The 57671-nt window shown below is 47.9% G+C and carries 50 protein-coding genes (1 of these 50 only partly in view); 25 read left to right on the plus strand and 25 right to left on the minus strand.

Annotated elements, in window-relative coordinates:
• Positions 1 to 43: 43 nt before the first annotated feature.
• Positions 44 to 478 carry a peroxiredoxin gene (locus H6G50_RS10870; protein WP_190716051.1) on the plus strand — a complete coding sequence of 145 codons (435 nt, stop codon included), beginning with the start codon at positions 44 to 46 and terminating at the stop codon, positions 476 to 478.
• 43 nt (positions 479 to 521) lie between these two features.
• On the opposite strand, the gene H6G50_RS10875 is transcribed toward H6G50_RS10870, so the two are convergent.
• Genes H6G50_RS10875 through H6G50_RS10885 form a run of 3 tightly spaced genes read right to left on the minus strand, consistent with a single transcriptional unit; the run spans position 522 to position 2169 of the window.
• Positions 522 to 1133 (minus strand): cobalt-precorrin-8X methylmutase, encoded by a 612-nt coding sequence (locus tag H6G50_RS10875; protein WP_190716053.1) that lies wholly within the window; start codon positions 1131 to 1133, stop codon positions 522 to 524.
• Positions 1130 to 1903: a DUF1868 domain-containing protein gene (locus H6G50_RS10880; protein ID WP_190716055.1), complete on the minus strand. Its 774-nt coding sequence runs from the start codon at positions 1901 to 1903 to the stop codon at positions 1130 to 1132. Before H6G50_RS10880 ends, H6G50_RS10875 begins: the two co-directional genes overlap by 4 nt.
• A 50-nt stretch (positions 1904 to 1953) precedes the next feature.
• Entirely contained in the window at positions 1954 to 2169 is a 216-nt protein-coding gene (locus H6G50_RS10885; protein WP_190716057.1) for an NAD(P)H-quinone oxidoreductase subunit O, read from the minus strand.
• A gap of 151 nt (positions 2170 to 2320) precedes the next feature.
• Here H6G50_RS10885 and H6G50_RS10890 point away from each other — a divergent pair, with 151 nt between their 5' ends.
• Positions 2321 to 3661 carry an MFS transporter gene (locus H6G50_RS10890; protein WP_190716059.1) on the plus strand — a complete coding sequence of 447 codons (1341 nt, stop codon included), beginning with the start codon at positions 2321 to 2323 and terminating at the stop codon, positions 3659 to 3661.
• Positions 3662 to 3713: 52 nt separating this feature from the next.
• Here H6G50_RS10890 and H6G50_RS10895 read toward each other — a convergent pair whose 3' ends face one another.
• Both H6G50_RS10895 and H6G50_RS10900 read right to left on the minus strand, forming a co-directional pair.
• Positions 3714 to 4037 (minus strand): DUF433 domain-containing protein, encoded by a 324-nt coding sequence (locus H6G50_RS10895; protein WP_190716061.1) that lies wholly within the window; start codon positions 4035 to 4037, stop codon positions 3714 to 3716.
• 90 nt (positions 4038 to 4127) lie between these two features.
• Positions 4128 to 5507 (minus strand): ATP-binding protein, encoded by a 1380-nt coding sequence (locus H6G50_RS10900; RefSeq protein WP_190716063.1) that lies wholly within the window; start codon positions 5505 to 5507, stop codon positions 4128 to 4130.
• A gap of 194 nt (positions 5508 to 5701) precedes the next feature.
• On the opposite strand from H6G50_RS10900, the gene H6G50_RS10905 reads away from it, so the two are divergent.
• The 3 genes from H6G50_RS10905 to H6G50_RS24540 all read left to right on the plus strand — a co-directional run bounded on the left by H6G50_RS10905 (position 5702) and on the right by H6G50_RS24540 (position 9331).
• Positions 5702 to 6235 (plus strand): hypothetical protein, encoded by a 534-nt coding sequence (locus H6G50_RS10905; RefSeq protein ID WP_190716065.1) that lies wholly within the window; start codon positions 5702 to 5704, stop codon positions 6233 to 6235.
• 128 nt (positions 6236 to 6363) lie between these two features.
• Positions 6364 to 6921: a hypothetical protein gene (locus H6G50_RS10910; protein WP_190716067.1), complete on the plus strand. Its 558-nt coding sequence runs from the start codon at positions 6364 to 6366 to the stop codon at positions 6919 to 6921.
• 202 nt (positions 6922 to 7123) lie between these two features.
• Positions 7124 to 9331: a GUN4 domain-containing protein gene (locus H6G50_RS24540; RefSeq protein ID WP_190716069.1), complete on the plus strand. Its 2208-nt coding sequence runs from the start codon at positions 7124 to 7126 to the stop codon at positions 9329 to 9331.
• A 280-nt stretch (positions 9332 to 9611) separates the two neighbouring features.
• Here H6G50_RS24540 and H6G50_RS10920 read toward each other — a convergent pair whose 3' ends face one another.
• The 4 genes from H6G50_RS10920 to H6G50_RS10935 all read right to left on the minus strand — a co-directional run bounded on the left by H6G50_RS10920 (position 9612) and on the right by H6G50_RS10935 (position 16605).
• Positions 9612 to 10841: a glycosyltransferase family 4 protein gene (locus tag H6G50_RS10920; protein ID WP_190716071.1), complete on the minus strand. Its 1230-nt coding sequence runs from the start codon at positions 10839 to 10841 to the stop codon at positions 9612 to 9614.
• Entirely contained in the window at positions 10795 to 12213 is a 1419-nt protein-coding gene (locus H6G50_RS10925; protein ID WP_190716073.1) for a hypothetical protein, read from the minus strand. Before H6G50_RS10925 ends, H6G50_RS10920 begins: the two co-directional genes overlap by 47 nt.
• Entirely contained in the window at positions 12210 to 13259 is a 1050-nt protein-coding gene (locus H6G50_RS10930; protein WP_190716075.1) for a glycosyltransferase family 4 protein, read from the minus strand. The genes H6G50_RS10925 and H6G50_RS10930 overlap by 4 nt, the downstream gene beginning before the upstream one ends.
• Before the next feature lie 115 nt (positions 13260 to 13374).
• A complete protein-coding gene (locus tag H6G50_RS10935; RefSeq protein WP_199302798.1) occupies positions 13375 to 16605 on the minus strand; it encodes an ATP-binding protein in 3231 nt (1076 codons plus the stop codon).
• 279 nt (positions 16606 to 16884) lie between these two features.
• On the opposite strand from H6G50_RS10935, the gene H6G50_RS10940 reads away from it, so the two are divergent.
• From H6G50_RS10940 to H6G50_RS10970, 7 genes are all read left to right on the plus strand, one after another.
• Positions 16885 to 17787, plus strand: a complete 903-nt coding sequence (locus H6G50_RS10940) for a circadian clock protein KaiA (RefSeq protein ID WP_190716077.1) — start codon at positions 16885 to 16887, stop codon at positions 17785 to 17787.
• A 149-nt stretch (positions 17788 to 17936) separates the two neighbouring features.
• Positions 17937 to 18242 (plus strand): circadian clock protein KaiB, encoded by a 306-nt coding sequence (kaiB, locus tag H6G50_RS10945; protein WP_190716079.1) that lies wholly within the window; start codon positions 17937 to 17939, stop codon positions 18240 to 18242.
• A gap of 68 nt (positions 18243 to 18310) precedes the next feature.
• Positions 18311 to 19870 (plus strand): circadian clock protein KaiC, encoded by a 1560-nt coding sequence (kaiC, locus tag H6G50_RS10950; RefSeq protein WP_190716081.1) that lies wholly within the window; start codon positions 18311 to 18313, stop codon positions 19868 to 19870.
• A 28-nt stretch (positions 19871 to 19898) separates the two neighbouring features.
• Positions 19899 to 20519, plus strand: a complete 621-nt coding sequence (gene yqeK / locus H6G50_RS10955) for a bis(5'-nucleosyl)-tetraphosphatase (symmetrical) YqeK (RefSeq protein ID WP_190716171.1) — start codon at positions 19899 to 19901, stop codon at positions 20517 to 20519.
• A gap of 155 nt (positions 20520 to 20674) precedes the next feature.
• Positions 20675 to 21106 (plus strand): ribosome silencing factor, encoded by a 432-nt coding sequence (gene rsfS, locus H6G50_RS10960; protein WP_190716083.1) that lies wholly within the window; start codon positions 20675 to 20677, stop codon positions 21104 to 21106.
• The gene (locus tag H6G50_RS10965) at positions 21107 to 21610 is read left to right on the plus strand and encodes a CGLD27 family protein (protein WP_190716085.1); all 504 of its coding nucleotides are present in this window, start codon (positions 21107 to 21109) and stop codon (positions 21608 to 21610) included. It begins immediately after the preceding gene.
• Positions 21611 to 21653: 43 nt separating this feature from the next.
• Positions 21654 to 22607 (plus strand): asparaginase, encoded by a 954-nt coding sequence (locus H6G50_RS10970; RefSeq protein ID WP_190716087.1) that lies wholly within the window; start codon positions 21654 to 21656, stop codon positions 22605 to 22607.
• Positions 22608 to 22619: 12 nt separating this feature from the next.
• Here the strand turns inward: H6G50_RS10970 and H6G50_RS10975 are convergent, their stop codons facing one another.
• Together H6G50_RS10975 and H6G50_RS10980 are read right to left on the minus strand one after the other, a co-directional pair.
• Positions 22620 to 23072: an EVE domain-containing protein gene (locus H6G50_RS10975; protein ID WP_190716089.1), complete on the minus strand. Its 453-nt coding sequence runs from the start codon at positions 23070 to 23072 to the stop codon at positions 22620 to 22622.
• 48 nt (positions 23073 to 23120) lie between these two features.
• A complete protein-coding gene (locus tag H6G50_RS10980; protein WP_190716092.1) occupies positions 23121 to 23432 on the minus strand; it encodes a hypothetical protein in 312 nt (103 codons plus the stop codon).
• Positions 23433 to 23634: 202 nt separating this feature from the next.
• Between H6G50_RS10980 and H6G50_RS10985 the strand changes: the two genes are divergently transcribed.
• Both H6G50_RS10985 and H6G50_RS10990 read left to right on the plus strand, forming a co-directional pair.
• A complete protein-coding gene (locus tag H6G50_RS10985) occupies positions 23635 to 24507 on the plus strand; it encodes a Tab2/Atab2 family RNA-binding protein (RefSeq protein WP_190716094.1) in 873 nt (290 codons plus the stop codon).
• A gap of 78 nt (positions 24508 to 24585) precedes the next feature.
• Positions 24586 to 25905 (plus strand): metallopeptidase TldD-related protein, encoded by a 1320-nt coding sequence (locus H6G50_RS10990; RefSeq protein WP_190716174.1) that lies wholly within the window; start codon positions 24586 to 24588, stop codon positions 25903 to 25905.
• 262 nt (positions 25906 to 26167) lie between these two features.
• Here the strand turns inward: H6G50_RS10990 and H6G50_RS10995 are convergent, their stop codons facing one another.
• Positions 26168 to 26779, minus strand: coding sequence for a CP12 domain-containing protein (locus H6G50_RS10995; protein ID WP_190716096.1), 612 nt, complete (start codon positions 26777 to 26779; stop codon positions 26168 to 26170).
• Positions 26780 to 26915: 136 nt separating this feature from the next.
• On the opposite strand from H6G50_RS10995, the gene H6G50_RS11000 reads away from it, so the two are divergent.
• The 5 genes from H6G50_RS11000 to H6G50_RS11020 all read left to right on the plus strand — a co-directional run bounded on the left by H6G50_RS11000 (position 26916) and on the right by H6G50_RS11020 (position 34253).
• Positions 26916 to 27848: an NAD-dependent epimerase/dehydratase family protein gene (locus H6G50_RS11000; protein ID WP_190716098.1), complete on the plus strand. Its 933-nt coding sequence runs from the start codon at positions 26916 to 26918 to the stop codon at positions 27846 to 27848.
• A gap of 570 nt (positions 27849 to 28418) precedes the next feature.
• Positions 28419 to 29564, plus strand: a complete 1146-nt coding sequence (locus H6G50_RS11005; RefSeq protein ID WP_190716100.1) for a Gfo/Idh/MocA family oxidoreductase — start codon at positions 28419 to 28421, stop codon at positions 29562 to 29564.
• Positions 29565 to 29884: 320 nt separating this feature from the next.
• Positions 29885 to 30598: an SRPBCC family protein gene (locus tag H6G50_RS11010; RefSeq protein WP_190716102.1), complete on the plus strand. Its 714-nt coding sequence runs from the start codon at positions 29885 to 29887 to the stop codon at positions 30596 to 30598.
• 120 nt (positions 30599 to 30718) lie between these two features.
• On the plus strand, positions 30719 to 31936 hold the full coding sequence (locus tag H6G50_RS11015) for a zinc-dependent alcohol dehydrogenase (RefSeq protein ID WP_190716104.1): 1218 nt from the start codon (positions 30719 to 30721) through the stop codon (positions 31934 to 31936).
• A gap of 982 nt (positions 31937 to 32918) precedes the next feature.
• Positions 32919 to 34253 (plus strand): hypothetical protein, encoded by a 1335-nt coding sequence (locus H6G50_RS11020; RefSeq protein WP_190716105.1) that lies wholly within the window; start codon positions 32919 to 32921, stop codon positions 34251 to 34253.
• Here the strand turns inward: H6G50_RS11020 and H6G50_RS11025 are convergent.
• The 9 genes from H6G50_RS11025 to H6G50_RS11065 all read right to left on the minus strand — a co-directional run bounded on the left by H6G50_RS11025 (position 34175) and on the right by H6G50_RS11065 (position 47448).
• Positions 34175 to 36028, minus strand: a complete 1854-nt coding sequence (locus H6G50_RS11025) for a tetratricopeptide repeat protein (RefSeq protein ID WP_190716106.1) — start codon at positions 36026 to 36028, stop codon at positions 34175 to 34177. The genes H6G50_RS11020 and H6G50_RS11025 overlap by 79 nt on opposite strands.
• A gap of 803 nt (positions 36029 to 36831) precedes the next feature.
• Complete coding sequence (locus H6G50_RS11030) at positions 36832 to 37137, minus strand: type II toxin-antitoxin system RelE/ParE family toxin (protein WP_190716108.1); 306 nt, start codon at positions 37135 to 37137, stop codon at positions 36832 to 36834.
• Positions 37134 to 37403 (minus strand): type II toxin-antitoxin system ParD family antitoxin, encoded by a 270-nt coding sequence (locus tag H6G50_RS11035; protein WP_190716110.1) that lies wholly within the window; start codon positions 37401 to 37403, stop codon positions 37134 to 37136. Before H6G50_RS11035 ends, H6G50_RS11030 begins: the two co-directional genes overlap by 4 nt.
• Positions 37404 to 37910: 507 nt before the next feature.
• Entirely contained in the window at positions 37911 to 38849 is a 939-nt protein-coding gene (locus H6G50_RS11040; RefSeq protein ID WP_190716112.1) for a trypsin-like peptidase domain-containing protein, read from the minus strand.
• Positions 38850 to 39152: 303 nt separating this feature from the next.
• A complete protein-coding gene (locus H6G50_RS11045; protein WP_190716114.1) occupies positions 39153 to 40484 on the minus strand; it encodes a cytochrome P450 in 1332 nt (443 codons plus the stop codon).
• Between the two features lie 20 nt (positions 40485 to 40504).
• A complete protein-coding gene (locus tag H6G50_RS11050; protein ID WP_190716116.1) occupies positions 40505 to 41158 on the minus strand; it encodes a DUF1295 domain-containing protein in 654 nt (217 codons plus the stop codon).
• Between the two features lie 317 nt (positions 41159 to 41475).
• A complete protein-coding gene (locus tag H6G50_RS11055) occupies positions 41476 to 43809 on the minus strand; it encodes a response regulator (RefSeq protein ID WP_190716118.1) in 2334 nt (777 codons plus the stop codon).
• Positions 43810 to 43823: 14 nt separating this feature from the next.
• A complete protein-coding gene (locus H6G50_RS11060) occupies positions 43824 to 45593 on the minus strand; it encodes a type IV pilin-like G/H family protein (protein WP_190716120.1) in 1770 nt (589 codons plus the stop codon).
• 280 nt (positions 45594 to 45873) lie between these two features.
• Entirely contained in the window at positions 45874 to 47448 is a 1575-nt protein-coding gene (locus H6G50_RS11065; protein ID WP_190716122.1) for a serine/threonine-protein kinase, read from the minus strand.
• A 550-nt stretch (positions 47449 to 47998) separates the two neighbouring features.
• Here H6G50_RS11065 and H6G50_RS11070 point away from each other — a divergent pair.
• Both H6G50_RS11070 and H6G50_RS11075 read left to right on the plus strand, forming a co-directional pair.
• Positions 47999 to 48928, plus strand: a complete 930-nt coding sequence (locus tag H6G50_RS11070; protein WP_190716124.1) for a tetratricopeptide repeat protein — start codon at positions 47999 to 48001, stop codon at positions 48926 to 48928.
• A 118-nt stretch (positions 48929 to 49046) separates the two neighbouring features.
• Entirely contained in the window at positions 49047 to 49694 is a 648-nt protein-coding gene (locus tag H6G50_RS11075; RefSeq protein ID WP_190716126.1) for an LON peptidase substrate-binding domain-containing protein, read from the plus strand.
• 56 nt (positions 49695 to 49750) lie between these two features.
• On the opposite strand, the gene H6G50_RS11080 is transcribed toward H6G50_RS11075, so the two are convergent.
• A complete protein-coding gene (locus tag H6G50_RS11080; RefSeq protein WP_190716129.1) occupies positions 49751 to 51148 on the minus strand; it encodes a DUF4335 domain-containing protein in 1398 nt (465 codons plus the stop codon).
• Positions 51145 to 51774, minus strand: a complete 630-nt coding sequence (locus H6G50_RS11085) for a DUF3038 domain-containing protein (protein ID WP_190716131.1) — start codon at positions 51772 to 51774, stop codon at positions 51145 to 51147. Before H6G50_RS11085 ends, H6G50_RS11080 begins: the two co-directional genes overlap by 4 nt.
• 212 nt (positions 51775 to 51986) lie before the next feature.
• Here H6G50_RS11085 and H6G50_RS11090 point away from each other — a divergent pair, with 212 nt between their 5' ends.
• The 3 genes from H6G50_RS11090 (at position 51987) to hisG (ending at position 55132) form a co-directional block, all read left to right on the plus strand.
• The gene (locus tag H6G50_RS11090) at positions 51987 to 52505 is read left to right on the plus strand and encodes an adenine phosphoribosyltransferase (RefSeq protein WP_190716132.1); all 519 of its coding nucleotides are present in this window, start codon (positions 51987 to 51989) and stop codon (positions 52503 to 52505) included.
• A 415-nt stretch (positions 52506 to 52920) separates the two neighbouring features.
• Positions 52921 to 54417 (plus strand): hypothetical protein, encoded by a 1497-nt coding sequence (locus tag H6G50_RS11095; protein ID WP_190716134.1) that lies wholly within the window; start codon positions 52921 to 52923, stop codon positions 54415 to 54417.
• Between the two features lie 82 nt (positions 54418 to 54499).
• Positions 54500 to 55132, plus strand: a complete 633-nt coding sequence (gene hisG, locus H6G50_RS11100; protein WP_190716136.1) for an ATP phosphoribosyltransferase — start codon at positions 54500 to 54502, stop codon at positions 55130 to 55132.
• 614 nt (positions 55133 to 55746) lie between these two features.
• Here hisG and H6G50_RS11105 read toward each other — a convergent pair.
• The gene (locus H6G50_RS11105; protein ID WP_190716138.1) at positions 55747 to 56034 is read right to left on the minus strand and encodes a DUF4090 family protein; all 288 of its coding nucleotides are present in this window, start codon (positions 56032 to 56034) and stop codon (positions 55747 to 55749) included.
• Between the two features lie 115 nt (positions 56035 to 56149).
• On the opposite strand from H6G50_RS11105, the gene H6G50_RS11110 reads away from it, so the two are divergent.
• Positions 56150 to 57022 carry a type IV pilin-like G/H family protein gene (locus H6G50_RS11110; RefSeq protein WP_190716140.1) on the plus strand — a complete coding sequence of 291 codons (873 nt, stop codon included), beginning with the start codon at positions 56150 to 56152 and terminating at the stop codon, positions 57020 to 57022.
• Between the two features lie 26 nt (positions 57023 to 57048).
• Here H6G50_RS11110 and H6G50_RS11115 read toward each other — a convergent pair whose 3' ends face one another.
• A protein-coding gene (locus H6G50_RS11115; protein WP_190716142.1) for a class I SAM-dependent methyltransferase crosses the window boundary here: on the minus strand, positions 57049 to 57671 show its 3' portion. Its footprint extends 40 nt past the window's final position; only the last 623 of its 663 coding nucleotides appear in the window; the start codon falls outside the window, past its right edge; its stop codon occupies positions 57049 to 57051.

Below are 57671 nucleotides of genomic sequence, written 5' to 3' on the forward strand. Positions count from 1 at the left end.
GAATCTCAATAAAAACCCTGAAATTAAAACGCGCAAGATTATTATGGCTTTAAAAGCAGGAACCAAAGCACCTGAATTTACCACCACCGACGACATGGGCAACACCGTTTCTTTATCCGATTTCGCCGGAAAAGTGGTCGTCCTGTACTTTTATCCTAAAGATGACACTCCCGGCTGTACCAAGCAAGCCCAAAGCTTCCGCGATAACTACGAGCAGTATCAGGGAAAAGATATGGTGGTGCTGGGCGTGAGTATGGACGATGAAGCGTCCCACCAAAAGTTCAAAGAAAAGTACGGTTTGCCGTTCCAGTTGCTGGTCGATAGCGATGGGGCAATTACCAAAGCGTATGATGTCGAAGGCGGCGGCTATGCCAAGCGCGTTACTTATATCATCGATGGGGAGGGGACGATTACCCACGTCGATGAGAAAGTTAATACCGCATCCCACGCCCAGGATGTTTTAGCAACGTTAGGTTAATTCGCTCCTCATGACTTCGTAGGGACGCTCTTATACAGCGTCCCTACATCTGTTCCGAGGCGAGAACGAGCAACGCATTAACAATCGCCGCTGCCACCGGAGAACCGCCTTTACGCCCTTCAACGCGAATTTGAGGAACGGGCGTATTTTTTAGCGCTTGCTTGGCTTCAAGGACGGAAATGAAGCCGACGGGCGCGCCGATGATGAGGGCGGGTTGGAAGGTGGAATGGGGGAGTTCGGCGCACAGTGCGAGGAGGGCGGTGGGGGCATTGCCGATCGCGTAAATGGCTTCGGGATATTGCTCGAAACAGCGCAGCAAGCCGGTTTCAGTGCGAGTTTTGCCCCCCTCAGCGACGGGAGCGCGATCGACGGCAATCATAACGGGATTTTGCGTGGTTTTCGCCACCATCCCCACAATGCCGCGTTCTACCATACTGACATCGACGACGATAGGAACGCCTTGTTGGAGGGCGTTAATTCCGGAGGAAATCGCGCCGGGACTGAATTGCAGCAGGTGGAGAAAGTCGAAATCGGCGGTACTGTGAATGACGCGCCGCGCGATCGCGTATTCTGCCTCATTCAAGGAATGATCGCCGACTTCGCGATCGATCGCGGCAAAACTTTGAGTGAGAATCGGATGATTCAACTCGCTCAAAGGGCTAATTCCGGCCAATCCGGTTCTCGATAGAAGCGATTCATATGATCGAACTTGCACAACTGCACGCGCGTCGCAAGGGGCGAAGGCAGTTCGATTTCGAGCCATTCTTCGTTCAAAGCGCTCAAAACCTCAGCAACGCGATCGCGGTCTAAATTCGGTGAAATTTTGCCAAAATAACCGAGAGTAATATGACCCGTAAAATCGTACTGCTGTTCGATTCCCAGACGCATCAACTCCGAATTTTGATAGAGCGTGCGGCGCAGATGCAAGATGCGATCGTAACCATCCTCGCTTTGCGGGACTAAAGCCGCCATAATCGCGCGAGGACGCAGCATCAAGCCCAGCACTTGTAAGGGAATCGGTCGATCTTGGCTGACAGTGGGGGCGCAACGAGTAAAAGATTGCGCGATCGCCGCGCGCAACTGCTCCTCATAATTAGGTTGTTGCTCGACCGCTTCGCGATAAGCTTCATCCCAAATCAAATCGGCCACCGTCAAATGAAAGCTATCCGGATTGACGGGAACTATTAAACCGTCATCCAACTGCTCGATCAGTTTTTGCTGCGCTTGTGCTAGTTGAGTGGTAAGGGCGGCAACTTCTTCGCCCCCTTCCCATAACGGCACGACAACGCTGTAACCCGGGAAAGAAACGGCTTTCCCGTCCTTAAACTTCGGTGAAGTTTGCAACCCTGCTAATTGGGAGCGAAGGGTAGTGTGGCGAGTCAGTCGCGCCACGCGATTGAGATAAATCGGATAAGAATCGTCCAAGGTAACTTAGGGTGTTGAGGACTGCAACGAAAATTGAAATGAGAGCCAGATTAAGCGGCTTCGAGTTGGTCGAGACGCAACCAAATATTGGGAGTTGGCACGTAAAATTTGACTAAGGCGTACTCATCGTTTAGTTCGAGGATTTCGCCTTTGCTTTCAAACAGATAAGACGAAAACCGGTTATCGCTGGCTTTCGCTTCGAGACTATTATCTAATTTCTCGCGCGAGACGCGCACAAAGCTTCCTTTCTTCAGTTTGTCAGCCATAACGGAGTTAAAAAGGTGTCCTAGGTTTGATTTTGACACGATTTTGCATTTGGGAGAAGCACGAGAGCTTATTTGCCTTAAAAGAAACGGCAGTGCTTCAGGGGAGTTGGAAAACCGCCTATCATAACATTAAGTGTGCCGATTCAGATCGATGACCGCCATGCCTCGATTGCTGGAATGTTTAAAAAATCCCCAATTTGCCAGACTTTACCTGGCACAAACTATTAATTTGGTTGGAGATGCTTTTACTTGGTTGGGGTTAGCACTGTTAGCTTTTGAGGTTGGGGGTGGGAAGGCGGCAGCGATTTTGTCTGGGGCGCTGACGCTGCGAGTGATGGCGTTTGCGATTTTGTCGCCGGTTGCTGGCGCGATCGCGGATCGGTGCGATCGCAAGCAGATGATGATACTGACCCATATTTTACGCGCGATCGCGGTGTGTTTGTTTCCCTTTGTTACCCAAATCTGGCACATTTACGCCCTCGTGCTGGCGCTCAATGTTGTGGGTGCATTTTTTACCCCGACTTATACCGCAACTATTCCCTTCGTAACGGGGAAAGATGACTACCCCAACGCGATCGCGCTTTCGAGTACGACTTATCAGTTACTCGGTGTTTTAGGGCCGGGTTTAGCCGGAAGCGTTGCGGCTTTTGTCGGTACGCGATCGGTATTTTTCATCGATGGATTGACTTTTCTCAGTGCCGCTTTTTTACTCCTCACTTTACCCGGAAAACTCGCTGTAATTCAGCCTCAAGACGAACGCAGAACCATCGGCAAAATGTTCAAAGACCTGGGTCTCGGAACGAATTGTCTATTCAGCGATCCACCGATTCGTTACGCCCTTTTCGTACAACTCGTAGCCGCCATTTCTGGCGCGCAAATTCTGGTCAATACTGTTAGTTACGTTCGGGGAACTTTGAACCTCGGAAAAGTCGAATATGGATGGGTAATGGCAGCCTTTGGGATTGGGGCAACGATCGCGTCTGTGGGCTTAGGAAACTTAGATCGCTCCTATCGAAAAACTAAGTTCGTAGGCATCGGTATCATCTTACTCACTTTAGCGCTCCTGCCTGCTAATGTTGCTAATTTAGGAGGATTGCTAGTATTGTGGGCGATCGCGGGAATCGGACAAACCCTCGTCAATCTTCCCACTCAAACCTTAATAGCCGATCGCGTTGCGGTTGAAATTCAAGGAAGAGTTTACGGCGCTCACTTTGCTTGGAGTCACTTATGGTGGGCTTTTTCCTATCCCTTAGCTGGATGGATGGGCAGTCATTTTCCCGCCCAAAGTTTTTTCTATAGTAGTTTGATAAGTGCTGTACTACTAATCCTCGTTCGTTTTGCCTTCAATCCAACGCGGGGAAGAATGGCGAATAACGGACTGTGGCACGAACACGAACACATTCACGACGAACACCACGCTCACCACCGCTCAACAAATGGCACGATACCTACTCATCGCCATCTGCACTTTCACCCCGAATTGACTTCTTAAAAAAATTAACTTAGATAGCAAAAGAACTGTTCGTCTGCATATAAACGAGCCATTATTCTTCATTCTCCCAAATAGCTGTCGCTATTTCCTCTGTATAGGCTGCCGCATAAACCCAAGCATTGGCTAAGTCGGTTGCAGACAAAGTTGGATAGTCTTTCAAAAGTTGAGCTTCGCTAATCCCTAAATCGCGAGCATTAACTAAAACCCAAACAGGGATTCGAGTTCCACTAATACAAGCATCTCCACCGCATACCCCTGGGATTTTCTCGATTCCACGCCAAGAATTTCCTAAACTTCGAGCGAGGATTTGAATTGCCTGTACTTTCTCGTTTGGCGTTAAGGCAAGTAATTCGGGTTCTAACTTTTGAAGCGTCATCGCATTACTCCCCACCTAAAAAGACTGTATAGAATATTATAACCCATGCCTAAAAATGAAGCGATCGACGAGCAATAGTTCGCACTTCATTTAATCCAAGCTACGGGATATCTGGGTTACAAATTGTGCCAGTATGGGGGGAAGAACGAACTGAATTTGATTCTCCCGATCTTGAATTGTTAACCAGCAACGTTGCTCTAAAGACTGGATAGCACTCAACAACGTACTCAAGTCGGCAAGATTAGCTTCGAGGAGTTGCGCGATCGCGACAGGTTTATTGTGTTGGCTCAGCCAAAATAGAATATTTTTTTCCAATTCTGACAAACGCTGAAATTGCCGTTCTAAATTCCCTTTCAGCACTGCTCCTAAAAATAGAGTTTCATGACGGCAAAATTCAGTAATGCTGCCTCGAAACAAGGTTTTAATTGGGGTTGCTACGTCTTTCAACCAAAGTGGATTACCTTGATAAGTTTCGATCGGGATTGCCCAATGTTCCTCATCAGCTAATTCTTTATCCCTGAGAATTTCTCGAGCGATAGTTCCCAAACCTTGGAGGCGCAAGGAGTAAACTGGAGCGCGATCTCCTTCCCATTGGAAAAACTCTCGGGGTTTTTCCCAACCGATCGCGACAAAACAACTGTTGTGAGAAACTTCCGCAACCAGCTTGAAGAGTTCCTGATAATTTTTGCAATCGGGTTGGTAACATCCCGCAAGTTGTCCGCTGCCGAACAAGGCGTGTATGTCATCTAGAATAACAAAGACGCGATCGCGCCGCAAAACTTCAAGAAGTTGCGACAGTTTTCCCTCCATCGTTTGAGAAACTTTATCGGAATTGGAGAGGAATTGCAGCAAATCGGTTAGCCTTGTTTCAAGGGAAGGAGCAAAACGCAGACTGCGATAGATCGCGCGATCGAAGTGAGTCTTAATCTGTTCGACTAATCGCACCGCAAGAGACGTTTTCCCAATTCCATTCATCCCTACAATCGTCGTGAGGCGACAGCGTTTTTCAACAATCCAGCGTTCCAGAATGGCGAGTTCTTCCGTTCTTCCGTAAAAACGGACAACCTCTGGTGCATTTCCTAAATCTATCTGGGTGCGAAGCGAAGTTGGCTGCGTTTGATTAGTGCCGTCCCCAGTTTTTGAGGGATTGGTGCAAACATTGACATCACCAATATGTTGTACGATATCCTTCCCAAAATGCGAAATATTAGAGTATCGCAAGCGTTCCATTGTGGCGCGGAAATTGGATTTTTTTACATCTTCTCCTAATTCTTTTGACAGTATTTTCCACAATTGGCAAGCAGCATCTTTGACGTGACCTTCAGTAAGATCGCGCTCTTCAGCGATCTTAATGTATCTCTTCCCTTGAAATGTTTCTCGCAATATCGCTAGTTGAAGATCGTCAAGATGTTTATTCGTTTGCCGAAAAATAAGGCGATCTGCAAGCTTAATGATTTCTTCCACTTCCATCGATCGGATGTTGCCGTTTAGCTGAGCTTAATCCGATCTTATCCGACTTTTTAAGTTTCACAACACTTAATCCGATTTTATCCGACTTTTCAGACTTCAAGAATCCCGATTTAATAAGACTTTTTCCATCTGGCAAAAGCTTAAAAATTAGTAAAGAATAGAATTGTACAGCTTTTCCTACTAAAATCGAGACGATGACAGCAAGAGAACTCTCCCTCGCACAATCTAATCTCAAAATGGCATTGTGGCAAGCCGATGCGGACTCAATGAGCAGTAGCGAGTTATATGTCTGGTTAGTGGATAGTGGATTGTCCCACGAAGTCGCAATCCGATTGCACGAGTTGATTTCCTTTACCAAGAGAGTCGGAAGTAAAGTTATCGCCATCGGCAAAATTATTCTGATAAAAATTATTGAGTTTGTCAAGGAACATCGAAATTTAGTTATCGGTGCTGGAATCGGTGCTGCGGTGGCTGCTGCCGTGTCTAGTTTGATAACTTCAGTTCCTTTTTTAGGACAAGTCTTAGCCCCCGTTGCCGCAGCTTTGGGGATCGCAATAACTGCCGTTGGCGCGATCGCGGGACACAGATTGGACAAACGCGATCGGGGAATACAAAGCTCAGGAGGCGTTATCGGATTGGCAGAAGACATCGTGGAAATTGCCAAAGCGTTTTTTCAGTTAGTCATCGACGTTTTTAATACAGTATTTCGTCATGTCATAACTGCTTAAGCATCAGAACAGAAGCCGGGTTTCTGTTGGCAAGTGTTAAATTTCGCGAACGCTGTCACAAAAACCTAGTTTCTCGCCATACTGTACCGAGTCTCAAAGCATGAAAACTCAAAATTTGGAGAACAGAAATGTCCGATCCTAAAAAGCCTAGTAAGGAGCAATTGCTCAAAGCAATTGAGAAGTTGGAGAAAAATCCAGGCGATCGAGTGGGTATCTTAGCAGATGTTGGGATTGCCGCATTTGGAGCGGCTGGAGCCGGAGCATTAGCTGCCGTCTTTGGAGCAGGAGCTACCTCAATTCCAATTGTTACAGCCTTGACTGGGGCTAGTTTAGTTGTCGCTGCACCCGTCACTTTAGTTGCTGGAGCGGCGGTAGCAGGCGGTGCTGCCATCTTTGGAATCACTCGATTGATTAAAGGGAGCGGTTACAGCGAAGGCAAACGAGCAGAAATTCTTAGCAATTTAAAAGATCGGCTCAAAGAAGTTGAAGCTAAAGAAAGGCAATCGAGTCTTAGCGGTGATGATAAGACAGGATTTTATGTTTTCTTGAAAGAACCATTGCAGCTAGAATTGATTAGCCCGGAAGATGCTCGACAACTTATGTCAGCAGTAGAAAGCGGTCAGATTCCGATCAAGGAAGCATATCAGTTGCTTAAAAACATTATCGTAGAGGCTGGTAAAAAATAAATCAATCCACACACTTTTTTTACTGAAGCTAAAGACGAGCGGCAAGCACTGAAAATTTGCGTTGGACGCTTTGAATCTTTTGTAGTGATTCGTAGGGTGGGTTAGGCGCGGCTGCAATCTCTCGGAAAACTCATAACTCTCGTTCCGCGCCGTAACCCACCATTTCCAGCTTTAATAGCATCGTCTAAGGAGATATTCAGTTGTGAGTCAATCCAGTTCGCTGATTTATCAAGCCAAGCAAGGGAACCCCAATGCCATTGCAAGTTTAGTTAATAAATCCCTTGACTCGCACGGTATAAAAGTAATCAAGTCTGTTATTAAACAAAAATGCTTGCATTTTCTCCTCGAAGCCGAAGACTTCTCAGATCGAGAGAAATTAATTAAATTCATAAAATCTGTCTTGCTTAAGCTGAATCCTAATAATATTAATTCTGTAAAAATTTATGGATGCCATAATGGTAATACTGCTCCAGTTTGGAATGCCGAGTTTGTTTTGCTGAGAAGCAATCAAGCACCAAATCAGTCGTCCATTTTGGAATCGCTAGAATCTCAAGTAAGATCGTTATTAAAAACAGAGTCTACTATTACAATTCGGAAAAAACAAGATGCGTTGATTTTTTTCATTAAGTCTTCCAACGACTTAGAAAAGTCTGAAACTTGTAATATTGTTCGCGAATCAGTAGAAAAAACTAGAATTGACGATAACCTAACGACAATCAAAATTTATTTTCAAAAAACAGACGAAGACGTTCCCGATTGGCATCATGAAGAGCGGTTAGAACGCACAAGTCTTAAAGAACAAAATTCTCAAGCGTCTCAAAGTCCTCGATCGCAAGAACAATCTCTTCAGCGCCCATCGCCAGTTATACAAGTAGAACAACTCTCTTATGAATTATTTGAGAAACTACATCTTGCTTTTTTAGCTCCGGTTGCAAGTCGAAATCAGTTTATCCTAAGTGCTTCAGAAGACCCAACAATTTCATCAGATGATGTGGTTCGAGGTTTAAATATTGAATCACTGTCTTCAGAGCTAAAAGAATCTCTGATGCACTCCAGTCAAGTTTTTAAGAACTTGGCGTTAAAATACTCTCTCGATTGCTCATCTCTTGGGGAAGATATCAAAAATCTATTCGATTCCATCAGCGCCGAACTCAAACAAGAAATTAAAGAAAAACTAAACATTGTCCACCAATTAGGTCAAAACTATTTAGAAATTCAAGAAGGAGAATTAAATGTTCTCGAACAGGTGGGGAAGGGGGCTACTCAAGGTGCAATGCAGAGTTTTAGTTGGTTTGGTGGATTGGTTGGAGCATATCAAGGATATCAATCTGTCAACCAAAGAAAACAAGACTTGAAGGTAACAGAGGAACAGTATCTTCAAGCTAGGGAAATGCTGTTTGAAAATATTTTTTCATTCTGGAGGCAATTATACTTAGCAATCGCTGACTTTTGCGATCGCAAACTTGCAGTTAAATTAATTGCCTACCAAGACATTCGGGAAAAAATAGAGCTACACGAACAAAAGGTTGAAAGAGCAATTGAACTATTAAATTCCGATCGCGCTAGCGAAGCAGTTTGCGAATTCGAGTCTGCAAGAGACCTTTTCTGGGAAAAAATAACCCCCTCATTTGCAGACCGGATTATGCTCAAAAATTTATCTGGTAATGAATCGCTTCAGTGGAGAGTTTTTGTTTGGGCAAATGCTTACTTAGAAAACGGCAATCCGCAGCAAGCGAAATATTTCTATGAAATGATACGAGATAACTATACAGCTATTGCTGATGCAGAGTTTGGATTGGCTTGTGTTTACTCTGTTGAAGATCGGGTTGAACAAGCTTTTGATTGCTTGAAATCTGCAATTCAGAAGGGCTTTTGCGATCTCGAATTGCTTGATTCAAAACAAGCATTAGAAAATTTGAGAATGAAAGAAAGCTACACCTTATTTTTTGCTAATGCTTGTAAAACTTGTTCTCCAACAGGCATTGATTACAGTACCTTGGCAGATTATCTTACTGAGAAGCAATGGAAAAAAAGCGATTTTGAAACGTACACCTTAATCTGTAAATCTTTAAAGAAAGGAAGTGAGTCAACTTTTAATAATAACGAAATTGAGCAAATTTCTATTGCCGATCTAAAAAATATTGATTATTTGTGGCGAAAACATAGCGATCGGCTCTATGGGTTTTCAATTCAAAAAGAAATTCAACAAGACTTGGATCCAAACACCTTAATTACGGATAAACTAAGTTGGCCGCAATCTGATAGTCCTGATGAGTTTTTTAAAGACTTTAGTTCAAATGCTCAAAAATCTAGCACTAAGGGGACTCTTCCTTACACAATTCATTGCAAAGGTAGTGGTTGGCTGAATTCGTTTATGTTTTATAAAATTATTGCAAGATTTGAAGAATGAGCTTTTAAGCCAAAACTACTTAAATTTAGTCTTACGGAAACTGGGCGAATACCATTCGCCCCTACCAATTTTATTTTGAAATGCGGTAGAACGTTTCAATGGGCAATTCCGGTAACAAAATACTGCGATCGCACATCCTCAATATTCGCTGATTTTACAAGGGTAGGGGGCTTAATAGCACTGATTGAAAGCTGGTGGGCGCTGCCCACCCTACGAAAGATAAAGGTTTTGGCTACCTCAACTCAAAGTTATCCATTGTCCATTATCCATTGTCAATTATCTAAGCCCGAATCTCTTGCGCCAACCGCTGTCGATATAACTCCCAAGTATAAACCTCGGCTTTGCGTCGCGCCGCGCGCCCCATTTCCGCGAGTTCTTGCGGATGGGTATAACACCATTCCAACTTTTCTTGCAAGGCGGTAACATCGCGAATTGGAACGATAAATCCTTCGACTCCATCTTCGATTAAATCCGCGCCCCCCGAATGGGTGGTGGTAATAATCGGAATTCCGCACGCCATCGCTTCGAGGAGGACAAGCGCCAATCCTTCGACGAGGGAGGGAAAGACAAAAACGCTGGCACGGCTGTAGTATTCGTTGAGGGAGGCGTGGGGAACGGAGGGGACGTACTGCACCCAATCTTGCCATTGCGCCCACCATTGGGTCGGAAATTCATTCAAACCGACGCAGAGTAATTCGGATGCGGGGAAGTTCAGTTTTTGCCAAGCTTGCAAGAGGTAGTGTACGCCTTTGCGAGGCCCGACTCTGCCGACGAAGAGGGCGCGGAAAATGGAATCGGGTTTGGGTTGCGGGGAAAAGTAATCGTGGGGACAACCGTAGGGGATGACGCGAATTTTTTCGGCGGGGATGCCTGCATTGAGAACGGATTGTTTGACAATGGAGGAGGGAACGAAGATGCGATCGCTGAGTTGAATTTCTCGTTCTTTGCGTTCCAGTTTCCAAGCGGGTTCGCGGGTGGATTGCAAGGCGGCGGCGAGTTCGGGAAAGGTTTCGCGTTCTTCGCTTTGCAGTTGGCAACTTTGGCGGTAAAACGCGATCGGCAAGTCGTAAAAACAGGCGATTCCTCGTGCTTTTGCGGCGGCAAAGGTGTTTGCAGCACCGTCTTCGTAGGCATAGACTCCCGTCAGTCCATCTAAATGATGGCGGGAAACGCGATCGTCTAAACCCACATAAACCCAATCTACGAGCGATTGTGGGTTCAATTGCAATTTTTGCACGATCCGCGATCGCATCAAGGCAACGCGCGCGATTTCTCGCAAAGGGTAAGTTCGCAAATTCACCCCCTCGGGCGCAACCCAAGTCCGCCGCGACAACTCCCGCGTTAGAGGTTGGGGAAGGACTTGCAAAGCTTTTGCAAAGTTGCTTTGAGGATCGTAGGTAAGGGTAGTAATAATCTCTTGGAGAAAGCCGAGTTCCCAAAGCGCGATCGCGGCATTGCGAACGTTAGGATTGCCCGTCGGATGACTCAGCGAGATGCGCGGATGATTCATAAAACTGTAAGTATTGCTGTTGTTCGCGCCACGTTTCTACATAATCCAGCCACGGCAGTAAAAAGATAAAACTGTTCGTAAACCAATAATAAATCGAAAAGATATGGTGAAAGACCATCTGCCCCGTAAATAAGACGATATGGAGCATACAAGCTGATAGGGCTAAGTCTCGAAAAAAGGGTTTTCTCAGCTTTAAATAAACCAATCCCAGCGCGCAAATTAAACTCACCCTCAAACCGTACCAAATCCCGAAACCAATCGGCCCCATTTCAATCGCAACTCTCGGCATTTCAATTTCCAAGTTGTTCGGGACTGTAGCACCTGGAGGTAAGTTTAAAAGATTTCGCATAGGAGCCGTTCCTGGATGCGTTGCGCCCGTCCCGTAACCATCTAGATTAGTCGCAAAACTCGTAGAAAAAGGATCGATCGCGGCGCTCTGAATTCGCTCTACTAAGTCATTTGCTGAAGTCGCGCGAATCCAAAATGCTTCTAGAACAGGTTGAAACGCGATCGCAGCCACAGCAGCAGCAATTAGAATAAAAGGAAGCAAGCGACTCAACCAAAGAAGCGTTGTTTCAGGCTGGCGCAGGGCGCGAATTCCCCAAAATCCGATCGCGATTAAAATAGCAGCGAGAACGGGCGTTCGCGAACCCGTCATCAAGCTATTTAATAGCACTAAAAACATTTCAATCAGCGTTAATAATTTCCAGAGTGGCTCCTGTTTTCGTAACACTAAAGGTAACAACAGAGCAAAACAAGCCGAAAGATAGCCTTGGTAGCTATTAATATAAGAAAAAGTGCCGGTAATGCGAACGCTATTGGTTCCGGCAAAACCAAAGGTGGCAACACTAACGGCAATTCCAGGCGCGTATTGATTGATCGGGCTACTGGAGGGGCTAAAAAATTGAACGATGCCTAGCAATCCGACGGGGATAATTAATAAAAGGTGCGTTCTCAAAAATAGATATAACTCTTCCTCCGATTCAAATAAGCTTGGAGTCATCCAAATCATTGGAATATAATAAAGGTAGGCTCGCAGACCAATTAATCCCACTAAGGGAGAACCTAAGTTAGGATTTAAGGATTGAAAAATACACCATCCCGCTGCGGCAAAGATAGCAATATTGATCGGTCTATTTTGAATCGGAAAAAAACGATCCTTTCCCAGAAAAATAAAGTAACGCAGGTAAGCGCCCAACAATACTAAATCTTTTAAAAAATAAATCGCCTCGCTCGCTTGAGGTAAGATCCACTTCCGCAGAGCGCCTTCAATCACTAAAACAAAAAATATCGCTTTGAGCGATCTTCGCCAATCCTGAAAAGACCAGTAAAAAATAATGACTATAGCCGTTAAGGCGATCAGCGTTTTCACGGTAAGTTTGCCTCGATTGCCGCTAAATAGTCTTCAACAATTCTGTTAGTTTGATGGCGCTGGAGGTGAGTTTTTATCGAACTTGTCGCGTTAGAGTCGGGTTCGCCCTTCGATAAAAGCTCCCCTAAAATTTCCGTCAGCGCCGCCACATCTCCATTCGGAAAAACCTTTCCACCCACACCGATAGCCTCCTTTAATCCTCCAGCTTCCGAACCTACCACGTAACAACCACAAGCCATCCCTTCTAATGCAACGATACCAAAGGGTTCTTCCCAACGAGAAGGGACGACTAAGATACGATGGGCATTCAACAACTGCGCCAAAGCTTCCCCCTTTTGAGAACCCACAAACTGGACTTGTTCTGTCAATCCTAATTGTTGCACTTGCTGTTGTAAATTAGTGGCTTCTGGCCCGCTACCTGCAATGGTTAATTGCGGTGTTAAGCCTTGGTGTTGAAGGCGAGTTAGGGCTTCAAGAAGCAAATCAGTACCTTTATCCGATACTAAGCGTCCCACAAAAATCAGTTCGCGCGCCGCTTCGCGAATATCTTCGCGATCGCGCCGAATCTCCACTCTCCGATAAAAGATATCTTCAGCATAGGGATTGGGAATCACCGTGGCCGTTACGGGAAGCTGGTTCGCCACAGCCTGACTCGGAGCAATATTAATCGCAACGCGCGCGACTTGCAACTTTAAGCAATCCTGCCAGCCCGTTCCTCCGTCCAAGCGTCGATACCAGGTTTGATGGGTAATTACGAGCGGTTTTGGAGCAATAATCAGCGGCCACAATCCTTTTAAACTCACGCAAGCTTGAAAAAATACATCGCACCAACGGGTTAATTGTAAGAGCGCTTGTGCTGAGGGACAGCGAACAACTTCAAAAGGAAAAGTTTTACGATCTGTTGCTGGTGTTTGACAAACGACTTTCACGTTCCAACCGCGCCGAAAAAAACCTTCGGCTAGAATTGAAATTACTGTTTCTATTCCACCAATACTTGGATAAAATACTGGCGAATATATCAAAATTTTTCGCGAAGTAACGCTCATGAATTCGGATTTATTTGCTTAAAATACTGTCATTATTAATTACGAAATCCCAATTACGAATTACAAACTCCCAATTACGAATTACGAATTACGAATTACCAATTACGAATTATTATCATCCCGGTAAAAGTTGATGAATTTGTTCGAGGAGATCGACGCAGGAATAAGAATGTCCTTCGACAATAAAAGTGGCAACTTCTTGAAGTAAGGCGTTTAATTCAACTTCGGTATGAATTTGCTCGGACGTGCGGCGGTCGAGTACAAAGATAGGGGGTTTAACAGGCAAGTGTGCCAATTGCCGAAGTTCTTTAAGAAATAATTTTGAGGTTGAGGGAACGACTCCTGAAGGTGAGGTTTCTTGCTGTCCTAAATATAAGAGCAGCAGATCGATCCCTTGATGCTGAATCTGACTGTAAATTTCCGGCCAAGCGCAGGTCTGAAAACATTTGAGTCCGGCTTTTTCGAGATATTGCATGAAGGCTTGAAGAAACTCGATTTCCCCTGCGTCGCACAGGCGTTCGTAAGCGGCAAAACGCTTGTCTAGATCGCGCAGGGAGCCGCTCGGGTGGGTGCGAATCCGCTTGAGATCGAAACGAGGAATGCGTCCCTGACGTAGAGCGCAATCGTCAAGCTCGTCGAGCGAGGAACTCCACTGTCCGCACTGGTCGCCTTTGTCGCATTGCCAATTACTAACGATCGAAATTTGGGGCTGTTGGGTGAGTCCCATCGCAATCTGAATGACTTGTAACAGGGCGGTAATCCCTTGGGGATCGGCGGGAACTAAGCAAGGAAAGACGAGTAACCCTTCGATTTGATTGGCGGCTTCGGTGATTTTGGCATCGAGGGTGACGAGGGGTAAGGCGGCGAGGCGTTCGTGGTTTTTGAGCGATCGCAGGTAGGTTCCGGGATCGTCCAAGCTCAAATCTTCTAGCAGCAAGACATCTGGCCGCCAAACCCGGGCGAGAACTTCGGCTTGTTCGAGATCGTCGGTGGCTAGGATGCGATAGTTGAGTTTAGCAGAGCGGGTGAGAAGCGCTCGGTCGAATTCTGCGGTGAGTTTTCTTCTTTCTTCGTCGAGGTGAGTCCCTTCGTGATTGAGACGGAGAATCGTTACGCTGCGCGTCCCGGTGCGGACACTCCCGGTCGCGCTACGGCGATCGCGTTCGTCTAAGCGATAAAGTAGTTCCTGTAAGGCGGCTTTTTCGGGAGGTAGGGCTAAAAATCCATCGGCTCCATTTTGCAGCGCCAGTTCCTTTTCGCCTCGGGTGGCGGTAATTGCCACGGGAATATGCCGCGTTTTTTCATCGGCTTTAAGCAGCGTCAAGACATCCCAGCCCGAGAGCAAGGGAAGGAGGGGAGCGAGCAGAATAGCACAGGGTTGCAGTCCGCGCGCTTTCTCGAGCGCTTCGGTTCCCGATCGCGCGATCGCGACGCGGTAGCCGAGTTTTTGCAAGCGATCGTTAAGTTGTTCGATCGCAACCAGGGCTGATTCTACGATTAAAATCAGGGGATTGGCGGGCTTGAGGAGTGCGGAAGACGCAACCGTCGTCTTAGAAATACCTTCGCCTGCTGCTGTCTGTCGCACGGCGCGCTCGTCGGGAGGACTCGGAGGCAATAACAGAGTAAACTGACTGCCTTCACCCGCGCGCGAGATAAACGAAATATCGCCACCGTGGGCGCGAGCAAGGCGCTGCGTTAGCACCAAACCCAACCCGGTTCCTTCAAATTGGCGAGTCAGCGGGCTTTCAAGTTGCTGAAATTTTTGAAAAATGAGATGCTGAGAATCTTCGGGAATGCCGATCCCGGTATCCCAAACGGTAAACTCGATCCAGGCTTCCCAACGGCTGACTTCCAAACCGATTTCGCCGTCGGCAGGGGTAAATTTTAGGGCGTTGTCGAGCAAATGAACCAGCATTTGGCGCAGGCGCAATTCGTCCGCGACGATGGCGGTTAAACCTGGTTCGATCGCGAGGGTAAAGCGAACCTCCGGCTCGTCTTCTGCGGCTTTTCGAGCCAGATGCGTTCGCGCTTGCTCGTAAGCCCGATTGCAAATTTCCTCTATCCTGACCGGCTCGATATTTAATTTGAGTTGTCCGGCTTCGATCCGCGTCAAATCGAGCAAGTCGTTGACCACGCTCATTAACTGTCGCCCGCTTTGATAAATTAGCGAAGCGTAACGTTCTTGTCGGGGCGTGAGTTCGCCCAATTTGCGATCTTTAAGCAAGGTCGATAGGCCCAAGACTGCCGTGAGCGGGGTTTTAAGTTCGTGGCTGATGCAGGCTAAAAAGTCGTCTTTGAGGCGATTGAGTTGGATCAGATCGGCATTTTTCGCGGCGAGTTCCTTACACAACTGCCGTTGTTCGGTAATATCGGTAGCCAGGATCAGCCACATCGGAGTCTGAAGGCTGGAGAACGCCGTTTCGAGGGGCGGAGAGATGAAGTCGAGGTTCAATTGCGAAGCAACTTCCAAGGGAACTTTAATGAATTGCCAAGTTGCGATCGTATTGAGGTTGAGGTGACTTTTTAATCCGGTTTCCATTGAATAAGACGCTCCGGCTCGAGCGGGAGCGTTAAGCGAGTCGGCATCCTGGGTTAAATTACACCAACTGCTGTAGGGATAACTCGTTTCTGAGAGTTCTACTCCCGAGCCGCGCAAGCTCTCGCTGCTTTCTCCGAGTCGATCGCGCCAAGCTCGATTGGGATAGCGGAGTTCGTCGCGAGGAGTTTGCAGCATTAAGGGAATGGGCAGGCGATCGAGCAGTTGCAGCAGGGTAGCGCGGGCGGGCGAGGTGGTGGGCGGCAGCATTTCGAGATCGCTGTAAACGGGCAGCAAACTCGAAAACAAGCGCCAACTATCTAGCAGCCCTTTAAACTTGCCGTCTTCATCGACGAGGGCGCAGAGTTGAACTTCTTTAGCATCTAAATGTCCGGCTTGCAGGTAAGATAAAAAATCTTTAACGCTCGTCGTTGCGGGCAAGCTAAGGATGGGAGCGATGAGGGTACGAGCGTCGAATTGCTCGATGGGGATCGAACTGCGATCGACTGTTCCTCGAGCGCGGGCGGGATTGTAGAAGGGTTGAACCTGGCAGTTGAGGTAAGGGATTAACGCTTTGAACGCGATCGCTCCAATCGGATTTTCTCGTTCTCCCAGCGCGATGATGATTTCGTTCTGACCGCTCTCGAAGAGGGATTGTAGGGTATGGAGACCGACGGTCAGTTCGCAGACAGGAGCGGGCTGAAGGAACTGTTGGAGCGTGAGGGCAAAATGAGACATGGGCGGTAAGACAGGATTGCAATCGGGCTGCGGATGGGGAATGATAAGAGCGATCGAATCCCGGCGTTTCAATCAGACTTTAGTCAAAAAGGTTCTTTATATTTCCACTTAAAGCTTTATTAATCGCAACTGAGAGCGGCTTCGGTTTTCCAGGATATATCTTCCGAGCCGAGCGAGCGCTGTTCCAACTTTAATTATCGTCCTTTCTCTGAGTCTCCCAAGCTGTGCTTACAATTAATTACATTTCTGAGAACGCCCTTATCATTTCAATGATAAGCTGATACAAGTTGGAGACGAAATTAATTTTTAATTAAACAATAATAGACCGCCCCTTTTCTTTGTTCGCGTCGAATGTCAGACAGCCAGCATAACCCCGAGCCGCTTTCTAGCTCTACTTCCCACTCGCCCTTAGCGATTTACGCTTGCGTTGAAACTCCATCGCTCGCTGAATCTTTAAAGAAATATCTTGCCAGCGATCGCTATACTCCAAACTGGCTTCAGTCCTCTCCATCGTTACACGAAGCGATCGCGTCCTTAAACGATCGCATCGACTGTCTGATTGTCGAACGCTCTCCTAACCTACTCGCGGAGCTCGAGACGCTGTACGCTAGCGGAATTTTACTTCCAGTCGTCTTGCTGGAGTCAGAACTCTCCAACTTCGAGCGCTACACCTATCATACCGCCGAAGTTTCTCATTCGGTTGCCACCCTCGATCGCCTCTCCCAAGCCATCGATCGCGCGATCGCGCAATTTTTAACCCTCGCCCCTCCCCACCCCTCTCTCCCGCCCACCCCCAACCCCACCCTCGCCAATTCTCTATTGCTTCAGCAGCGCCGCCTCTCGGAAAAACTTCAAGAAAGACTCGGATACCTAGGGCTTTACTACCAGCGCAATCCTCAAGATTTTTGGCCCAATCTCTCCGATGACGAGCAAAAGGCCATATTCCAAGCACTCTCAGCGGAGTATCGGGAAATCTTGCTCGGTTACTTCAGCGAGGTTTCTGACATCAATCAAACCATCGATCGCTTCGTTACCCAAGCTTTTTTTGCCGATCTTTCCATCTCCCAGGTTTTAGAAATTCATATGGAGCTAATTGATGAATTTTCTCAGCAACTTAAGCTCGAAGGACGCAGCGAAGAAATTTTGCTAGACTACCGACTGACCTTGATCGATGTCATCGCTCATTTGTGCGAAATGTATCGCCGTTCGATTCCCCGCGAAGATTTACTACTAGCCTGGTATGCCAGAGACTAACAGAGGCAGAGAGAAATGCGCCTCTTTTTCCTTTAAAATCTTTCCAAAGCTCTCCGAAGCAGCTTTGGAAAATTTTAATCCGGCATTTTGAATGTCCCGGCAGCGATTCTCGCTCTTAACTCTCACAATTCCCCTATTAATGCTATCTTATGAGTGCGCCGAAGAAAACCTACGTTCTCAAGCTCTATGTGGCTGGCAATACGCCTAACTCAGCTAGAGCCTTAAAAACGCTGAAAAGTATTCTCGAGCAAGACTTCCAAGGCGTGTATGCGCTGAAAGTGATCGATGTTCTGAAAAATCCTCAACTCGCTGAAGAAGATAAAATTCTTGCTACTCCAACCTTGTCTAAAGTTCTACCACCCCCCGTTCGGAAAATCATTGGCGACCTATCCGATCGAGAAAAAGTTTTGATCGGTCTCGATTTACTGTACGAAGAAATCGATAATTTATCCTAAAATATTGAATCGATCGATTTTAATTGACTCCTTTTTTAAAAAGTTACACTGTCTTCGATAGTTCAGAAATGAATCAACCGAATCTTAAGGAAACAAGCGACAAAGAATTACCGCCTAGAGGAGTTCAAAAACTCCGCACCATGATTGAAGGTTTCGACGAAATCACGCATGGGGGGATGCCAATCGGACGAACGACTTTAGCCAGCGGGACAGCGGGAACGGGAAAAACCCTACTCGCGATTCAGTTTCTCGTTCACGGAATCGAACATCTCGACGAATCCGGTATTTTTGTTACCTTTGAAGAAGCACCCATTGATATCATTATTAATGCCACCAGCTTCGGTTGGGACTTACAAAAACTGCTCGACGAAGGGAAGTTATTTATCCTCGACGCTTCCCCCGATCCTGAAGGTCAAGAAGTTGTGGGAAATTTCGATCTCTCCGCTTTAATCGAGCGAATTCAATACGCCATTCGTAAGTATAAAGCCAAACGGATTTCGATCGATTCAATAACGGCAATTTTTCAGCAATACGAAGGCGCTTCTGTGGTTCGGCGCGAAATTTTTCGCCTTATTGCTCGTCTCAAGCAAATTGGCGTAACCTCGATCATGACAGCCGAACGGGTTGAAGAATACGGTCAAGTCGCGCGTTATGGTGTTGAAGAATTTGTATCGGATAATGTCATTATCTTGCGTAACGTTTTAGAAGGCGAACGGCGGCGACGAACAATTGAAATATTGAAGTTGCGCGGCACGACCCATATGAAAGGAGAATATCCGTTTACGATTACGAATGGTGGAATGAGTATTTTCCCATTAGGCGCGATGCGTCTGACGCAAAAATCCTCAAATACTCGCATTTCTTCGGGCGTTAAAACTCTCGATGAAATGTGCGGAGGAGGGTTCTTTAAAGATTCGATTATTCTGGCGACGGGAGCAACCGGTTCGGGTAAAACTTTGTTGGTGAGTAAGTTTCTTGAGGAAGGTTGCAAACAAGGTGAAAAATCAATTTTATTTGCTTATGAAGAATCTCGCGCTCAACTTTCGCGTAATGCCAACTCCTGGGGCGTAAGCTTCGAGGAAATGGAAGAAAAAGGGCTATTAAAACTGCTTTGTTCCTATCCCGAATCGGCGGGGCTAGAAGATCACTTACAGATCATTAAATCGGAAATCGCTCAATTTAAGCCTTCTCGGATTGCGATCGATTCGTTATCTGCGCTGGCACGCGGCGTGACGAATAATTCATTTCGGCAGTTTGTGATTGGCGTAACCGGCTATGCCAAGCAAGAAGAAATTACTGGATTTTTCACCAACACAACCGACCAATTTATGGGGTCGCACTCGATTACTGAATCGCATATTTCGACGATCACCGATACAATTATTATGCTACAATATGTAGAAATTCGCGGTGAAATGTCGAGGGCGCTAAATGTCTTTAAAATGCGCGGTTCTTGGCACGATAAAGGAATTCGAGAATATCAAATTAGCTCGGAAGGACCGGATATTAAAGATTCGTTCCGCAACTACGAACGAATTATCAGCGGCTCGCCAACCCGTATTGCGATCGATGAGAAATCAGAACTATCTCGCATTGCTCGGGGGGTAAGAGATAAGATTAATGAATGAGGGATGGGGGAATGAGGAATTGTGAGTGATGAAAGGTGAATTGAGCGACGAACGGCGGCAGGAGGTGATTGCTTGGTTGCGCGATCGCGTTCCGGAAGCAAGAGTGCGCCATATTCTCGGAGTCGAGCAGTTAGCGGGAGAGTTGGCGCAACATCACGGACTCGATGTAGAGCGGGCAAAAATAGCGGGTTTGATGCACGATTTAGCCAAGTATTTTCCGCCCCGAGAGTTGCTCGCTCGGGCAGAAACAGCGGGGATTGAAATCGATTCGGTTTGCCTTGCGAATCCCCACTTGCTTCATGCTGATGCGAGCGCAATGGTCGCCAGAGAACAGTTCGGGATTGAAGATCGAGCAATTTTAGAGGCGATCGCCAATCATACGCTCGGCAGACCGGAAATGAGTCCCTTAAGTTGTATTATATTTGTAGCAGATGCGGCGGAGCCGAGTCGCGGCACGTCCTCAGCACTCGAAATCCTGCGCCGCGTCAGTTGGGAGAACCTCTATGAAAGCGTCGGGCGTGCCAGCGATTGTTCGCTGCAACATTTGCTCGAACGGCGGTATTTAATTCATCCGCGCACGATTTTAACTCGGAACTGGGCAATAGCGCGATCGCAAGCAGTCCGAAAGTTAAGAAAAAAAACAGATTAGCCGCGCTTGCGCTTTGCCTTCGTTAGGATTGAGGTTTACGCGACTGTTATAAGTTCCCCCTTCCACTCCCCGGAGAAACGAACAGATTCAATCTCCAGGATCGAAAGCAATCTCATTAAGTCGAGCATCGCCCCTATCGAAAATTAAGAAACTGCATGAACGAACGATACGATTTAGAGCGTCGATCCTCAGTCGCCCATCAAGACCGGGCGCAAGACGCAGACGCATCTCTCCAACTCGCTTGGACAATCGTGCAAGCCGCTGACGATCGCAAAGCTGCCGATCTGGTCTTGCTGAAAGTCACCAACGTCTGTTACATGACGGATTATTTCGCGATCGCGACTGGGTATTCTAAAACCCAAGTTCGCGCCATTGCCGACGCGATCGAAGAAAAAGTCGAACAGCAATACCACAAAAAGCCGCTGCGCATTGAAGGAAAAGCGGAAGGTACGTGGATACTCATCGACTACGGCGACGCGATCGCGCATATCATGTTGCCAACAGAGCGCGAATTCTATAACCTCGAAGCCTTCTGGGGACACGCAGAACGCCTCGAATTGCCCCTGCGCCTGCTAAAAGAAGAATAAATGACCCACAAACTTCCCTTGTCGGTTTGCCCCGTTCCCAGCGACCAGCAACCCGTCAACGAATACGAACAACTGCGGGAATCTTCCCTATTTCGCTGGACGACCTTAGACGGTTTTGCCTACGCGCGCAAATTGTTCTGGGTTTGGCTTTGGGGATGGATTGTTACCGGGCCAATTGCGGCGGCGAGTTTCGCTCCCGCTCGCTTCCCCTTGCAGTTTGCCCTCTGTGCTAGCGGCGGGGCGCTGATTTTAGTCGTATTGCTGTTAGTGCGATTTTACCTGGGCTGGTCTTACGTGCGCGATCGCCTCAGCCAAGATACAATCTTCTACGAAGAGTCCGGCTGGTACGATGGGCAAACTTGGCAGAAACCACCGGAAATGGTGGCTCGCGATCGCCTCATCGTCACCTACCAAATTCAACCCATCCTCGATCGCCTCAAGCAAAGCCTGGGCGCGATTGCTCTGGCTTTAGGGATCGGCAGCTTAGCTTGGTTGGCCCTCTAAGCTTAAAATCAACATTAACCCAAACCCACAATCTGAAATCGTAATGACGAGGGGAAAACGCACGCACGCACCCGATCTAGAAATTCGCCTACTCCGCGAAGGCATTACCGAATCAACCCATTATGTGACTGCTGTCGTTTGCGATAGCCGAGGTCGCCAGCTTTCTGCGGCTGGCAACGCCCAAAACTCCACCTTTATCCGCTCCTCCCTCAAACCCTTTCAAGCCCTCGCCGTTACCAGTACCGGCACTCTCGAACGCTTCGGTCTTAACGACAAAGACCTCGCCATTATTTGCAGTTCTCACCACGGCACCATCGAACAAGCGCGCCAAGTCTTTCGCATCCTCTGGCGCTGCGATATCGAGCCGAGCGCCTTGCAATGCCCAATTCCGGGAGAAGGCAAAACCCGCTTGCAACACAACTGCTCCGGCAAACACGCCGGAATGCTTGCCGTTTGCCGCCAGCGGGGGTGGCCCCTCGAAACTTACCTGCGACGCTCTCACCCCGTTCAACAACTGATTGTTAGTAAAGTTGGAGAACTGTTAGGGATGCCGGGAGATGAATTCATTCGCGCTCGGGATGACTGCGGCGCTCCCACTTATGCCATGCGTTTGGAGCAAATGGCGACGCTTTACGCCCGCCTCGCTTCGGGGAACAATCTCGATTTAGAGCGCATCGTCCGCGCGATGGTTTACAATCCGGTTTCCGTCGCTGGCGAAGGCGGCTTCGATACCGAATTGATGCAGTTGAGCGGAGGCGAATTGGTCAGCAAATCCGGCGCAGAAGGGATTCAATGTATCGGTCGCATCGGCGAAGGGATGGGATTGGCGATTAAAGTCTTGGATGGGGCAAAACGCGCTAAGTACGCGGCGGCGATTCAAATTCTCCGACAACTCGGTTGGTTAGATCCCTCTAAGGCAGAAGCACTCGCCGAAAAGTTTATGAATCAGGGGGAATGCAAGCGTTTGGAAGCGGTTGGCGAACTGCCTTTTTTATGAACGGGCGGTTCCTCACTCGCTATTTTTGAGGATTTCTCGGGCAACTTTTTCCGCTACCGGCATTACGGACAAACGATTGCCGGGGCGGACTAAAAGAAGTTCTGTTGCCTCGAATTGGGCTTTTAAACGCGACAGGGATAAAGGCTGAGAAAATATCTTGACAAATTCGACCTCAACTGCATTCCAACGCGGCGCTTCGGGGGTAGCTTTAGGGTCAAAATAGGCGCTATTGGGGTCAAATTGGGTAGGATCGGCAAAATTGCTGCGAATGACGCGCGCGAGTCCGACAATTGCGGGGGTTGTAATGTTGGAATGGTAGAAAAAGACGCGATCGCCCGGTTGCATTTGCCGCAAAAAATTACGGGCTTGATAGTTGCGAACGCCATCCCAAACGGTTGTCCCGTCGCGTTCCAGGTCGTGGATACTGTAAGTTTGGGGTTCGGATTTGAGCAGCCAGTCAGTCAAAATTAAAAATTAAAAATTAAAAATTAAAAATTAAAAATTTTCTATTGATTATTCATTATTGATAATCTCCGCTTCATCTTGAAGCTTTGTGTCGTTCGGAATGTCTGGATAGCGAGAATCTTGGCGAACGCGCAGAATGGCTTCGCGATCGGTTCGTTTGCTCTCCGTCAAGCGTTGAACTTCTTGCTCGAAGCGAGCGATCCCCTGTTGAAAAAAGTTGGGAGAAGAATTTTCAATCAGCGATCGCTCGATTTCTGGGGGGAGAAACGTTTCCGGGCGACCTTGCGCCCAAGCGGGGCGACTCACTCCCAGCCCTATCATCAAGAGAGTGCAAATCCCGAACCTTGTCGAAAAATTCATGGCTTGCCTGCATCCAATCGAAAAACTCTACTGGTTTTCAAGGATAGCAGGATTAGTAATTCGTAATTCGTAATTCAGCCCTCAGCCCTACATAATTCATCACTCATAATTCATAATTCATAATTCCGCTCCGAGACTGAGTTGAGGTATTGGGTCGCGAATCCGGTAAAGTGTATAAGGTAAGCCGTCGCCATCATTGGGTATGGGAAAGACCATTTGGGAACTCGATTTTTACTCGCGTCCGATCTTCGACGAAAACCAAAAAAAAATGTGGGAGGTCTTAATTTGCGAAAGTCCACTCGATGTGACGCGATCGCCAGATTCCCTATTTCGCTATGCCGAATATGTTGATAGTGCTGAGGTGAACTCGCTCCGCCTGCGTCAAGCGCTAGAAAATGCGATCGCGCAAGCACCCGCGCCGCCCAATAAAATCCGCTTCTTTCGCCGCCAGATGAATAACATGATTCTCAAAGCGTGCGAAGATGCCGATATTCCGGCCGCCCCCAGCCGTCGGACTTATGTCCTCGATCGCTGGCTAGAAGACAGATTGGCAAATTTTTACCCCCAACAACCGGGATACGATCCCGCTGCCGCCCGAGCGGCTAACGTTCAATTTCCTGCTTCTACCGTCATTCCCCTTCCCGAGACGGTTAAAGGCGACAAAACCGATAAATGGAGTTTCGTCAGCTTAGAAGCCGCCGCTTTTGAAGACATGAGCGAGTGGGACATTGCTTTTGGCGAAGCCTTTCCTGTCGAAATGATGGACGTTGCGCCGGACGCTCGCATCCCCGGATTCATTGTTTACTCGCCTCGGGCGATGCCAATGGCTGCCTGGATGTCCGATTTAGAAATGTCGTTCCTGCAATTTGAGGCGGGAAATCTGCCCAAACTTCGGCTGGAAACTGGCGCGAGCGACAGTTGGAGTTTAGCGAATCTAACAACGCCTCAAACCGTCGCGGAAGGAGAAGGATTTGAAATCGCAAAAGCCAAAGCCAACGGCATTCATTTTTTCGCTATCCAATCGAATCCCGCATCGGAATCCTTTGCCGGATTTTGGCTAATGAAGTCAAGTTAAGCCATTCTTGGCGCTATACGAGCGTTTTCGCGCGAGATGAAAACGTTTGAATTCCAACATCCAACCTCCAAAACTCGGATGACCAAACATTATCCCGAACATCGGCAAGCAGAAGACCTCGCCGCACAACTGCTGGATTTAGCAGCTAGAGCGGGAGCAGAACGGGCTGAAGTTTACCACTCGCAAGCTCTCTCGCGTCCGGTGTTTTTTGAGGCTAATCGGCTCAAACAACTCGAAATTTCTGAGTCGGAAGGAACGGCGCTGAGGATTTGGCGCTCTGGTTGTCCGGGGTTAGCGGTGGCTTACGGACAAGTAGATTTGCAAGCGTTAGTGGAAAAAGCGATTGCGCTTTCTCACCTCACTACCCCCGAAACACCGGAAATGGTCGAAGGGGAAACCCACATTTTTCCCGATTTGGGCGAAGAAATGGCGGTGGAAGAGTTGGTTAAACTCGGACGCGATGCGATCGCTCATTTGCGGGAACGCTATCCAGAAGTCCTCTGCGGCGCGGAATTGGAGTGCGAGCGCGAAACCACGACGCTGATTAATTCTCGCGGCCTTTACTGCCAATATACCGATATTACCCTCAGTTGTTTTTTAGGCGCGGAATGGGTGCGGGGCGAAGATTTCCTCGGGATCTACGAATCTCAGGAAATTCGCGGTCAACTGAATTTAGTGCCGATGGTGCGATCGATGTTAACGCGCTTGGATTGGGCTGCCCGGAATACAAAATCGCTTTCCGGACGCATCCCCATCCTTTTTACTAACAACGCCGCGCCTTTACTCTGGGAAACTGTTTCCGAAGCCCTCAGCGGCAAACTTATCGCTGAAGGCGCTTCGCCCTGGACGGAACGGCAAGATGAATCCGTCATTGCTGACTGTCTTACCCTGCGTCAGAAGCCGACAGAAGGCCCCTATAGCTGTCCTTTTGATGACGAAGGAACCCTGACGCAATCTTTTGCCCTGATTGAGGGGGGCAAAATGAAACAAGCGTACTGCGATCGCGCGACGGGTCGTCTCCTCGGCATTCCCAGCACGGGTAACGGTTTTCGTCCCAGTTTGGGGCGCTATCCGACCCCCGAACTGATTAACCTCGCGATCGATCCCGGACGGGGCAGCCTTGAAAACTTAATTGCATCCATCGATCGAGGAATTTTAGTCGATCGCGTCCTTGGGGATGGGGCCGATATTTCTGGCGATTTCTCCGTCAATATCGATCTCGGCTATCGTATCGAAAACGGCGCGATTGTCGGCAGGGTCAAAGATACAATGGTCGCCGGGAATGTCTATACTGCCCTCAAGCAAGTGATTGCCCTCGGAGGCGATGCCGTTTGGAATAGTGCTTGTTATACTCCTTCCATTCTCGTTAGCGGCTTATCTGTTGTGGGCGGAAGTTAAATAATGAATAATGAATGGTGAATAATGAATTATGAATTATGAATTATGAGTGATGAATGAGGAAAATTATGAAGGATGAGGGGTGAATTTTAATCGATTAAAAACGAGATTGGGAGAGAAGAATAAAAAAGACCGCTGTTAAAAACAGCAGTCTTTATAAACACAAAACAGTTACTTTGTCAAGCTATTTTTCGATACTCTTAAAAATTAAGCGATTTCATTGCCAATTGATACAGGACAATTGGCAATTATTCAGGACAGTCTAGGTATCGTAAACGCGAGCTTCTAAAGCGTCGGGGTTATCTTCACAGTATTCGTCAAAATAACTTTTATCCATCTTTTTTGCTCGGCGATGAGCCGCATCTGCTTGCATCTCTTCAACAATGTCCCAAGCCGCAGCACATTCGGGCGAAGTGGGGCCTTTTTCAGCACAAACCGCGCGAGCATTTTCTCGGGCTTGTTGGATATCGTTTTCAATAATCACTTCTTTCGGTTGCTCGACAAAATCTCCTTTACGGAGAATATCGGTGACAGAAATTACCCCTAAAAGCTTGTCTTGAATGACAGGAGCGCGGCGGATGCGAGTATTAGCAAATAAGCGCGCCACATATTCCACCTCGAGTTCTGGATTGACGGTGATGCAGGGCTTAGTCATGATTTCGTAGACTCGTACCGTCTTCGGATCGATTCCGTAAGCTGTTACTTTGTAGATAACATCGGTTTCAGTAACAATTCCGTAAGCATCCTGTTCGGTACGACGTTCGACAATTAGCGATCGCAAGCCGCGCTCTTTCATTAACTTAATGGCTTCCGTCACGAGCGCCGATCCGCGAATGGTGACGACATCGGTCGTCATAATATCCGAGGCTCTCATATAATAAAAGTTTTTACTGAACAATCTTTAAATATTGTTAAGGACAACGGGACAAAACGCAACTGGTTAAACGGTTGCCTGCACTTATAATTTAAGAGTCTAAGATTATTGCTTTGGATTGTTCGGAGGGAATTGGATGCGGATTTTAATAATGGGGGGAACGCGCTTTATTGGGGTGGCGCTGACTGAGAAATTGCTGGAAGCCGGACATGAGGTGGTGCTATTTAACCGAGGCAATAAACCCATCCCAGAAGGAACGACGCAAATTAATGGCGATCGCACCGATGCTACTCAACTGAAAGAAAAGTTGACAAATGAATCGTTTGATGTTGTCTTTGATAATAACGGCAGAGAGCTAAGCGATACGCAGCCGTTGGTCGAGATTTTTGGCGATCGCGTCCAGCATTTTATCTACGTCAGTTCGGCGGGAGTTTACCTCAAATCCGAGCAAATGCCCCATCGCGAAGGCGATCCTGTCGATCCGAAAAGTCGCCACAAAGGGAAACACGAAACCGAAAGCTATCTGGCTACCGCCGGGATTCCTTGGACTTCAATTCGGCCGACGTATATTTACGGCCCTCAAAATTATAACGACTTGGAAGCCTGGTTTTTCGATCGCATCGTCCGCGATCGCGCCATCCCCATTCCCGGAAACGGCGCGCATTTCACCCAATTCGGTCATGTACGGGACTTAGCGGCAGCAATGGTGGCAGTTTTGGGCAACGAAAAAGCGATCGCTCAGATTTATAATATATCCGGCGATCGCTACGTCACCTTCGACGGTTTAGCGCGCGCCTGCGCCACCGCCGCCGGGAAATCCCCCGATGCCATAAAACTGGTGCATTACGACCCCAAACAGTTTGACTTTGGCAAGCGCAAAGCCTTCCCCCTGCGCGTACAGCACTTTTTCGCCGACGTGCATAAAGCAATGGACGAATTGAACTGGCAGCCGGAATTCGATCTCGTTTCGGGGTTAAAAGATTCCTTCCAAAACGATTATCTCAGCAGTGGACGCGATCGCGCCGAGATTGACTTTTCCCTCGACGACGAAATTCTCGATCGAGCTTAATTTCAACTGGCAAATTTCTATCTTGAAACTCTCCGCACTTTTAGGGCGGAGATTTTTGTGCTGAAGACGGCCTTAATGTCTTTTGTCCTTACAGTATCGATTCCCGCCGAATAACCGCGCTCCGTCTTTTGATAGAGTGCCAATCCTCATTTATCTATCGATGGTTTGAGGAGAAAGCATCTGGGCTTCATCTAGTATGACTTTACAGTTGTCGAAAGCTAGGGAAGAGCCATATAAGCTCTCATCAGAAAAGTAAGGAAAGATTTTTTTTCAACCTAGAAATGAAGCAGACAGCATCCGTACCACGGGATGCACGCCCCAGAGGAAGTAGAACGATTGTCTGTGCGCCGAGCTAAAGGATTACGAGCAAAGCCTTGAATTCAACGCTCATACGCCAGATTAGCCCATTTTCGGAAAGGAAGAAAAGCCAGTCGCGATCGCACTCGCGATTCATGCAATGTACCTTGCAGGGAGTTAAGGTTCCCCTTATTTCAACGCGAAAGCTATCTTCCCGAGTTACCCATTTCGTTAAAAGACAACGACAGCCCAACGATCGCTAGAGCAACTTTCATGATAAATACCCAAGCACAAACTGCCTCATCCAGCACCCAGAGGGGCAAAATCCGTTATGCAGTCGTCGGTCTGGGCTGGTTCGCTCAGTCGGCAGCCTTACCCGCCTTCGAGCAATCGGAAAATTCCGAGCTAGTGGCGCTGGTTTCAGACGACCCAACGAAGCTGAAGGAATTGGGAAAAGAATACGGAATCGAGCAGACTCATTCCTATGAAGAGTATGACGAATTGCTCGCGAGTGGCAAGATCGATGCGGTCTATATTGCTTTGCCCAATCACCTGCACTGCGACTATACAGTACGGGCGGCTAAAGCGGGCATTCACGTTTTGTGCGAGAAGCCGATGGCGATGGACGTAGCAGAATGCGAAGAAATGATCCAAGCGGCAAAAGAGAATGATATCAAGCTCGCGATCGCGTATCGCCTGCATTTAGAAGAAGCGAATTTACAAGCCGTAGAGATCGTGAATTCGGGCAAACTTGGCGAACTGCGTATCTTTAATTCCTTATTTACCCAAGCAGTGGAAGACGGTAACATTCGCCTCGATCGCGAAATTGGCGGCGGAACGATCGAAGATATCGGCATCTACTGTATCAATGCGGCGCGTTACCTGTTCCAAGACGAACCCCTAGAAGTCTTTGCAACTAGCGCTAGTAATGGTGAGGAACGGTTTAAAGAGGTTCCGGAAATGACGAGCGCGATTATGCGCTTTCCCGGCGATCGCTTGGCGGCGTTTACTTGCAGCTTTGGTGCTGCTAAAACGTCGCACTATCAAGTGTTGGGGACGAAAGGCGATTTACGAGTCGAACCAGCTTATGCCAGTTCGGGGGAAATCAAGCACGTTCTCACGATTGAGGACGACAAAAAAGAGACTACTTTTGAACCCCACGGTCAGTTAGCGGCTGAGTTTGTCTATTTCTCCGACTGCATTTTACAAAACAAAGAGCCGGAACTGTCGGGCAAAGAAGGATTGATTGATGTCGCCATTATTAATGCCTTGAACGAGTCGATCGCAACGGGTTGCTTTGTCCCCATCTCTGTGCCGGAACGCGATCGCCGCCCGACTGCCGAGCAAATAATCGAACGTCCTCCAATTGAGGAAGAACCCGATTTAATTAATGTCGCAGATCCAGCAGGTAACACTTAATACCAATTCAAAATTAAAAATGAAGAAACCTAGATATATTAAGGGTTTCAGCCTCAAGATATGTCGTCCGAACTCGGAGAATTGGTTTAAACAGCGCTTCTGTCGTCGGGTGAATCTTATTTTTTCCCGCTTCAATCTACAGAAATCGGGAATGCTTACATTGAGCATTATGTCAATAGGCTGGGGCGAATTAATCCGGCAGAATGACTTTCGACCCTAGCGAACAAATGAAGCAGTTTGTAAGAGGAAATAAGCCTCTTCATTCGGTCGATAACAGTTGTAGTTCTGGGGTTTTACCCCATCACAAGGAGATAGAAAATATGGAAATAACATCGAGTAGTAATAGCGAGCCAGAAAGAGAGCGCGCGGGAAATATTAGCGAGACCGAGCGCTGGGGTTCTTTGATTGCCGGAGGGGCCATGATTCTGACTGGATTGAGTCAGCGATCCTTGCGAGGCGCTCTATTAGCGGTAGCTGGCGGTGGCTTGGCTTATCACGGTGCAACGGCAGACAAAAGTTTGCCCGATCGCGCCATTGAAGCCACAGGTTTGGATAAACCGATTCGAGTCGAAAAAACCGTCGCGATTCAAAATAAGTCGCCGGAAGAACTTTATCGTTTTTGGCGCAATTTTGAAAATTTGCCCGCTTTTATGAAACATCTGAAATCGGTGACAGTGCTGGACGAACGGCGATCGCATTGGGTGGCTGACGCGCCGTTAGATAATGCGGTGGAGTGGGATGCTGTTATTGCCAGCGATCGCGAAAATCAACTGATTACTTGGATGTCGGTGGAAGGCTCGCAGGTGGAACATTCGGGCTTAATTCGATTTCGCGCGCTACCCCACGGACGCGGTACTGAAGTCAAAATGGTCATTGAATATAGCGTTCCGGGCGGTCAATTAACTTCCGCGATCGCGAAACTCTTTGGCGAGTCCCCAGAACAGCAAATTGGCGAAGATTTGCGCCGCTTCAAAATGTTAATGGAAGCCGGAGAAATCGCGACGACCGAGGGGCAACCTACGGGGCAAAGGTAATTCGTAGTTCTAATTCGTAATTCGTAATTCGTAATTTGGAGTTCGCGAATTACCAATTAGCGACGAATTGCAGCTTTGCGGTTTGATAAGACTGATTATTTACATTAACAAAGACTTGATATGAAAGCAGTTTGTTGGCAAGGAACTCGTAAGATCGAGGTTGAAAATGTACCGGAACCGACCATTCTCAATCCTCGCGACGCGATCGTTAAAATAACCACTACCGCCATTTGCGGATCGGATTTGCACCTCTACAATGGTTACAATCCGACGATGCAAAAAGGCGATATCCTCGGTCACGAATTCATGGGCGAAGTGGTCGCCGTGGGAAGGGCAGTGAGTCGCGTTAAATTAGGCGATCGCGTCGTCGTTCCCTTTACCATTTCTTGTGGGGCTTGCTTCTTTTGCCAGCAAGATTTATGGTCGCTGTGCGATAACTCCAATCCCAATGCTTGGATGCCAGAAAAAGCAATGGGTCATTCCCCCTCCGGTTTATTTGGCTACTCCCATCTCACCGGCGGCTATGCGGGCGGTCAAGCCGAATATGCCCGCGTTCCCTTTGCTGATGTGGGTTTGTTCCCAATTCCCGAAGGACTCACCGACGAACAAGTCGTATTTCTCACCGATATTTTCCCCACCGGCTACATGGCTGCGGAAAATTGCCACATTCAGCCGGGAGATACCATCGCCATTTGGGGCTGCGGCCCGGTGGGACAATTTGCAATCAGAAGCGCCTTCCTACTCGGTGCAGAGCGCGTTATTGCGATCGATCGCGTTTCGGAACGCTTGCAGATGGCGAAAGCTGGAGGTGCAGAAATTTTGAATTACGAGGAAGTCGAAGTTGGCGAAGCCCTCAATGAAATGACGGCCGGACGCGGGCCGGATGCGGTTATCGATGCGGTGGGGATGGAAGCCCACGGAATGGGGTTAGAAGGCTTTTTCGACAAAGCCATGCAAGCAGTGAAACTGGAAACCGATCGCCCGAATGTTTTGCGTCAAGCGATCGTAGCCTGTCGCAAAGGCGGTACGGTATCAGTACCCGGAGTTTACACCGGATTCATTGACAAAGTGCCGATCGGCGCGTTGATGAACAAAGGCTTAACCCTGAAAACAGGTCAAACCCACGTCCATCGCTACTTCCAACCCCTGATCGAACGCATCCAAAAGGGCGAAATCGATCCGTCTTTTATCATTACCCATCGCCTACCGTTAGAGGAAGCCGCGCGAGGGTACGAAATCTTCGATGCCAAGAAAGAAAACTGCATTAAAGTCGTGCTAAAACCGGGGATGACTTCCGACAGCCGAGGAGTCGCATTACCGTCCTCCGTGACTCCGTAATACCAATTCCCCGTCCTGATGCACTAAATTTGATCGGTCGGGGCATCATTAGCGTCAACTTAGGGTGAAACCCACTCATAAAGCGGAATCGCCCTCACCCCCAGCCCCTCTCCCAACCCTGGGAGAGGGGAGCAACAGATAATTCTTCTCCCCCCTCGCCCAAAATTGGGAGAGAAAAGTAGGGTGGGCAGCGCCCACCAGCCAAGATTTTCATCGTTTAGAAACGTACACTTACGTTTTCAGTAGCGCTATATAAGAAGGCATAGCCTTTTTCAAATGGATGAGGTAGAAAAGTTGAAATTAGATGGGTAGGGGCGAATGGCATTCGCCCGCGCGGTGTATAGCCTTTTTCAAATGGATGAGGTAGAAAAGTTGAAATTAGATGGGTAGGGGCGAATGGCATTCGCCCGCGCGGTGTATAGCGTTTTTCAAATGGATGAGGTAGAAAAGTAGGGTGGGCAGCGCCCACCAGCCAAGATTTTCATCGTTTAAAAACGTACATTTACGTTTTCAGTAGCGCTATATAAGAAGGCATAGCCTTTTTCAAATGGATGAGGTAGAAAAGTTGAAATTAGATGGTAGGGGCGAATGGCATTCGCCCGCGCGGTGTATAGCGTTTTTCAAATGGATGAGGTAGAAAAGTTGAAATGAAATGGATAGGGGCGAATGGCATTCGCCCGCGCGGTGTACCTCACGTCAACGAAAAATGCGATCTCCAAAAAGTGATTCAAGTAATACCAACTCCCCGTCCTGATGCACTAAATTTTATCGGTCGGGGCATTGCACTGCAATGCCCTAATTGGGGCCGAACAGTGCAAGATCGAGTGGAATTGGTATTCGCTGTTTTCTATTCGGGGACTTAAAGCTTAAAGCTGTACTTTATCCAAAAGAGAATTGCTGTAATATTCGCCCTAAATTTTAGGTTCGCAGCTAACTGTCGGCAAAACCGCTATACTGAGAACGCGAAATCCAGGATGGAGATATGGCGAGTACCGACTTAGAACGCGCAAAACAACTCAAACAAGCCCTAGTCGATTATGTTTACGACGCTGAAGGGGATTTAGCCGTTGCCTTAGAAGCTTATGTTGCCGAATGGGGCAGTCGGGAACGGCAAGGTTACGATGTTCGCCAGCAAGGGTTGGTTTTCGATGCTTTTTTAAGCGAGGGAGAAGTTAACTCGCAAACTCCCATCGCATTGTTCGCCCGAGAAGAAAGCAGTTTAAGCGCTGAGGATCGCGCGCTCCTAGATAACTGGCAAAATAGCTTTACGGGTTTGTTTGAAGTGCTAGAAATTCAGCAGGCTCGCTTCGAGTTAATGAATTGGCTTACTGCTAAGCAGTATACCGTTTTTCCGAGCGGCGAAGTCCCTTTAGAAGAAACGCAACGATGGCAACCCGGAGATATTATTTTAACCCGTCTCGCGCCGCTGGGCGAGGGCGAATGGATGTTTTCTGGCGGCTGCGTTTTTAAGGGAAAACTCGGCAAACCGAAACTTGCCGTCGCGATCGGCGAATTTAAAAAGAATTTTCCCGATCGCCTCTATAGCGATGCACCGGAGTTATTAGAAGAAGCTTGGGAATCGGTTTCGCAGTACCATCAAGAATTTGTGGATTATTTTGGCAGCGATCGCCTCGAACTTCCCGGCTACCAACTCGAATCAAAGTTGGGAGAGTTGCAACAGAGAATGACCCAAAAACGCTTGGAAGCAGCGGGAATCGATAGTTCTAAATCGTTGAAGGAAATCGCACGGGAACGCGGCGTTGATGAGGCAGAATTAGAAGCGGCGGTGGAGGAAAGCGGTTCTGATGCAAGCGAGGTGAAACAGGCGCTAGAAAGTAAGTTGAATTCGCGCATGATAACGCCAAAAGTTGACTTGCCCGACGCGATAAAGAAGGCAGAACGAGTAACGCTTTTTTCGCATCCGCGCTGGGGACAAATGATTTTACCGACTTACCCGAAGTTGCAAGATTTATTAGAAGCAGAAGAGCCGCTTTCGGTTGAAAATTATAGCGTTTTAGTTCGCAAGGCATTGGAGGATCCTCAAATCAATTATTTCGTCTGGCAACAGTTGAAAGTAGAGCATCCAAGTTCGTTGGAGAAGGTGTTACAAGCGGTTCTCAATCGCCAAGATTTTCAACTGGAGCGCGATTTAGATGAGGTGTTGGCAAAGTACGATAAAGTTGCCGAACCGCAATTGCCAGAAATTGCTAGCGTTCCGATTCACCTCCACGATTTGTTTCAAGAAGCTGTCGCGAAAGTGAATGAGTCGAAGGGAAAGACGAAGAAAAAAACAAAGTCTGGAAAAGGGTTTAAATAATGAATAATGAATAGGGAATAATGAATAATGAAGAGAAACTTGCTTTCACAAGCAATGAGCGATATAACGCCCTCACCATAATGGTGCGTTATATCGTTTCGGTAGGGGCGCGGATTTCGAGGTCGCCTCGAAATTAAACGCCGCTCTGTAGGGGCGAATGGTATTCGCCCGCTGGGTGTACTGCGTTCTTTGCCGAGGGAGTATTGCAACAGGACGGTTTCGGGGTCGAGGACTTGTTGCTGGATTTGGGGCAAGGTCAGGGGTTGGGGCTGTTTGAGGTCGGCGTAGGCGGGGTTGGTGCGGCGGATTTTCGCCAGGAGTTGGTTGAGTTCGCCGAGGACGGTATCGCTTTGGTTGTCGAGGGCGGTGAGTGTGTCGGCGGTAGGGTTGCGACTGAGGAGGGCGGCGCGACGGACTTCAATCGCTTGCAGTTGTTGGCGCAGGTTTTTTTCTTGTTCGAGGAGTTGGGGCGCTGCACCTTCGTTGAGGTTGAGGCGGGCGCTGTTGAGGAGTTCGAGGAGGGTGCGGGCGCGGCTGCGTTCGTTGGTGTTGAAGGCTTCCTGGGGGTTGCCCATCTGCATCAACAGGTCAGTTTTAAATTTGTAGAAGTCTTGGACGGTGGCGAAGTAGGAGGTGCGGAGGTCGGTGTTGTCGATTTGGGTGCGGAGGTCTTCGATGAGGGCGATAGCGGCGTTGATGTTGTCGAGGGCTTGGGGGAGTTGGTTTTGTTGGCGGTGGAGGTAGGCGAGGTTTCCGAGAACGTAAACTTCGCCTTGCTTATCTTCGATAGCACGAACTAAGGGTAGGGCTTGGTTATAATACTCCAAGGCTTTCTGTTTCTCTCCTAAATCGGAGTAAAGGAAACCAATATTGTGGAGGGTTCTCGCTTCACCGCCGCGATCGCTCACTGCACGGTCTAAGGGTAGGGCGAGAGCGTAATACTCCAAGGCTTTCTGTTTCTCTCCTAATGCGTTGTAAACCGCACCGATATTGCTGAGGGTAGTAGCTTCCCCGCTGCGATCGCTCACTGCACGGTATAAGGGTAGCGCGAGAGCGTAATACTCCAAGGCTTTCTGTTTCTCTCCTAAATCGAAGTAAACCGCACCAATACCCGTGAGGGTGGTGGCTTCACCGCCGCGATCGCTCACTGCACGGTATAAGGGTAGGGCGAGAGCGTAATACTCCAACGCTTTCTGTTTCTCTCCTAATGCGTTGTAAACCGCACCGATATTGTGGAGGGTAGTGGCTTCACCGCCGCGATCGCTCACTGCACGGTATAAGGGTAGGGCGAGAGCGTAATACTCCAACGCTTTCTGTTTCTCTCCTAATGCGTTGTAAACCGCACCGATATTATTGAGGGTAGAGGCTTCCCCGCCGCGATCGCTCACTGCACGATATAAGGGTAGGGCTTGGTTGAAATACTCCAAGGCTTTCTGTTTCTCTCCTAATGCGTTGTAAATAAAACCAATGTAGTTAAGTGCAAAAGCTTCTCGCTGCTGGTTTCCGAGTTCACGAAACAACGCCCTCGCCCGTTCAAACACCTGAATCGCCTGTCGCAAGGATTCCGCAGAACCTTCTTGATACAAACGCACCCCTTCCTGCAATAACCGTTCTGCTTCCGCATTCGCATCGTTCTGCGCGACGAGGCTTCGCCCCTCTTCCCTTGCAGTTTCCACTCCCATTGCGATTCCCGCCCCCGCACTGAAGTAGCAGCAAGCCGACATCAACGCAAGGCAAAAAGAAGCAGTATTTCGATGCAATGAGCGGGTTTTCATGGCGCTTAACTTCAGTAGAATTGGATAAAAATTTTGCAAGAGTAGGGTGTGTTAGCGAAGCGTAACGCACCGATTCAATAAACCCCATTGGTGCGTTACGGCGCGAATCAAATAGGGATATTTTAAAACCTTAACTTAGCCCGCGCCTAATACGCCCGACTGGCTAGTAAACTTCGCGGTTTAGCCGTTATTATAAAACGCAGTTGGGGGTAGGGGCGGCTCCGTTACCAAAATTGTAATGAAAGGGAATTAGGTAGGGGCAACCGCATTGCTCATTAGTGTCAATTTAAGCTTAAACCTGCTCGCCCAGCCCGCCTTGGGTTCAAACCCAAGGCTAATAACTTAAGTCATCTAAAGATGACTGGGAAATTCAAATGTATCCAACCCGTTTCAACGGGTTTCAGCTATCAGCCAGGAACTTGAGTTCCTGGCGGGCGAAGTGTTTCACCTTAAGTTGACGCTAATGAGTATTTCTATGCTCTGTAACGCTATTAACAAATTAGCCGGGGTGGCATTGTCAATTTTTGGCAATTTTTCTCGGATTTGAGCTAAGGCAATGCCCACCCTACATCTCGCTCAATTCTCGTTTTTCATTCGATGTGGAAGTGAAAGCACCAAGACGGTGCGTTACGGCGCGCTGAAAAATCTCCTCCTTTTTCTGAGGTTTAGCTTGCGCCTAACGCACCCTACTGCCGTGACACACCTTAAATGAGGCTTTAGAAAAACTCTTGAAACCCGATCGAGTAAGCAATAGAACGAGAAACCTATCGCACAGTTTTAGCTGTGTCACGGCACTACATCTGTCATTCTTCATTCAACTCAGAAAATAACGATTCTAAGTCCCGATACCCACTCACAACACGAGCAACATCTATTCCATCTTCCCGGGCATAGTAAAAAACAATGCGCTCGTCAACAATAAACCCTCGCAAGCCAGGAGACAGCTTGCTATAACTTTTACCCATATTGGGAAAATCCGCCACAACTTTACATCTTTCTCGAATTTTCTCAAACAGCTTACTGGCTGCCTTGGGGTTATTCCGAGCAATATATTCGCAAATTTCATCTAAATCTTGAATCGCATCATCTGAGAATGAATAGCTGCTCATGCTTCCGAATCTGAAATTAAGCGAATTTTCTCCTGTAAGCGGGCAAAAACCACCTCGCCATCCGTTACTTGTCCCTTAGCAATTTGCTCGGTTCCGCTGGCAATTTTCAGTTTGAGTTCTTCTAGGCGCTTTTGTTGTAAGGCACGATTTCGTTTCTCTAGCAGTTGTAAGGCTTCACTAATTAGCTGCTCAATACTGTTATAGTTTCCCTGTTCTAGTTGTAATTGAATGTATTTTTCCTGTTCGAGTGTTAAGGTTATCTTCATTGTTTAACGTCCTCTAAGAGTTCTTAAAACAAGTGCGATCGCCCCGCGCCTAATACGCCCGACTTGGCTAGTAAACTTCGCGGTTTAGCCGTTATTATAGAACGCAGTTGGGGTAGGGGTGGCTCCGTTACCAAAATTGTAATGAAAGGGGAATTAGGTAGGGGCATAGCACTGCTATGCCCGATAACGCTATTAACACATTAACCGTGGTGGGCATTGTTGATTTTTGGCAATTTTTCTCAGATTTTAACTAATACCAATTCTCATGGATTTTGCACGATTCCCGAAGAGGGCATAACAATGTTATGCCCCTACGATGAAAAATTTATTGCATCGTAACTGAGAATTGGTATAAGGCAATGCCCACCCTACTTCTCGCTCAATTCTCGTTTTGCATTCGATGTGGAAGTGAAAGCACCAAGACGGTGCGTTACGGCGCGCTGAAAAATCTCCTCCTTTTTTCCGAGGTTTAGCTTGCGCCTAACGCACCCTACTTAACTAACTTAACTAACGCACCATTGCGGCGGCTTGTGCTGCCCACTGGGGAACTTGTACGCCGCGATTGATAACGTCGGAAACTCGACCATCGGGGAGTCGAACGCCTTCCGGTCGCCGGTTGCTACCCGCATGGAGTCCGATAATATAAAAACGGCCGTCGTCGAATTGGGCGAAAATGGCACTGCCGGACGCGCCGGGATTGGTGTCGCAGTCGTGGAAGAGTAGCCCGGGTTCGGTACTGACGATGCTACACCCGATGTTGACTCCGGCGGTTTGTCCCGGTTGTCCGATCGCTGGATCTTTAGGAAAATCGCCGGAATACCCAGCTAGGATAATTTTCCCTCGGACGGCGGCGCGCGTTTGCGGGTTGGAAAAGTCGATGCTGCGCCAGCCCATATAACCGTAGGTGTCGCCGAGGGGTTGGTCGATTTTGAGAATCGCCCAATCTTGGTCTACATTTTCCGAGCCGGATTTCCAGCCGTAATCGTAGCCGATAACTGTCGCTTCATCCAGGGCTGCGCCTTTAATCGTGCTGGGTTTGAAGCTGAGGGGGCGGCGGAAGGGTTTCCCGGTATTGGGATTGATTAAGCAGTGAGAGTTGGTGAGGACGACATCGCGCCCGATTAAGGTTCCGGTGCAGGAGTAGGAGGAGTAACCATCGTCGCCGACCATCTCGATGCGACCGATCGCGGACCAAGGGAAGGCGCGCGATAGAATGGGGAGGCGATCGTCTTCTGAGATAATGACTCGACTATCATCGTCGGGCAGATCGGACTGGGCGCGATCGCTCGGCACAAAGGCAGCACCATCGGTACTCGGCTCAAATGGTAACGCGATCGGCTCGACTTTTTTCTCGGCGGGGGTTGGCGATTGCGCCGCTACCCAATTCGCCGATCCAGCGGTTAGGAAGGTAGCAGAAAGAAGGATAGAAACAAGAGAATGCTTCACGAATATAAACTCCTGGATAACAGCACATTGTCGGCAACGTTCTAGCACTCCCCCGGCGTTTTTAGCGTTACGGTTCGGGCTAGCGCGATTCGGAATATAGGCTATTATTCCCTAGGATTCTTCGAGGTGATAGCTCTGTTGCTGAAATTGATACGAGATATAGCGCTACTCACCGAAGAATGAACGCTCTCTAAAGTTTAAAGCATTGGCTGGTGGGCGCTGCCCACCCTACTTAATGTCCTAACTCTGTTGCTGAAATTGATACGAAATATTTTCAGTGGGGATAGATTTGACCAAACGTTATTAGCAGCGCGAAAAGCGAACTTTTAAACCATCGCGGGGATGGGGCGTAGGAATTGCAACCAGGGAAAGGTCTTGTTCCGGTAATAGTTCCCATTGATAATCTCGCACTAATAAGGCGGCAAAAATTCGCATTTCTAGCTTGGCGAACTCTTTGCCCAAACATTCTCGCAAACCGCCGCCGAAGGGAATATAACCGAAGTTTTTCTGCTTTTCGGGGCTGTTTTCAGGACTGAAGCGATCGGGATCGAATTGTTCTGAATCGGGGTAAAGATCGGCTTCTTTGTGGGTTTGGAGTATTTGATATTGAATCTGCCATCCTTGGGGGATGCGATACCCGTTGAATTCAAAGGGCGCGATCGCTTCCCGAAATCCGCCGCCGACGGGAGGGATAAGGCGCAGGACTTCTTTGAGAACGCGATCGAGATAGGTTAAGGATTTGAGGTTTTCGGCGGTGAGGGGCGACGCGATCTTGTTGGCTTTCAATTCTGCACGGATGCGCTCTAAAATTTGGGGATGTTGTGCCGTTAACAGGCAAAATGAGGCGATCGCGGAAGTTAGCGTTTCGTGTCCTGCGAATAATAGCAGCAAAACTTGGTCTTTAAGTTCTTCTAAGGTGAGTTGGTTTCCTGCTTCGTCCCGCGCTTGCAATAATATTCCTAAAGCATCGTTCCCCAATTTATTTTCCTGTTGTCGTTGGCGAATAATTTTTTCAATTCCCTGGAGCAATCCCTTTCGCGCTTGCAACGCTTTACCAAACTTTGTCCAAGGCAGCGAAATAGGAATGCTGAAAAGTCCTTCGCACCAAGTTTCAAATAAATGCCCCAATGACGTTTGCGAAGTATTATCAACTCCCATAAATAGAGTTCCGGCAATATCAAATGTATAGTTCCGCAATTCGGGATACCAAGTTAAGGTTTCTTGGCGTTCCCAGCGCGCGAGATAATCGTTCGTGATGCGTTCGATGGTGGGGCTATAACTCGCGATCGCTCTCGGTTGAAAAGCTTGAAATAGAAGCTTGCGCCGAGAGGTATGAAATTCGCCGCTGCGAACGGCTAAGGAAGCAGGCCCTAGTAAGATTTTCGTACTTTTAGGCCAAGTCGATCGCACGTATTGTTCTTCATTTTTGAACAAAAATTGATTGGCATCCGCGCCTACCATAATAGCGGTGGAACTGCCAAAAACGTTGGTTTTAAAGATTTTTCCGTAGCGTTCGAGACGCTTTTTAGAAAAGTCGCGATCGAACAAAAATGCAAAGGTTTCACCTACGAAGGGCAAGCCGGAATTGCCGGGAGGTAAAGGGAGTTTTTCGAGTGTTTTTGTCTGAGAGGTCATTATTCTAAAATCGCGATTTCTTATTCGTTCAGTGTGGCAACCGTTTCATCACTTCTATTTCCCCAGAGTTTGGGGACAATCAGACCGGAATTTGCTTTATATTCCTCAAATTCGGGGTAGCGGGAAAGCGATCGATCTTTTTTGAGCATATTGGGGATAAAGATGAGGGCAGCAAATCCCGCTAAAATCGCAAAAGGAAGCCAATGTTGGACGAGTAAAGCAAAGCCCGTATAAATCAAAATTTCGCCTAAATAGTTGGTGTTGCGGCAGCGAGCAAAAAAGCCTTCTGTTATCAGTCCGGGTCGATATTTTAGGGTGTAATATTTTTGGGCATCGCTTGAGTAGTGGAGAAAAATTCCGAGAATGGTCGTTGCGATCGCGCCCGCTACGAGGGGTAAGGGCGGCACGGAACCGCTGCTAATCAAGATATACGGCGCGATCCAGTATAAATTAATGATGAGGAAGGTGGGAATTGCCATACCGAGGGGGATTTCTTGTTCCCACTGGCGATCGGGATAAAGGCGATCTTTCAGCAGCCAGATAAAACCGTAGGTTCCGTGTAACGCGAGGTAAATCCAAGAACCGAGGGTGAAGTTTTGGTAAACCAGCATCAATCCCAGAATGACGAAGAAAGTACAGCCTTTGTGTAAGTTAATAACGTGCTTGATTTTCATTGCCTTAAGAATTCCCTTTACTCTATTTTAGGCGATGATTGGTGCAAACTTAGATTATATAGCATTTTCCGTTCGCGTGAGGTACAACGCACGGGCGAATGCCATTCGCCCCTACCTATCTCATTTCAATTTTTGTACCTCATCCCTTTAAAAAAAATGCTATATACCGAAATTTAGTTAAGAGGGAATTTCGCAAATGTGCGAGCTACCTTTCTTTACGATTGAACTCGCATTTATTGGTTTTTATGACTAAAGTTTGTTGCTCTGAAACCCGAAGGAATTAATTATTAATTTTGTCCGGAATTACGAATTACGAATTACAAAGAACGCACCTCTCGCAAAATGACCGTAAATAGCGTTTCCTCTTTCATTTGTACCTTAGAAATCGAGGCTTCTGCCAGAAATTCCTCGCCATTCTTACGGCAGCCCCAAATCGCCTGACGTTCCCCCATGCGGCGCGCCGGACAAGTAGAACGCTCGAAATCCACCATATGCTGTTGGTGCGCTTGCTGGAAGCGCGGAGGCAGTAGCATATTGAGCGGTTGAGCGATCGCGTCTTCGGCAGTATAACCGAAAATTTTTTCTGCCCCTCGATTGAAGAGTGTAATGCGGTGTCGGCGATCGACAGTGATAATGGCATCGTCGGCAATGTCAATAATTTCGGCTAAGTGCATCCGAGTTTGTCGCAACGCCTTTTCAACTTGTCGGCGTTCCTCGAGTTCGCCGCGCAGCAGAGCGATCGCGCGCACTAATTCCTCGGTTTGTTCTGTAACTTGTCGTTCCAACTCATTATTCGTTTGGCGAAGCGCGATTTCCGAGCGCAAACACTCCATCGCTTCCCGTTGTTGAAGCGTCGCTAGGTTATTCTGGTTTTTCAAGCGCTCGAGGCGATGGACGATGCGACTCACCAATTCCGGGCCAGCGATCGGTTTAGCGATGAAATCATCCGCCCCCGCCGCTAAGACTTGGTTCGCCGTTTGCGTATCGGCACAAGCCGTTAAAATAACGATCGCAAGGTCATACCAGCGCGCGTCGTGGCGCACTGCTTGGCATAACTCCAAACCGCTGACTCCCGGCATTTTTAAATCTAAAACCAGCAAATCGGGCGCAGTCGCATCCAAAGTTTGCCAAAATTGCTGGGGATCGCTGAGGGTGGTGATTTGCAGCCCCCACGGTTGCAGTAAAGTCGCGATCGTTTGCAGCAGTTCGGTATCGTCATCCACCACCAGCACCTTCGCTTCGATGGGATCGGTGCGATTGAGAATGCGACTCACCTGCTGCAAGACTTGCGGGCAAGACATCGGCTTTTGCAAGTATAGCCGCCCGCCGCAGCGCAAGACTTGCAAGCGCTGCTGCAAATCGCTGCCAGACGAGAGCGTGAGGACGGGGATCGCGGGCTTTTGCTGCTGCAATTCGCTTAAGAAATGAAGGCTATTATCGAGGCGGGCAGACACGGCGAGATCGAGCAGAATAAGATCGGGCTGTTCTCGTTCGATCGCTTGGCGCGCGATCGCTAAACTCGTGGCAATATCAGCGCGCAGTCCCCAATTAACGGCTTCGGCGGCTAGGGCTTCAGCAGCAGCGCGATCGCGGTCTACAATGAGCAGTAAGGGGATCGCAGCCTGCTTTTGGGAGCCGGAAACTTCCCGCCGCAACCGGGAAGCAAGCTGTTGGAGGCGATCGACTTCCTCGACTTTCGGCACGGCGATAAAGTCCGCCGCTTGCAAATGTCGTTGCAGCGAGTGGGCGAGTTGCGAAGCGCGATCGAACCCAAACGTCCCCAAAGAACCGGCGAGGGTGTGCGCTTCTCGTTCCGCCGCCCGTCGCAGTTCCGGACTGGCGTTCCCGCGTTTCAATGCCGCGATCGCGCGTTCCAATACCCCGATCTGTTCGCTGATGCGCGGTTGGAAGCGCTGCCATACTTCCGCGATCGCGGATTGGGTTTGTTGTCGGCTCGCTAACCCCTCTTTCGCTTCCTCTAACGGTTTGAGGCGGTAGCCAATCCCGTACACCGTTTCAATCGCATCCGTCGGCGCGCCTACTGCCTTTAATTTGTGCCGCAAGCCTTTAAGATGGGTTCTAACGGCTTGCTCGCTGGGAACTTCATCAAACGACCAAAGATTTTCCAAAATTGCATCGCAACTGAAGACGCGCCGATTGTGCCGCAGGAACAGTTCTAGCAGCGCGTATTCCTTCGCCGTCAGCGAAAGAGGCTGGGTTCCGTAGGTGACATTGCAACTTTCGGGATCGAGGCGCAACTCGCCCCATTCCAACACGGCGGGAGTCGTCGTTGGATTGCGGCGCAAGAGGGCGCGAATCCGAGCCGATAGTTCTTCGGGATCGAAGGGTTTGACGATATAATCATCCGCTCCCGCATCTAAGCCCATCGCTTTATCGTGACTGGTATTGCGAACGGTGAGTAACAGGATTGGCATCCGGTAGCCGCGCGATCGCAAGCGCTTGCAGAGGCTCAAACCGTCGAGTTGCGGCAGACTGACATCCAGCAGCAGGAGATCGTAGCTAAAGCTTTGGATGAGTTCCCAGGCTGATTCGCCATCGGTAGCGACTTCAACGGTATAGTTGCGATCGCTCAACGTCGCAACCAGGGCTTCGGCGGTTAATTCATCGTCCTCTACGACTAGAATTTTCATGAATATTTACTATTTTATCGATCGCGTTTTGCTTGCTCGATCGCTTGGATGGCTTGCGATCGCGCCGCCTTATCCTGAAGGCGATCCGTTAATAAACGCAAAGCTTCATAGTACTGCTTCTCGGCTCTTGGGTCATCGAACTGATCCCCGATTTTTAGGTTCGGTGATAACTTTGGCAAACCAAAACTTTTGCGTATATCCTTGGAAAACGTCGACTTATCTTCAATAATCTGTCGTGCTAGCGCGATCGAGATTCGTGCTTTTGCGTTTACATCCTTAATTGTTCCTATCCCAGATATGGCGCGCTCCAAATCTTCGCCCGTTTTCAAGTACGGCACAATTGTTTCAAAGGCTCTCGCTTTAATATCTGGATCGGAGATTTTTGCTAGCGTTAACATCGAGCCTTTATCCTCGGACTGCGAAGTTGCCTCATCTAGAGCCTGATAAGCTAACTTAAAACCTTCTCCTGACGGAACAATTTCTCTCCCTCCACCCAAATTTATTGTACCGATGGGACAGCGAATTACTCCATTCTCAATCCACGGTAGAGCCATCATCCGTTGTTTGAATGTATTTGCTTCTACCGTACTATCTTCACAGAGAAATGTGTCAGTTGTAAGCTCCCCCTGCCGCTTGTCAGAAAAAACAATACCCACATAGCCTTTAAACTTACGCTGACGGGGAAGCGCATAATTAATCGCAAATAGCGGCGTTCTAACCGTTTGATATTGATAATTTTTAGTTGACGGGGGAATGCCAATGCCTAACTTTTCTAAGCTCTCAGCAAACTCGTTGTTTTCCAAAAAATAAGCCTGTTGAGCGCGATTCATCGATCCTACATAAGTTCGTCCTTCCGTAATGTAGCGATAAACTCCAAACAACGGCAACACCAGCAAACACAACCCCACCGTACCGTATTGCAGCAACGCCAAGCGCCCCAAACGCCCGTAATGTACCTTTGCACGTTTTGCATCTCGTTCCGTCGCCTGTAACGCCGCTAGCGCTTCCCGCGCACTCTCGTAGCGCTGTTCCACCGCTGGAGCGATGAGTTTATCCAACCAAGCGGCAAATTCTGGCGACAAATTAACTTTATCCCGAAATTGCAAGCGCATTCGATGTTGAGATAATTCCCCCGGAGAAACGCCCGTTACAAGATGAATTAAAGTTGCGCCCAACGCATACAAATCACTCGCCGCTACCGCACGTCCCCAAAGTTGTTCGGGCGGTGCATATCCTCCCGTTCCGACTACGGTAAAAGTCACGCCTTCTGCTTTTGCTTTATCTTGTACTGCCCCGAAATCAACCAGATGAATTTTGCCGTCTTGCCCTTGAATAATATTGCTCGGTTTAATATCTCGATGCAGAACCGGGGGACTAAGTTCGTGCAGGTAAATGAGAATTCCGAGTAATTGTCGAGCAATATTTTTAACTTCAGCCTCGCCGAACGTTTCACCATTTTTGAGTAACTTTTGCAGCGACGAACCGGGAATATAGTTTTGGACTAAGGCAAACCACGGCAGTCCATCGCCTAATTCTTTCTCGACGGAAAAGTAATCTAAATAACGAGGAATTTTGGCAAAGTTGAGATGTTTAAGAATTTGGGCTTCGCGCTCGAATAGTTTAACATCTTGCCATTGGGTTTGCGGGCTAAAGGGAAGGAGTTTAACAATTACGTCTTGATGGGATTGAGTATCTTCTGCACGCCAGGTTTGCCGCGTGGGATTCTGACTCAGTTGTTCTTTTAGTTGATAGCGTTCTTGTAAAATTTGTTGGGATTTTAGCATGATTGATTTTTTGGATTAAGGGGTTGTATAGCGCTACTTTGAACGTGAAGCTAGGTCTTTGAACGCTGAAAGTCTTTGCGGATGGATGTTGTTCGCCTTACTTAATGTTTTAATCAAGTTGTGTAGCTCTATAAGAATAGGAGAACATGGCATGAATCGGTGCATTACGCTTCGCTAACACACCCTACGGTTCCTTGTTTAAGCTAAGTTTGTACATTGCATGGTTTTCTCTGTCTGCGATTAGAGAAATGGTGCGTTACGCTTCGCTAACACACCCTACTTACTCATTTAGAACTCTGGTGGTGCTGCGCTCTCTTTTTATTTTAGCAATCCAATCTTCGATCTCTCGAACAATCCATTCGCGCTCGTGTTCGCTTAAATGTTTGCCCAAAATATACTTGTCTGAGGCAACTTCAATAACAATTCCATCCCAAGATGTTGCTTCAATGGCTTCAATCTCAGAAAGCGAGTGATTTCGAGACTGTCCGATGCTTTTCCCAAAAAAACGTATGGGAGGTTCGAGAAAGAAGCGATCGTAATATTGCGTATGATAGTAGGATCGGGTTTGATAATCGTAAACGGGACGAAGATATTCATAGTAAAAAACAAGGGATGAAAAACCAATTTTGCGCTCTATCCATTGATTGAGTTCTGTGAATATATTTTGAATTTCAGATTTATTCTGTTTCCAAGACCACCGCATTAAATAGATTAGTATGGGTGGAATAATCCAGGCGACAATCATTAATTCTCCTAGAAATATCCTAGATATTACCGATAAAATTATGACTATTCCAATCATAAAAGGAAGCAAAAAAAAGATTCTCGATCCAATCGCTAGCATCAACTTGCCGAGGAGGGTTACAACTAACTGAAGACGATTGTTTAGCGATCGCGGCCGGGGTGGTATCTTAATCGCTAAGCGTCTGGAGGATTTATCGAGCTTAACTTTGCTGCCCTCTGGCTTGGCAATTTTTGGCAGTGTCGAACCCGTTTCCAAGGCAGCTAAAGCTTGTTCGGCGGAACTAAAACGCCGTTCTAAATCGGGTTCGATTAATGTTTCCAACCAGCGCGCCCAACTCAGACGAAGCGTAACTAAATGTCGGAAGTCGAGACGCAGGTTTTTCTGCGGTAATTCTGCGGGCGGAATTCCCGTTAGCAGGTGAACTAAGGTTGCGCCCAACGCATACAAATCGGAGGCGGGAACGGTTTTTCCCCAGAACTGCTCTAAGGGTGCATATCCTGCGGTTCCGACGACGGTAAAGGTTGCGCCTTCTACAGTTGTCGCATCGCAAACGGCTCCAAAATCGATGAGGTGAACGTCTGGGGAGGGGGAGACGGGGTGAGGGGGTACTTCGGCTCCGCTCAGTAACAGGGGGGACTGGGGGAGGTTTAAGATTAAGTTGCTGGGTTTGATGTCGCGGTGGAGAATGGGGGGATTGAAACCGTGTAAGTCGCGCAGAATTTCGAGGACTTGAACGGCGAGCGATCGCACTTGTTCTTCGGTAAAACGATACCCTTCATCGAGCAATTCTTGCAAGGATTTACCGGGAATATAATCTTGCACTAGCGCGAACCAACACAATCCTTCGCCTGCTTCAGCATCTAGGGAAAAATAGTCGCGGTGGTGGGGAATGCGGGGAAGATCGAGGGATTTCAGCACTTGCGCCTCGCGTTCAAACAGTTTGAACTCTTCCCACTGCATCTGCGGACTGAAGGCGAGGAATTTGACGATGACAGCGGTGGGCGGTGCGGTGGCGAGATCTTGCGCTAGCCAAGTTTGACGACTGGCGTTGTTACCGAGTTGTTCTTGAAGGCGGTAACGTTCCTGAAGCAGTTGCTCGGCGTGTAGCATGGGTTCGCTCCTCGATGGGGTAGGATGCAGAAATCGGGCTAATGGAAGCTAGACGCGATCGCGTCCCTAGACCTTCTCTTCAACAGTTATAGCCCAAATTCCGCAACTCTCTTGTACCTCAAGCCGTTGGTTAGACTACACTGTAAATACAAATTTTTCAACAAGAGCTATTGCAGGAAATCAATCGGGGGTTTGAGGATTCGCGAGAGCGGGGTTTCCGCTGAACGTAGCTGTTAGCGCGAACTTGCAATTCACGTCTGATGTGCATTATCCAAAAGTCTTGATTTCCCTCACCCCCAGCCCCTCTCCCAATCGGTGGGAGAGGGGAGAAAGAACAGTAATATCTATCTTTCTGGTTTCTAATTCACATTAGACGTAATTCTCAAAATTGGACTCAATCTATATTGTTATCGTGTTTGATGTTTCCTAAAATATCCTTCAGAAATTCGACAAGCCCGATCGATCTATGTGGAGTAGTTTATTTGACAAGACTGTACGCAATATCTCTATTACTTTAATCCTCAGTAGTTTTTCTACATCAGCTTGGGCATTGCCTGCGTACACAGATACATCTCAGTCAAAAATCACTGAGATTGCTCAATCTTCTTTTGAAGATATTTCCGATCGCAGCGATCGCGCTTGGAAATTGCTCGGTACTTCTCAATTTCAGGAAGCAATAAATGAATTTAGCCGCGTTATTGAGTTAGATGCAAACTTCCCTCAAGCTTACCTTGGCAGAGGTAAAGCTTATCGGGAAGCAGGAGACTATCAAGCTTCAATTCAAGACCTCTCCACTCAAATTCAAGTCGATCCGTTTGGTGCTGCTTATTATGAAAGGGGCTTAACTTATCAGGCGTTAGGAGAACCGAGAAGAGCGCTTGAAGATTTTAACCAAGCGATCGCGTCGTCTACCCCCGATTATGAATTTGTCGCTGATGCCTATCGTCGTCGAGGGCTAATTCGTCAAGATCTCGGAGACATAAATGGCGCGACTGAAGATTTTCGAGAATCCCAAGAAATTTACCGCAAACTGGGGATAACTCCTCCTGTTGCTGAAGTATTACCTCAGAATCTATGGCAACAATCCTATACCCCTTCTCGTCTTCAATGGCTTTTCATCAATTTGAGTGGAAAAGGAGAAAGAACTCCATGCGGTGTTTATGATTTAGAGGGTAGAGCGCGTGCATGGTACGAGTGGCAAAGTCCTAACCCTAAAGACGATCGGCTAGGTTTAGACGTTTTCACGCTCCCAAGCGATACAAATTCCATTCCCGACCGTAATTTTTGTATGATGACAGCCCTCGGAAATCTGAAGGTAGAAGCTTTTAGGATGGAAAGCAATCCGCCTCCAGTTAAGCTTCGCCATTTTCAATTTAATCCAGAGGGTCAAGCTCTTATCGGAACCTATGAATGTTTAGTGCCACCAACAACGACAGCAGAAGACTCGAATACCGATCGATTTGAAAATATCTGCCGTTGAAGGATAAAGTACCTCTGCGTCTGCGGTGGAGCCGAGCCGTTCTCTGAATTGGGAAGCTCGAGCTTCACAAAATTCGTTAAAGTAGTAAGGATCGAGGTTAGCGTTCCTACAAAGCATAATGGCATCCATTTCCTCCCTTGCAGTCCGAGAACTCCCTCTATTTCCGCTCCCGGACGTTGTATTGTTTCCGAGTCGTCCTTTGCCACTGCACATCTTTGAGTTTCGCTACCGGATTATGATGAACACGATCCTAGAAAGCGATCGCCGCTTCGGGGTTTTGATGTTCGATCGCAATCAGGGGCAAATTGCCAGTGTGGGATGTTGTGCCGAAATCGTCCATTTTCAGCGCTTGCCCGACGATCGCATGAAAGTCCTGACTCTCGGACAACAGCGTTTTCGCGTTCTCGAATACGTCAGAGAGAAGCCCTATCGCGTCGGTTTAGTCGAGTGGATTGAAGATAACCCCCCCACGCAAGATCTGCGTCCCCTCGCCACTGAAGTCGAACAACTCTTGCGCGATGTCGTCCATTTATCGGAAAAACTCACCGATCGCGAAATGGAACTGCCCGACGATTTACCCAGCCTACCCACGGAACTTTCCTACTGGGTGGCTAGCAATCTTTATGGAGTCCCCTTAGAGCAGCAAGGACTCTTAGAAATGCAAGATACTGTGGCTCGCTTGGAGCGCGAATCGGAAATTCTCACGTCCACTCGCAATCATCTCGCGGCTCGCACCGCGCTCAAAGATGTTCTGCCCTCGGAATAAGAGGACAGATGCAAGCACTGAAGCCCCATTCCCCTAACGGGGGAGTGGGGTTATTTTTAAAAGGTGCTGACTTCTAACACGCCGCTGGGTTTAAACACGACTTTAAATTGACCCAAGGGTTTGTCCGGAACCAGATTTTTCCCTTCTTCAATCCCGGCGGCAGCGGGTTCGATTAAGCTCGGTAGGGGCGTTTCTTTGACATAATCGTAAGCGGATTGATTTTGAGGTTCGTAATCGGCGATCGCGCCATCTTCCGTCACGCCAACGCGAAATTCGAGAGGACGCGAATAGGAAGGAACCCCAGACCACGCTTTACGGATTTTCTCATAGGTATCCTTTTGCAAGCGCTCCAAAGTGGCGGAATCTTCGATTTGCGGACCGTAAGTTGCTTTGCCGCGAGTTCCCAACCACGGACTCACTTGCAGTACGGAATTTCGGGTAAAAACAACGCGATACTCCGCGATCGATTCTTGCTTGCCCAAATCGGTGGGCGTGTAGCGCAACTGCGGTAAGGGCGTGAGTTCTGCCGCTCCCTCGGAAGTCCCCTCCACCGGCTTAAAGTCGATAATCGAACCGCCTTTGGTGACTGCAACGCGATATTGCAATCTATTTTGCACGCGATCGCGCTCTTGCCATGCTTCATCGAGCTTGCGGCGCAAATTGCGCTCGATATATTCCACCGTCGTCGGATCGGTAATTTGCGATGCTTGCAATGCCTCCAATTGTTCCGGAGTTAGCGGACTGGCGGCGGTTGAGGGCGTTTCGGTCGGAGTTGGGGAAGCGCCGGGAGTCGGCGTGGGCGTGGGGGATGCCTGACCTTCCACCTGTTCCTTTTGAACCGGGCGCGGTTCTTCGATTCGTTTGGGAATCGGGAGCAGGAAGAAAAGTACCCCGGCGGCGGCTAAACTGGTAATGCCCAAGATCGCTGGGGCAGCCCGACGCGCGATCGGGACATCGGCTTGGCGATAGCGGCGACTTACGGGTGCAATCGTCAACCGCAGATCGGGCAGCGTTTGACGGTCGGCCAGCAACTGATCGATCGCTTCAACGAGATCGAACAATTGAACGGTTGTCAAATCCATCTCGACGGGTTCGCTAGAGACTTGAACGCCATTTTTTTCGGCTGTTGGATGCCAGATTAACCGATGCAGGTGAGAGTTATTATCGGTTTTACTAAAACTGATAATTCCCGCCTCGGTCTGATGGGCGGAGGGGTGACGAATCCCGCTGAGAAATTCCTGAGCGTAAGCGCTCGCTGCGTTCGCCAGACTATCTAAAAACTCCCGTCCCCCGCTTAAATGGGGTTCGATTCCCATAAATGCGCATTCGACATTAAAAGCTGTTGAAAGTACGGGTCTGCCATAATCCATTGCAGCTTGACCGGTGGGATCGCTCAGCCCCTCAATGACTAAGGTGCAGTTGGGCAAACTATACTGACGGCGAATCGTGGTCATCGTACCTCTCCATCGAACAAACCGATCCAAAAACGTTGGGTTCCGGCCGTGCCGGTACAGAACAACAGTTGATTTAATAATACGAGAGCGAGTTCGTTCAAGGCGCGATCGTCGGCATTATAAGCGGCAACACGCGCGCGACGCGGGTTCATGCGGCTGCGAAAATGCGCCCGAAAGCGCTCGAGGTATTCCGAGAGACGAAAGTGCTGCTCTAGGGGCAAGCGTTTATCTCGCATTTGCTGTTCGGCGAGGAGTAGTTGGCGAATGGAAACCGTTAACTGGCGCGCGCGAGAACAGGCGATAATGGTTAATGCTTTGGCTTCGTCGATGCTCAAAGAACTGCGACTGCGCGATCGCCGCCAGGGGTTGGTACGGCGTAAATTCCACAAAACGACCCGATGTTTGACAATTTCATCGAGTTCGAGTTCTTTTGCGGCGGCTAGCATTTTTTCCGAAGCGCCTAATTCGAGAGACTCCAGCGCGAGGAGAATGAGATCTAGCCGTTGTTTGACGCGCAAGGAACATCCTTCGTCGAGCAAGGGCGGGTTGGGCAAATTCTCCAGGATATACGGTTTTGAGAGGGCAGAGCTACTGCCATTCGAGATCGCGCTCGCAGAATCATTCATAATGGCTTGACGACGGTGGACAAACTCGCGGATTGCGCTCGGCTTCGTGCGGGCTGGCGCTGCACCGAACGAGATCGGTTTTCTAGTGTACTATTTTTCATGGTTGTCTCGATTGACGGCGATCGAACCGCAAGAGTGCCAGGAGGTTTTATTTCCTTCGTACTGGCAGCAACATTACCGCACAAACCTAGCATAGTAGCAGTATTCCTTCGATGGATTTAAAATCTCTCGTTCGCAACATTCCTGATTTTCCCAAACCTGGAATCCAATTTCGCGATATTACGACTTTGTTGCGCGATCCACAAGGATTGCGACATACTCTTGACACTTTGCATCAAAAGTGCATTGAAGAGGGGTTCGCGCCGGATTATGTCGTCGGGATGGAATCTCGAGGATTTCTGTTCGCTCCGGCTTTAGCTTATCAACTCGGTGCGGGGTTCGTGCCGGTGAGAAAACCGGGAAAACTGCCTGCTGAGGTGCATAGTATTGAGTACGATCTTGAATATGGTAGCGATCGCTTGGAAGTGCATCAAGATGCGTTCGAGAAGGGCGCTCGCATTTTAATCGTCGATGATTTAATTGCGACAGGCGGCACGGCTAAAGCAACAGCGGAGTTGATCCAACAAATGGGGGCAGAAGTCGTCGGTTTTGCCTTTATCATTGAGTTAAAAGATTTAGGGGCGCGATCGCTCTTGCCGGATGTACCGATTGTGACTTTGATCGAATATTAGTGCTATTTTAGCCTCCCAAACAACGCTATTTAAGGCTGTAGGTTTGGGAGGAGTTGGATCGATCCCTTAATCCCTCAACTGCTCGCAGTTTATCGAGAGCGGAGCGGCTAAAGAATTTTCAAGCTTTCCGGCTGACAAATCCATGATCTCCCATAATTTTCTGAACAATGCAGTTAATGAAGTTAGCTTCCTAAGCATTTTTGGGTTTTCGCTACTAGGGCTAATCGCCTATGGAGTTTTGAAAGTTTACGGAGGTAATAGCAACGAGCGTGTGAGCCATCCCCCCTCCAACGCTCCCCAGCAGAAGCGCGATCGCCGAACCAACAATTGGTTCTTGTGGGTACAAATCAGTTTTGCGATCGCTTTTTTCAGCATCTATGCGTATTTAATTCTGAGTCAAACTACCTTTGCTGGCATGGATAATAGCATTCTAACCCTGTTTTCAGTCAGGGGCAATCGCTATTTTATGCCGATCTGGGGCGCTTCAGGTCGATTTTTTCCCTTGGGGCATCAAGAGTTTAACATCGTTCGTCTCTTTAGTAAAACACCTTTCAGCTATCACTTATTTGCAGTCTTGCAACTTCTCATTTTTTTGCCCGTTACCTTTATCTTTTTGAGAAGATGTCAGATCGGTTATCGGCTACCACTTTTATTGATAGTGACGACCGCACCCAGTTTCGTAATTCCTTTTTTTGGGCTAGTCTATCCCGAAAGAAATATAATTTTTTTTCTCATCTTTTTTTTCCTATTTTTGAACGAGTTCAACATCTCAAAATCTCGCTGGTCATTTTGTGGGGCATTAATAGCAGCGCAGTTTACTCTCTATTATAAAGAACCCGTATTTATTCTGATAAGCAGTTTTGCTTTAAGTCGTCTCCTGCTCAACTTTCCATCTCAAGAAAAAAGCTATAGCTGCCGAAAGATGCTTAATTTTGCAAAGCAGCAATGGTTAGATTCTTCCTTAATTATTTTATCGTTAATTTATATCCTGTTATATGCGATCGTAACGATTCCGAACTTAGGAACACCTTACGCAGCAGATATAGTTGCTCGTAACACAGAACTAATGGTTCTAGGGACTTATCTTGAATATAACCCCTTGCTCCTCATTTTTGGATTAGTATTTATTGTAAGAATTGCTAATGTAGCGATCGCGAAAAAAGCGTTCGATCGCTTCTGGGATCCCTTGGCATTGGGAACACTTTTGTATGGATTGGCTTATATTAAGCTTAAGCTCATCAGTATGTACTACATGGCTCCCGTTGACTTTTTGGGAATTTTGTATCTCGGATGGGTTTGCAATAAGCTGCTAAAAACCAGCACAAAAAAAATAAGTTTAATTTTGTTCGGAATTATTTTTATCGGAATATTTATCAGGAACTTAAGTATTTCTTCTTCGGAAATACTGAATTCAAAGAAGTATGAAGAAAGCAATATACAGCTAGTTGAATTTCTTAAAAACTATTCATCTCAAAATCGAAACAGAGATTCAGTAAGTTTATTATTTCCATCCAATAGCAACTATGAAGTCATGGAATTTTCCTCATTTATGGATTATCAAGGTTTAAAACTGCACCCTCGTAATTATCACAAAATGAAAGCTATCGAGCGCGAGCGGAGCGCTTGGGTTGTAAAAACGCAGAAACCTCTAAAAGAGGATAAGTGTATGTTGTATGCACCCTACAAATGCTATTATTTTAGCGCTCCGGAACCCGGCAATCTCATGGTCTTTTTGCCCAAATATAACGGTACGGCTAACGGGCGCAACATTGACCGCATTAAGAACGAGTCAGAGATGATATTTCAGTATCAGCCCAGTTTTTCAGCTTTAGAGAAAGTTCTTCGCTACTGGGCTGGGCCTCGTCGGATTGCTAAAGACTGGATGAATCTTTATGTGTTTAAAGTAGACTAAGGCGGGGTCGGGCAGGCCGAAAAATTTACCCCTAAAGCTATACAGTTATAAACGTTGAGCCTGCTTCCTAATTTCAATTCTAATGATTACCGTCGCATTACCCAAAGGCGCTCTGTTAAAAGATACCATTCATCTCTTCCAAAAGATCGGCCTCGACTTCAGTGCCTTCCTCGATTCGGGCAATCGCCTGCTTCAAATTTCCGATCCTACTGATACCGCTAAAGCGTTGCTCGTGAGAGCGCAGGATGTCCCCGTCTATGTCGAGTACGGACAAGCTCAGTTGGGAGTTGTGGGCTACGACGTACTGCGAGAAAAGTCCCCTCAAGTAGCCCAACTGGCAGATCTCAAATTTGGTAACTGTCGGCTGTCGGTAGCTGTTCCCACCACCAGTCCTTACCAACGCTCTTTTCAGCTTCCTCCTCACGGGCGCGTCGCCTCAAAGTTCGTTCACTGCGCCCGCGAGTATTTTCGCGCGCTAGACCTCCCGATTGAAATTATTCCGCTCTATGGGTCGGTAGAGTTGGGGCCGATTACGGGAATGTCTGAGGCGATTGTCGATTTAGTCTCTACTGGGCGCACCCTTAAAGAAAATGGTTTGGTGGAAATTGATGTTCTGTTTGAGAGTACCGCCCATCTCGTTGCTCATCCTTCGAGCTACCGTCTGAATACCGATGGTCTCCACGACTGGGTGGAGCGATTGCGCGACGCGATTTAAGGAGTAGCTCTACGGGCAGATTTTGCTCTCTGCCTTTAGCCTCCCATAGGCTCGCTGTCCCACAAATCGGCTCGGGTGTAGATTTTAGTCAATAAATCTTGACTTTTGGAGACGTAAGCCCTTCAACTCCTTTAAAGAGTTTTAAACTTTTTTTGCTGCTTTCACAGTGTTTTCACAAGGAACTGTCATACTTAATTACAGTGTGCAGATGATAGGTGTGCAGACATTCAACCCCACTCCCTTCCAGGAGTTGGGGCTTTTTTTTTCGCACTCTCCCCGCTCGATGGCTAGTAAAAACGCTGAATCTATAAATAAGGTTTACAATTAAATCTGGTAATTGTACTTAATTTTTGGCTAAGTTGCCCGCGATCGCGTTCCAATGTGACTAAATTTTTGAGGGGTAAGGGAAATCTACATAAATTATTAAATTCCTGATGAAGTTTAAAAATTTTACTGGAACTTTCACAATGTTTTCACGAGCCTATGTAATACTGATTTCAGTGTGCAGATGATAGGTGTATAAAACATTCAACCCCAACTCGCTTTAGAGTTGGGTATTTTTTTGGAGATACAAGGGCATGAGACGGCACTTAAAGCGTCTTGCCCCGTTTGACCTATTTACTGCTGTAGTAAAATGCGATCTCCTTGTCTTTAAGCGGGGCAAACTCGGCATCGAGCAGCATTTGGTTCAACTCATCTTGGGGGATATGCTTTGCACCGATGCGCACGATCCGCGATCGCATCGTGTTGGAAACGCCGCTGCGCTGCCGTCCGGCTTCAAATCCCATCACGCGCTGGTAGAGTTCGAGTTTGGCGCTTGGAATGGGGGAACCGTCGAAGTCGATTCCTTGTTCGATCGCGCGATCGATAGCATCGGCACCCTTGGTACTTTCAGAAGACATACGATTCAATCTCTCAAAAATTCAACCCGACCATTTTAGCGCGTCGCTTCGGGAACAAAACCAGGACGAATTGCTACACTAAAACATCAACTTGTTAAATAATCCAGGCTCGATCGTGTTGAAAGTCTTTGTATGTCGTCTCGCTGCGGTTGGGATGGTTGCTGGTTTGAGTGGGATTGTCCTTCCCAGTGCCAATCTCCCCGCAGTCGCGCAGTCTTCCCCAAGCGTCCAACCCCAAGCAACCTCACCCTTGCATGGCGAATGGCGCTTTAACGGGCCTACTCCCGAAGAATCGATCTCGCTGCTATTCTCTCCAGACGATAAGCTCTATTTCATTCTGCCGGATGGTGAAGGCTCTCAAATCGCCATTCAAATGAAATATAGCGCGCAATTTGACACCCAACCCAGCAGCCTCGATGTGATGGCTAGTGCTGAAGATAAAGCGCTGACGGTGTTCGAGCTAACCCCAGACGGGAAACTCCGCATTGATTTAGACGTGAGTCCGGGAGATTCTAGGCCTGAAAAAGTTGGGGAAAATGCGATCGCGTTCGAGCGCGTCTCCAACGCAACGCGCCCTCCAACTGATTTGCAAGTTATCGATCTGACCGCCGCCCCAGCTAAGACTGATGTTCCCGTACAGTTCATTAGCATTATTTTGAGCGGTCAAAGCGATTTTTATCGTAAAAATGGCAAATTTGCCGCTAGCGTCGAAGAATTGGGCTTAGCGACGGATTTAGAGACAGAAGAGTATCGCTATCAGCTTCAACCGGAGAGAGATAGCAGCAACAATACGATTGTTACTGCTACCCCAAAAGTGGAAGGACTTCCGAGTTATGCAGGCGCTATTTTTACCTCTGAGGATAAGGGAACTTCAACGGGGGGCATTTGTCGCAGCGATCTTCCTTCAACTACGCCGCCCTTACCCCTCAGTCTTAATCGCGAAACGGAAACCCTTGAATGTCCATCGGGTTCGAGTTTATTGAAATAATTTATCCCAACTCGATCTTAAAGTAACTAACGCTTTAATGCCAAAGTTAAACCGTCCGCGATCGGCACTAAACTGAGGGTAATGCGTTCGTCTCCATGCAACTTTTCATTTAAGGCGCGAATCGATCGCGTTTGATTGTCCTGTACTTCTAGATCGGCAACGCTGCCATTCCACAAAACATTATCGATCGCGATAACTCCGCCCCGACGCACTAACTTTAAAGCGCGATCGTAATAATTCTCGTAATTGCCCTTATCCGCATCGATGAAGGCAAAATCAAACGTTTCCGCCTCGCCATTTTCCAAAAGATTATCTAGGGTTTCTAAAGCAGGAGCAATGCGAAGATCGATCTTATCGGCTACGCCTGCTTGCTGCCAGTAGCGGCGAGCCATCTCGGTATATTCTTCGCTGATATCGCAAGCAATAACTTTACCGTCTGGCGGCAATGCAGCGGCAACAACTAAGGAACTATATCCGGTAAAGACTCCTACTTCTAACGTCTTTTTTGCACCAATTAATTGTACCAAAAGCGCCATAAATTGACCTTGCTCCGGTGCAATTTGCATAGTCGCTCTGGGATGATTTGCGGTTTCTTCGCGCAATTGTTTTAAAGTTTCTGATTCGCGCAAGGAAGTAGCGAGTAAGTAGT

Origin of the sequence: Oscillatoria sp. FACHB-1406 (genome assembly GCF_014698145.1) — a bacterium.
Classification (GTDB): domain Bacteria; phylum Cyanobacteriota; class Cyanobacteriia; order Cyanobacteriales; family Spirulinaceae; genus FACHB-1406.

Bases quoted from the DNA above. Each gene is read 5' to 3' on its own strand.
- H6G50_RS10870 (WP_190716051.1), top strand. From the start codon at position 44: ATGGCTTTAAAAGCAGGAACCAAAGCACCTGAATTTACCACCACCGAC.
- H6G50_RS10885 (WP_190716057.1), bottom strand. From the start codon at position 2,169: ATGGCTGACAAACTGAAGAAAGGAAGCTTTGTGCGCGTCTCGCGCGAG.
- H6G50_RS10890 (WP_190716059.1), top strand. From the start codon at position 2,321: ATGACCGCCATGCCTCGATTGCTGGAATGTTTAAAAAATCCCCAATTT.
- H6G50_RS10895 (WP_190716061.1), bottom strand. From the start codon at position 4,037: ATGACGCTTCAAAAGTTAGAACCCGAATTACTTGCCTTAACGCCAAAC.
- H6G50_RS10900 (WP_190716063.1), bottom strand. From the start codon at position 5,507: ATGGAAGTGGAAGAAATCATTAAGCTTGCAGATCGCCTTATTTTTCGG.
- H6G50_RS10905 (WP_190716065.1), top strand. From the start codon at position 5,702: ATGACAGCAAGAGAACTCTCCCTCGCACAATCTAATCTCAAAATGGCA.
- H6G50_RS10910 (WP_190716067.1), top strand. From the start codon at position 6,364: ATGTCCGATCCTAAAAAGCCTAGTAAGGAGCAATTGCTCAAAGCAATT.
- H6G50_RS10920 (WP_190716071.1), bottom strand. From the start codon at position 10,841: ATGAATCATCCGCGCATCTCGCTGAGTCATCCGACGGGCAATCCTAAC.
- H6G50_RS10930 (WP_190716075.1), bottom strand. From the start codon at position 13,259: ATGAGCGTTACTTCGCGAAAAATTTTGATATATTCGCCAGTATTTTAT.
- H6G50_RS10940 (WP_190716077.1), top strand. From the start codon at position 16,885: ATGTCAGACAGCCAGCATAACCCCGAGCCGCTTTCTAGCTCTACTTCC.
- kaiB (WP_190716079.1), top strand. From the start codon at position 17,937: ATGAGTGCGCCGAAGAAAACCTACGTTCTCAAGCTCTATGTGGCTGGC.
- kaiC (WP_190716081.1), top strand. From the start codon at position 18,311: ATGAATCAACCGAATCTTAAGGAAACAAGCGACAAAGAATTACCGCCT.
- yqeK (WP_190716171.1), top strand. From the start codon at position 19,899: ATGAAAGGTGAATTGAGCGACGAACGGCGGCAGGAGGTGATTGCTTGG.
- rsfS (WP_190716083.1), top strand. From the start codon at position 20,675: ATGAACGAACGATACGATTTAGAGCGTCGATCCTCAGTCGCCCATCAA.
- H6G50_RS10965 (WP_190716085.1), top strand. From the start codon at position 21,107: ATGACCCACAAACTTCCCTTGTCGGTTTGCCCCGTTCCCAGCGACCAG.
- H6G50_RS10970 (WP_190716087.1), top strand. From the start codon at position 21,654: ATGACGAGGGGAAAACGCACGCACGCACCCGATCTAGAAATTCGCCTA.
- H6G50_RS10980 (WP_190716092.1), bottom strand. From the start codon at position 23,432: ATGAATTTTTCGACAAGGTTCGGGATTTGCACTCTCTTGATGATAGGG.
- H6G50_RS10985 (WP_190716094.1), top strand. From the start codon at position 23,635: ATGGGAAAGACCATTTGGGAACTCGATTTTTACTCGCGTCCGATCTTC.
- H6G50_RS10990 (WP_190716174.1), top strand. From the start codon at position 24,586: ATGACCAAACATTATCCCGAACATCGGCAAGCAGAAGACCTCGCCGCA.
- H6G50_RS10995 (WP_190716096.1), bottom strand. From the start codon at position 26,779: ATGAGAGCCTCGGATATTATGACGACCGATGTCGTCACCATTCGCGGA.
- H6G50_RS11000 (WP_190716098.1), top strand. From the start codon at position 26,916: ATGCGGATTTTAATAATGGGGGGAACGCGCTTTATTGGGGTGGCGCTG.
- H6G50_RS11005 (WP_190716100.1), top strand. From the start codon at position 28,419: ATGATAAATACCCAAGCACAAACTGCCTCATCCAGCACCCAGAGGGGC.
- H6G50_RS11010 (WP_190716102.1), top strand. From the start codon at position 29,885: ATGGAAATAACATCGAGTAGTAATAGCGAGCCAGAAAGAGAGCGCGCG.
- H6G50_RS11015 (WP_190716104.1), top strand. From the start codon at position 30,719: ATGAAAGCAGTTTGTTGGCAAGGAACTCGTAAGATCGAGGTTGAAAAT.
- H6G50_RS11020 (WP_190716105.1), top strand. From the start codon at position 32,919: ATGGCGAGTACCGACTTAGAACGCGCAAAACAACTCAAACAAGCCCTA.
- H6G50_RS11025 (WP_190716106.1), bottom strand. From the start codon at position 36,028: ATGAAAACCCGCTCATTGCATCGAAATACTGCTTCTTTTTGCCTTGCG.
- H6G50_RS11030 (WP_190716108.1), bottom strand. From the start codon at position 37,137: ATGAGCAGCTATTCATTCTCAGATGATGCGATTCAAGATTTAGATGAA.
- H6G50_RS11035 (WP_190716110.1), bottom strand. From the start codon at position 37,403: ATGAAGATAACCTTAACACTCGAACAGGAAAAATACATTCAATTACAA.
- H6G50_RS11045 (WP_190716114.1), bottom strand. From the start codon at position 40,484: ATGACCTCTCAGACAAAAACACTCGAAAAACTCCCTTTACCTCCCGGC.
- H6G50_RS11050 (WP_190716116.1), bottom strand. From the start codon at position 41,158: ATGAAAATCAAGCACGTTATTAACTTACACAAAGGCTGTACTTTCTTC.
- H6G50_RS11055 (WP_190716118.1), bottom strand. From the start codon at position 43,809: ATGAAAATTCTAGTCGTAGAGGACGATGAATTAACCGCCGAAGCCCTG.
- H6G50_RS11060 (WP_190716120.1), bottom strand. From the start codon at position 45,593: ATGCTAAAATCCCAACAAATTTTACAAGAACGCTATCAACTAAAAGAA.
- H6G50_RS11065 (WP_190716122.1), bottom strand. From the start codon at position 47,448: ATGCTACACGCCGAGCAACTGCTTCAGGAACGTTACCGCCTTCAAGAA.
- H6G50_RS11075 (WP_190716126.1), top strand. From the start codon at position 49,047: ATGGCATCCATTTCCTCCCTTGCAGTCCGAGAACTCCCTCTATTTCCG.
- H6G50_RS11080 (WP_190716129.1), bottom strand. From the start codon at position 51,148: ATGACCACGATTCGCCGTCAGTATAGTTTGCCCAACTGCACCTTAGTC.
- H6G50_RS11085 (WP_190716131.1), bottom strand. From the start codon at position 51,774: ATGAATGATTCTGCGAGCGCGATCTCGAATGGCAGTAGCTCTGCCCTC.
- H6G50_RS11090 (WP_190716132.1), top strand. From the start codon at position 51,987: ATGGATTTAAAATCTCTCGTTCGCAACATTCCTGATTTTCCCAAACCT.
- H6G50_RS11095 (WP_190716134.1), top strand. From the start codon at position 52,921: ATGGATAATAGCATTCTAACCCTGTTTTCAGTCAGGGGCAATCGCTAT.
- hisG (WP_190716136.1), top strand. From the start codon at position 54,500: ATGATTACCGTCGCATTACCCAAAGGCGCTCTGTTAAAAGATACCATT.
- H6G50_RS11105 (WP_190716138.1), bottom strand. From the start codon at position 56,034: ATGTCTTCTGAAAGTACCAAGGGTGCCGATGCTATCGATCGCGCGATC.